The 57671-nt window shown below is 53.0% G+C and carries 53 protein-coding genes and 2 riboswitches (1 of these 55 running past the window's edge); of the genes, 16 read left to right on the top strand and 37 right to left on the bottom strand.

What is annotated here, in order from left to right; genetic code table 11:
• The 3 genes from norA to C772_RS13105 all read right to left on the bottom strand — a co-directional run.
• Positions 1–666 carry the 5' portion of a multidrug efflux MFS transporter NorA gene (norA, locus tag C772_RS13115; protein ID WP_008300683.1) on the bottom strand. It extends 507 nt beyond the left edge of the window, so 666 of the gene's 1173 nt are visible here — the first part of the coding sequence; the start codon lies at positions 664–666; its stop codon lies off the left edge, out of view.
• A gap of 213 nt (positions 667–879) precedes the next feature.
• Positions 880–1557 (bottom strand): RluA family pseudouridine synthase, encoded by a 678-nt coding sequence (locus C772_RS13110; protein WP_008300681.1) that lies wholly within the window; start codon positions 1555–1557, stop codon positions 880–882.
• Positions 1558–1589: 32 nt separating this feature from the next.
• Positions 1590–1949, bottom strand: a complete 360-nt coding sequence (locus C772_RS13105) for a DUF488 domain-containing protein (protein WP_035002414.1) — start codon at positions 1947–1949, stop codon at positions 1590–1592.
• A gap of 156 nt (positions 1950–2105) precedes the next feature.
• Between C772_RS13105 and C772_RS13100 the strand changes: the two genes are divergently transcribed.
• The 5 genes from C772_RS13100 to C772_RS13080 all read left to right on the top strand — a co-directional run bounded on the left by C772_RS13100 (position 2106) and on the right by C772_RS13080 (position 8536).
• Complete coding sequence (locus tag C772_RS13100) at positions 2106–2954, top strand: MurR/RpiR family transcriptional regulator (protein WP_008300678.1); 849 nt, start codon at positions 2106–2108, stop codon at positions 2952–2954.
• A 145-nt stretch (positions 2955–3099) separates the two neighbouring features.
• The gene (gene murQ / locus C772_RS13095; RefSeq protein WP_008300677.1) at positions 3100–3987 is read left to right on the top strand and encodes an N-acetylmuramic acid 6-phosphate etherase; all 888 of its coding nucleotides are present in this window, start codon (positions 3100–3102) and stop codon (positions 3985–3987) included.
• Between the two features lie 15 nt (positions 3988–4002).
• Entirely contained in the window at positions 4003–5367 is a 1365-nt protein-coding gene (locus C772_RS13090; protein ID WP_008300676.1) for a PTS transporter subunit EIIC, read from the top strand.
• A 109-nt stretch (positions 5368–5476) separates the two neighbouring features.
• Positions 5477–6556, top strand: a complete 1080-nt coding sequence (locus C772_RS13085) for a DUF871 domain-containing protein (RefSeq protein ID WP_008300675.1) — start codon at positions 5477–5479, stop codon at positions 6554–6556.
• Between the two features lie 51 nt (positions 6557–6607).
• Positions 6608–8536: a GTP-binding protein gene (locus C772_RS13080; protein ID WP_008300674.1), complete on the top strand. Its 1929-nt coding sequence runs from the start codon at positions 6608–6610 to the stop codon at positions 8534–8536.
• Between the two features lie 189 nt (positions 8537–8725).
• Here the strand turns inward: C772_RS13080 and C772_RS13075 are convergent, their stop codons facing one another.
• Positions 8726–9439, bottom strand: coding sequence for a hypothetical protein (locus C772_RS13075; RefSeq protein ID WP_008300673.1), 714 nt, complete (start codon positions 9437–9439; stop codon positions 8726–8728).
• A gap of 139 nt (positions 9440–9578) precedes the next feature.
• On the opposite strand from C772_RS13075, the gene C772_RS13070 reads away from it, so the two are divergent.
• Positions 9579–10646, top strand: a complete 1068-nt coding sequence (locus C772_RS13070) for an LLM class flavin-dependent oxidoreductase (protein ID WP_008300672.1) — start codon at positions 9579–9581, stop codon at positions 10644–10646.
• Between the two features lie 60 nt (positions 10647–10706).
• Here C772_RS13070 and gltS read toward each other — a convergent pair whose 3' ends face one another.
• The 13 genes from gltS to C772_RS13005 all read right to left on the bottom strand — a co-directional run bounded on the left by gltS (position 10707) and on the right by C772_RS13005 (position 29441).
• The gene (gltS, locus tag C772_RS13065; protein ID WP_008300671.1) at positions 10707–11894 is read right to left on the bottom strand and encodes a sodium/glutamate symporter; all 1188 of its coding nucleotides are present in this window, start codon (positions 11892–11894) and stop codon (positions 10707–10709) included.
• 420 nt (positions 11895–12314) lie between these two features.
• Positions 12315–12983 carry a carboxymuconolactone decarboxylase family protein gene (locus tag C772_RS13060; RefSeq protein WP_008300670.1) on the bottom strand — a complete coding sequence of 223 codons (669 nt, stop codon included), beginning with the start codon at positions 12981–12983 and terminating at the stop codon, positions 12315–12317.
• A gap of 131 nt (positions 12984–13114) precedes the next feature.
• Positions 13115–13219: riboswitch (SAM riboswitch) on the bottom strand.
• Between the two features lie 208 nt (positions 13220–13427).
• Entirely contained in the window at positions 13428–14930 is a 1503-nt protein-coding gene (locus C772_RS13055) for a sodium:solute symporter family protein (protein ID WP_008300666.1), read from the bottom strand.
• Positions 14931–14951: 21 nt separating this feature from the next.
• Positions 14952–16328, bottom strand: a complete 1377-nt coding sequence (locus C772_RS13050) for an LLM class flavin-dependent oxidoreductase (protein WP_008300664.1) — start codon at positions 16326–16328, stop codon at positions 14952–14954.
• Positions 16329–16469: 141 nt separating this feature from the next.
• A riboswitch (SAM riboswitch) is annotated at positions 16470–16575 on the bottom strand.
• Between the two features lie 171 nt (positions 16576–16746).
• Positions 16747–18393: a catalase gene (locus C772_RS13045; protein ID WP_035002413.1), complete on the bottom strand. Its 1647-nt coding sequence runs from the start codon at positions 18391–18393 to the stop codon at positions 16747–16749.
• A 308-nt stretch (positions 18394–18701) separates the two neighbouring features.
• Complete coding sequence (locus C772_RS13040) at positions 18702–19682, bottom strand: MBL fold metallo-hydrolase (RefSeq protein ID WP_008300661.1); 981 nt, start codon at positions 19680–19682, stop codon at positions 18702–18704.
• A gap of 23 nt (positions 19683–19705) precedes the next feature.
• A complete protein-coding gene (locus C772_RS13035; protein WP_008300659.1) occupies positions 19706–20221 on the bottom strand; it encodes a hypothetical protein in 516 nt (171 codons plus the stop codon).
• Positions 20222–20339: 118 nt separating this feature from the next.
• Complete coding sequence (locus C772_RS13030; RefSeq protein WP_008300657.1) at positions 20340–21041, bottom strand: SDR family oxidoreductase; 702 nt, start codon at positions 21039–21041, stop codon at positions 20340–20342.
• Positions 21042–21291: 250 nt separating this feature from the next.
• A complete protein-coding gene (locus tag C772_RS13025; RefSeq protein WP_008300655.1) occupies positions 21292–23730 on the bottom strand; it encodes a DUF2339 domain-containing protein in 2439 nt (812 codons plus the stop codon).
• Between the two features lie 318 nt (positions 23731–24048).
• The gene (gene ahpF / locus C772_RS13020) at positions 24049–25599 is read right to left on the bottom strand and encodes an alkyl hydroperoxide reductase subunit F (protein WP_008300653.1); all 1551 of its coding nucleotides are present in this window, start codon (positions 25597–25599) and stop codon (positions 24049–24051) included.
• An 11-nt stretch (positions 25600–25610) separates the two neighbouring features.
• A complete protein-coding gene (ahpC, locus tag C772_RS13015; protein ID WP_008300651.1) occupies positions 25611–26180 on the bottom strand; it encodes an alkyl hydroperoxide reductase subunit C in 570 nt (189 codons plus the stop codon).
• A 509-nt stretch (positions 26181–26689) separates the two neighbouring features.
• Entirely contained in the window at positions 26690–27892 is a 1203-nt protein-coding gene (locus C772_RS13010) for an NAD(P)-dependent alcohol dehydrogenase (protein WP_008300649.1), read from the bottom strand.
• Positions 27893–28001: 109 nt separating this feature from the next.
• Entirely contained in the window at positions 28002–29441 is a 1440-nt protein-coding gene (locus C772_RS13005; protein ID WP_008300647.1) for an aldehyde dehydrogenase family protein, read from the bottom strand.
• A gap of 119 nt (positions 29442–29560) precedes the next feature.
• Between C772_RS13005 and C772_RS13000 the strand changes: the two genes are divergently transcribed.
• Positions 29561–30184 (top strand): LysE family translocator, encoded by a 624-nt coding sequence (locus tag C772_RS13000; protein ID WP_008300645.1) that lies wholly within the window; start codon positions 29561–29563, stop codon positions 30182–30184.
• Between the two features lie 89 nt (positions 30185–30273).
• Positions 30274–30990, top strand: coding sequence for a 3-ketoacyl-ACP reductase (locus C772_RS12995; RefSeq protein WP_008300643.1), 717 nt, complete (start codon positions 30274–30276; stop codon positions 30988–30990).
• Positions 30991–31075: 85 nt separating this feature from the next.
• On the opposite strand, the gene C772_RS12990 is transcribed toward C772_RS12995, so the two are convergent.
• The gene (locus C772_RS12990; RefSeq protein ID WP_008300641.1) at positions 31076–32254 is read right to left on the bottom strand and encodes an NAD(P)-dependent alcohol dehydrogenase; all 1179 of its coding nucleotides are present in this window, start codon (positions 32252–32254) and stop codon (positions 31076–31078) included.
• A gap of 263 nt (positions 32255–32517) precedes the next feature.
• On the bottom strand, positions 32518–33210 hold the full coding sequence (locus C772_RS12985; protein ID WP_008300639.1) for an SDR family oxidoreductase: 693 nt from the start codon (positions 33208–33210) through the stop codon (positions 32518–32520).
• Positions 33211–33417: 207 nt separating this feature from the next.
• On the opposite strand from C772_RS12985, the gene C772_RS12980 reads away from it, so the two are divergent.
• Entirely contained in the window at positions 33418–33795 is a 378-nt protein-coding gene (locus C772_RS12980; RefSeq protein ID WP_008300636.1) for a DUF2871 family protein, read from the top strand.
• 203 nt (positions 33796–33998) lie between these two features.
• Here C772_RS12980 and C772_RS12975 read toward each other — a convergent pair whose 3' ends face one another.
• The gene (locus C772_RS12975; RefSeq protein ID WP_008300633.1) at positions 33999–35051 is read right to left on the bottom strand and encodes a YkvI family membrane protein; all 1053 of its coding nucleotides are present in this window, start codon (positions 35049–35051) and stop codon (positions 33999–34001) included.
• 269 nt (positions 35052–35320) lie between these two features.
• On the opposite strand from C772_RS12975, the gene hpaB reads away from it, so the two are divergent.
• The 3 genes from hpaB (at position 35321) to C772_RS12960 (ending at position 38250) form a co-directional block, all read left to right on the top strand.
• Entirely contained in the window at positions 35321–36769 is a 1449-nt protein-coding gene (gene hpaB, locus C772_RS12970) for a 4-hydroxyphenylacetate 3-monooxygenase, oxygenase component (RefSeq protein ID WP_008300631.1), read from the top strand.
• A 71-nt stretch (positions 36770–36840) separates the two neighbouring features.
• The gene (locus C772_RS12965; RefSeq protein WP_008300629.1) at positions 36841–37338 is read left to right on the top strand and encodes a hypothetical protein; all 498 of its coding nucleotides are present in this window, start codon (positions 36841–36843) and stop codon (positions 37336–37338) included.
• A gap of 195 nt (positions 37339–37533) precedes the next feature.
• Complete coding sequence (locus C772_RS12960) at positions 37534–38250, top strand: bifunctional nitric oxide dioxygenase/dihydropteridine reductase 2 (protein ID WP_008300627.1); 717 nt, start codon at positions 37534–37536, stop codon at positions 38248–38250.
• Between the two features lie 29 nt (positions 38251–38279).
• Here the strand turns inward: C772_RS12960 and C772_RS12955 are convergent, their stop codons facing one another.
• A complete protein-coding gene (locus C772_RS12955) occupies positions 38280–38768 on the bottom strand; it encodes a peptide-methionine (S)-S-oxide reductase (RefSeq protein ID WP_008300626.1) in 489 nt (162 codons plus the stop codon).
• 165 nt (positions 38769–38933) lie between these two features.
• On the opposite strand from C772_RS12955, the gene C772_RS12950 reads away from it, so the two are divergent.
• Positions 38934–39689: a SurA N-terminal domain-containing protein gene (locus tag C772_RS12950; protein WP_008300625.1), complete on the top strand. Its 756-nt coding sequence runs from the start codon at positions 38934–38936 to the stop codon at positions 39687–39689.
• Between the two features lie 326 nt (positions 39690–40015).
• Here C772_RS12950 and C772_RS12945 read toward each other — a convergent pair whose 3' ends face one another.
• The 6 genes from C772_RS12945 to C772_RS12920 all read right to left on the bottom strand — a co-directional run bounded on the left by C772_RS12945 (position 40016) and on the right by C772_RS12920 (position 46272).
• Positions 40016–40447 carry an SRPBCC domain-containing protein gene (locus C772_RS12945; protein WP_008300623.1) on the bottom strand — a complete coding sequence of 144 codons (432 nt, stop codon included), beginning with the start codon at positions 40445–40447 and terminating at the stop codon, positions 40016–40018.
• 128 nt (positions 40448–40575) lie between these two features.
• On the bottom strand, positions 40576–41739 hold the full coding sequence (locus C772_RS12940; protein WP_008300621.1) for a pyridoxal-phosphate-dependent aminotransferase family protein: 1164 nt from the start codon (positions 41737–41739) through the stop codon (positions 40576–40578).
• A 189-nt stretch (positions 41740–41928) separates the two neighbouring features.
• Complete coding sequence (locus C772_RS12935) at positions 41929–43041, bottom strand: tartrate dehydrogenase (RefSeq protein ID WP_008300619.1); 1113 nt, start codon at positions 43039–43041, stop codon at positions 41929–41931.
• A 28-nt stretch (positions 43042–43069) separates the two neighbouring features.
• Entirely contained in the window at positions 43070–44047 is a 978-nt protein-coding gene (locus tag C772_RS12930) for a bile acid:sodium symporter family protein (RefSeq protein ID WP_008300618.1), read from the bottom strand.
• Between the two features lie 20 nt (positions 44048–44067).
• Positions 44068–45510 (bottom strand): aldehyde dehydrogenase family protein, encoded by a 1443-nt coding sequence (locus tag C772_RS12925; RefSeq protein WP_008300616.1) that lies wholly within the window; start codon positions 45508–45510, stop codon positions 44068–44070.
• Positions 45511–45522: 12 nt separating this feature from the next.
• On the bottom strand, positions 45523–46272 hold the full coding sequence (locus C772_RS12920; RefSeq protein WP_008300615.1) for an SDR family NAD(P)-dependent oxidoreductase: 750 nt from the start codon (positions 46270–46272) through the stop codon (positions 45523–45525).
• A 200-nt stretch (positions 46273–46472) separates the two neighbouring features.
• On the opposite strand from C772_RS12920, the gene C772_RS12915 reads away from it, so the two are divergent.
• Positions 46473–47183 (top strand): FadR/GntR family transcriptional regulator, encoded by a 711-nt coding sequence (locus C772_RS12915; protein WP_008300612.1) that lies wholly within the window; start codon positions 46473–46475, stop codon positions 47181–47183.
• Between the two features lie 73 nt (positions 47184–47256).
• Here C772_RS12915 and groL read toward each other — a convergent pair whose 3' ends face one another.
• A complete protein-coding gene (gene groL / locus C772_RS12910; RefSeq protein ID WP_008300610.1) occupies positions 47257–48888 on the bottom strand; it encodes a chaperonin GroEL in 1632 nt (543 codons plus the stop codon).
• A gap of 58 nt (positions 48889–48946) precedes the next feature.
• Positions 48947–49231 carry a co-chaperone GroES gene (groES, locus tag C772_RS12905; RefSeq protein ID WP_008300609.1) on the bottom strand — a complete coding sequence of 95 codons (285 nt, stop codon included), beginning with the start codon at positions 49229–49231 and terminating at the stop codon, positions 48947–48949.
• A 199-nt stretch (positions 49232–49430) separates the two neighbouring features.
• Here groES and C772_RS12900 point away from each other — a divergent pair, with 199 nt between their 5' ends.
• Positions 49431–50156: a CPBP family intramembrane glutamic endopeptidase gene (locus C772_RS12900; RefSeq protein WP_008300607.1), complete on the top strand. Its 726-nt coding sequence runs from the start codon at positions 49431–49433 to the stop codon at positions 50154–50156.
• Between the two features lie 435 nt (positions 50157–50591).
• On the opposite strand, the gene tatC is transcribed toward C772_RS12900, so the two are convergent.
• The 3 genes from tatC to C772_RS12885 form a co-directional block, all read right to left on the bottom strand.
• Positions 50592–51395 (bottom strand): twin-arginine translocase subunit TatC, encoded by an 804-nt coding sequence (gene tatC / locus C772_RS12895; protein ID WP_008300606.1) that lies wholly within the window; start codon positions 51393–51395, stop codon positions 50592–50594.
• A gap of 26 nt (positions 51396–51421) precedes the next feature.
• Complete coding sequence (gene tatA, locus C772_RS12890) at positions 51422–51613, bottom strand: twin-arginine translocase TatA/TatE family subunit (protein ID WP_008300605.1); 192 nt, start codon at positions 51611–51613, stop codon at positions 51422–51424.
• Between the two features lie 61 nt (positions 51614–51674).
• Positions 51675–52331 (bottom strand): redox-sensing transcriptional repressor Rex, encoded by a 657-nt coding sequence (locus C772_RS12885; protein ID WP_008300604.1) that lies wholly within the window; start codon positions 52329–52331, stop codon positions 51675–51677.
• Positions 52332–52461: 130 nt separating this feature from the next.
• Between C772_RS12885 and C772_RS12880 the strand changes: the two genes are divergently transcribed.
• Positions 52462–54399: an ABC-F family ATP-binding cassette domain-containing protein gene (locus C772_RS12880; RefSeq protein WP_008300603.1), complete on the top strand. Its 1938-nt coding sequence runs from the start codon at positions 52462–52464 to the stop codon at positions 54397–54399.
• 339 nt (positions 54400–54738) lie between these two features.
• Here the strand turns inward: C772_RS12880 and tsaD are convergent, their stop codons facing one another.
• From tsaD to C772_RS16895, 5 genes are all read right to left on the bottom strand, one after another.
• On the bottom strand, positions 54739–55761 hold the full coding sequence (gene tsaD / locus C772_RS12875; protein ID WP_008300602.1) for a tRNA (adenosine(37)-N6)-threonylcarbamoyltransferase complex transferase subunit TsaD: 1023 nt from the start codon (positions 55759–55761) through the stop codon (positions 54739–54741).
• Positions 55754–56227 (bottom strand): ribosomal protein S18-alanine N-acetyltransferase, encoded by a 474-nt coding sequence (gene rimI / locus C772_RS12870; protein ID WP_008300601.1) that lies wholly within the window; start codon positions 56225–56227, stop codon positions 55754–55756. The genes tsaD and rimI overlap by 8 nt, the downstream gene beginning before the upstream one ends.
• Positions 56224–56931, bottom strand: a complete 708-nt coding sequence (gene tsaB / locus C772_RS12865) for a tRNA (adenosine(37)-N6)-threonylcarbamoyltransferase complex dimerization subunit type 1 TsaB (RefSeq protein ID WP_008300600.1) — start codon at positions 56929–56931, stop codon at positions 56224–56226. Before tsaB ends, rimI begins: the two co-directional genes overlap by 4 nt.
• Positions 56928–57380: a tRNA (adenosine(37)-N6)-threonylcarbamoyltransferase complex ATPase subunit type 1 TsaE gene (gene tsaE, locus C772_RS12860; protein ID WP_008300599.1), complete on the bottom strand. Its 453-nt coding sequence runs from the start codon at positions 57378–57380 to the stop codon at positions 56928–56930. Before tsaE ends, tsaB begins: the two co-directional genes overlap by 4 nt.
• Positions 57377–57671 (bottom strand): hypothetical protein (locus tag C772_RS16895; RefSeq protein WP_235046411.1); only part of this gene is annotated, 295 nt, incomplete at its 5' end. The genes C772_RS16895 and tsaE, both read right to left, overlap by 4 nt.

The raw sequence follows: 57671 nt of genomic DNA, 5'->3' as shown, positions 1-57671 counted from the left end.
CGCCAGCCCGAACGAAAGGATGAAAATGATGACGAACGCGATGAAAAACACGGGTGCGAAGATTTTGCGGATGCCTGTCGTCCCCGGCACCATTTCTTCCGCTTCCGCCTTCTGACGCTTCGGCTCGCGAAGAGCGGCCATGGAAAACAGCGCGGCGATGAATGCTAGGCCGAATGCGGCAAAGAAAGGGACGCGCGTGCCGATTTCGGCCAGGAATCCGCCGAATCCGGGACCGACGATGAAGCCGGTCGAGATGGCGGCAGACATATAACCGAGCGCCTTCGGCCGTTCGTCGATTGTCGTGATATCCGCGATAAATGCCGTGACGGCCGGCATGATGAATGCCGCACTGATCCCGCCGAGGAGACGCGAGACAAACAGCAGCGAGATGGACTGCGCAAGGCCAAACAGCAGCTCGGATAAGCTGAACAAAATCAGGCCGACCACGATCATCCGCTTGCGGCCGTACTTGTCAGTCCATTTCCCGGCTATCGGTGACACGATCAGTTGGGTCAGTGCAAATGCCGCGACAAGATTGGCAGCGGCCGAACCGCTCAGCCCCAGCTCGTTGATGAGGGCGGGCAGCACCGGGATGACCAGCCCGATGCCCATAAAGGCGATGAACAGGTTGATGAGAACCGTCGTGAGCATGATGTTTTTCTTCATGAAGTTTTCCCCTTTGATTCCGGTTCTTTCTATCATATCCGGACACGGGCGTTTTTCGCCACTTTGGGGGTCGGTGTTTGCGAGAGTTCTGTTTCATGCCCAGAGAGTGATGATGATCGGCACGAAAGTTAAGTTTAGACGCCTGATCGTTTAGGTTCATCCCCTGAGTGGGATGATTGGCGGATTGTCCGCATGTTTACCCGCCGGCGGGACTCAGGAAAGCGCCCAATGGCTCCAGGGCTCCGCTCTTGGCGGCAGGCTTGTGACGGACACGGGCTCCTTTTTTACCGGATGGGTAAGGGCAAGAGACCTTGACCAGAGCGCGATCTGCTGGCCCGGGCGGTTGACGGAAGCACCGTATTTCTGGTCTCCGTAGAGCGGGCAGCCGACCGATGACAGCTGGACACGGATCTGGTGGGGACGCCCGGTCTCCAGGCGGACGGAGACAAGTGTCAGATCCCCTTTCCTCCCGAGCACTTCATAATCCAGCACCGCCTTTTTCGCATCCTTCACCCCCGGCTTCACGACAGACACCTTGTTCTCTTTTTTATCCTTGAGGAGATGATGCTCGAGACGTCCCTTGTCCTTTGGCGGAGTGCCGCGGATCACCGCGATGTATTCCCGGTCCATGTCGCGGCGGCGGAGCGCGTCGGACAGGCGGGAAGCCGCCTTGGATGTCTTTGCGAACACGATGGCACCGCCGACCGGCCGGTCCAGCCGGTGGACAAGGCCGAGATACACATTGCCCGGCTTATTGTCCCGTTCCTTGATCATCTCCTTTAGTGCCGTCAGAAGGTCTTGATCTCCTGTCCGGTCTTCCTGGACAGGCATATTTACGGGTTTTTCCACGACCAACAGATGATTGTCTTCAAAAAGTATCGGGATATTCATCGTCATTCTCCTTATCATTCAATATGGAGGAATCAGGAGTCCTCCAGCACTTCCATCAGCACCACTGCCTGATTGTGCGTTTCATCCTTCGCCCCGTAGAGCAGCGTTGCGTTTCCCCTGTTTTCGGCAACGATCTTTTTCAGTCTCTCCAGCCCGCTTTTCTGTATGCCGCCAGCTAGCTCGTCCAGATACCGTTCCCTGAATTCACCGAACCGGTCCTGATCGTGCCCGAACCATTTGCGGAGATCGGCGGAAGGTGCGACTTCTTTCATCCAATGATCAAGTTTCGCCTCTTCCCGGGAAACGCCCCGCGGCCAGACCCGGTCGACGAGAATCCGGATTCCATCGTCTTCTGATGCACCTTCATAAATGCGCTTGATGGACACAGGCATACCCATCCCCCCGGCCCCGTTTACTGAGTGCCGAGCCCACACAAACCGCGGCACTCCCGTATCCATTTTAGCAGAGGCGGGTTGCCTGCTGTCTGTTATACTGGACGGAGTTGCCGCCATCCGGCGGACCACCTCAGATCAAGGAAGGTACCGACCATGAGCTCACTACTTCACCGAATCGAACAGAGCCTCACGAACCTGTCCGGCGCCGAACGCGCCATCGGAGAATACATCCTGAAGCACCCCGAACTGATTCCGAACATGACGACCCGGGACCTGTCCAAAAACAGCGGCGTCAGCGAATCCAGTGTTGTCCGATTCTGCAAATCGATCGGCATCGGCAGCTTCAAGTCCTTTAAGCTGGAACTCGTCAAGGACCTGACACTTACCGGCATGAACCTGACCGATTTCGAGATTCTCCACCAGCAGGACGAGCCGTACGACCTGTTCCGGAAAGTCGCCCACGTCAACAAGTCGGCCATCGAGGCCATCCCGTCCTCGCTCGACCGCAAAGAATTCGAAAAGGCAGTCGGCGTACTGAAGGACGCGGGACGGCTCCTGTTCTACGGCGTGGGCGGGTCCGCAACGGCTGCCATGGATGCCTATTATAAATTCACGAAACTCGGATATCCGTGCCAGAGCCACCATGACTTCCACTTCATGCTGTCGGCGATTCCCTACCTGGACGAACGCTCCGTGTTTTTCGCAATCAGCAACTCTGGAAAGACCAAAGACATCCTGGAGCTTGCGCGCTTCGCAAAATCCAAAGGTGCGACAGTCATTGCCATCACCAATCTGGACAAGTCCCCGCTCTATAAGGAAGCGGATATCCGGCTCTGCACGCCGGTCGTGGAACAGGACCACCGGATCGGCAGCATCCCGTCCAGAATGACACAGCTGACAATCATCGATGCACTCTACCTCAGTGTTTTCCACGCAAAAGGCGAATCCGTCATCGATCAGTACCATGAGGCCCGGAATGAAGTCATCCGCCTCCGCAGATAATCCCCGGCTAAGGAATTGGCTAACCGCCCATTCCTTCCGGGGATTTTTTCGACACATAAAGAATTAATATTCTCCATATTGACATTTAATTTCTTTTTAATAGAATGAATCCATGAAACATAATTTCATAACAGTAGGTGAAGACATGCTGGAAAAACTCACGACAGAGTCAAGAAACCCGAAGAGCATGAACATCGATACGCTTCCGGTCAGGGAGCGCCTGCTGCTCATGGTCGAAGAGGATGCCGGGATCCCTGAAGCGATCCGGCAACAGATCGATCCGATTGAAAACGCTGTCAGCCTTGTGATTAATGCGTTCCAACAGGGTGGCCGCCTGATTTATGCCGGCGCAGGGACGAGCGGCCGGCTCGGCATACTTGATGCGTCCGAGTGCCCGCCGACTTTCGGAGTGGACCCGGGCATGGTCCGCGGTCTGATCGCGGGCGGCGAACAGGCGATTACGACTGCGATCGAAGGGGCCGAAGACGATGCAGGACAGGGTGCCGAAGACATCGCTTCCCTGTCTGTTGGTCCGGATGATGTTGTTGTCGGGATTGCCGCAAGCGGACGGACGCCATATGTCATCGGCGTACTGAACCGCGCCAGGGAATTGGGCGCGAAGACCGTTGCCCTCAGCAACAACAAGGGATCCGACATCGGCCGCATCGCCGATGTTGCCATCGAGGTCGTGACCGGGCCCGAAGTCATCACCGGCTCGACACGCCTGAAAGCCGGAACTGCCCAGAAGCTGGTGCTGAACATGATTTCCACCATCGCCATGACAGGAATCGGAAAAGTGTACGGCAACCTGATGGTCGATGTTCAGCCGACAAATGAGAAACTGGTCAAACGCGCCAAGCACATCATCATGGAGGCCGCAGATGTTGACTTTGAGACGGCGGAAGAGGCTTACGAAAAAGCAGGAGAACAGGTCAAGCCGGCCATCGTCATGCTGCTTCTCGGCTGCTCGCTCGAGGAGGCAAATGAACGGTTAAAAGAGGCGAAGGGGTTTATCAGGGAAACTCAGAGATAATCTGGAGGGGAAATGATGAAAAAAGAAGAAAAGCTCGCAAGGGGGATCCTGGACCATATCGGCGGCGGGGACAACATCCGTTCCTTCACCCACTGCATGACCCGCGTCCGGCTGGATCTGAAAGATGAGGGCAAAGCCGATATCCAGGCACTGAAAAACATCGACGGGGTCATGGGGGTCATCGAGGACGAGACCCTGCAGGTCGTCGTCGGCCCGGGCACCGTGAACAAAGTGTCCGACCAGATCACCAAGATGACAGGCAAGCGGATGGGGGAAACCGTGGATGCCAATGAAGATGATGCCGTCAGCCTTAAAAAGGCGGAGCTGAAAAAGAAAAACAACACGCCCGTCAAAAACCTGCTCAGGAAAATCGGGAGCATCTTCATTCCGCTTATTCCTGGTCTGGTCGCATCCGGGATCCTAAACGGGGTCGCAGGATTCGCCAAAAACGCCGGAGTGGATCCGACACTTACATGGATCCAGATCTTCACCCTTCTCGGCAGCAGCATCTTTGCTTACCTGGCGATTGTTGTCGGCTGGAACACGGCAAAGGAATTCGGCGGAACGCCGGTCCTCGGTGCCATCGCGGGGATCATCACCATCCACCCCGGCCTTGCGGACATCGTCCTGTTCGGCGAAAACCTGTTGCCCGGGCGGGGCGGCCTGTTCGGTGCCATGTTCGCCGCCTGGCTGATGGTCGTCTTTGAACGCTTCTACAGAAGATTCGTTCCGAATGCCGTGGACATCATCATCACGCCGCTGTTCACTGTACTGACGGTCGGTTTGCTGACGATCGTTGCGGTCATGCCGGCGGCGGGCGTCCTCTCCGACGGCATCACTACCGGCATCCATGCCGTCCTTGACGTCGGCGGTGCAGTTGCAGGCGGCATCCTGGCCGGATTCTTCCTGCCGCTCGTCATGGTGGGCCTTCACCACGGGCTGACCCCGATCCATATGGAACTGATCAACTCCGTTGGCGCGACGTCCCTCCTCCCGATCCTGGCGATGGCCGGGGCCGGACAGGTCGGCGCATCGATTGCGATCTATGTGAAATCCCGGAACCAGCGCCTGAAGAACGTCATTAAGGGCGGCCTCCCGGTAGGCTTCCTCGGAATCGGGGAACCGCTTCTGTACGGGGTCACACTCCCGCTAGGCCGGCCGTTTATCACCGCCTGCCTGGGCGGGGCTGTCGGCGGTGCCTACCAGGCGATCATGCACACAGCGGCCGGCGGTATCGGGGTGTCGGGGATCTCCCTGATCCCGCTGATCGCGGACAACAAATACCTGATGTATTTCATCGGGCTCGTCATCACCTACACGGCCGGATTCATCTTCACGTATTTCTTCGGCTTCAATAAAGAGATGGACGAAAACTTCTGATTCAAGACACTGCATCAAAGGAGGCAGGAGGATGTGGACCGCTGGCTGAATGGCGGACCGCTCCCCCTGCTTTTGTCAATTTGCGCCCCATAAAGAAAGGAAGCTGTTTATGCTTGGAATCTCTGTCTACCTGAATGAACCGCCTGCTGAAAACCAGGAAGCCCATATCCGGAAGATGCGGTCTGCCGGGTTCCGCGGCATCTTCACTTCTCTCCATATTCCCGAGGATGACCCTGGCCAATATGCCGACCGTCTCAGAGCGCTCGGCCAGCTCGCTGCATCCAATAAAATGGAACTGACCGCTGACATCTCCCCTGCTTCCCTCGGCCATCTCGGCCTGACGTTCAAGACGGCGGACCGTCTGCTTGACTGGGGAGTCACGGGACTGCGCGTAGATTATGGGATCAGCGAAGAAGAGACGGCCGCCCTGTCCCATCGGATGACGGTTGCCCTGAACGCCAGCACGCTCACCGGAGAAAGCATCCGCAGGCTGAAGGAATGCGGCCTCCGGCTTTCTGCCGCTGAAGCATGGCACAATTTCTACCCGCGGCCTGAAACCGGGCTCGGATGGGAAGATTTCACCGAGCGGAACCGGTGGCTCCGGAGCGAAGGCCTGAAAGTCATGGAATTCGTTCCCGGGGACGGCGAACGGCGCGGGCCTCTGTACAAGGGGCTTCCGACACTTGAAGCCCACAGGGACCGCACTTCTTTCTCCGCTTATCTCGACCTCCTGAACAGCGGTTGCGTGGACCACATCTATATCGGTGATCCCTCAATGAGCGGACACTCGCTTGAACAGTTCAACTGCCACGCGGAAGGCATCTTCCTGCTCAGGGCTGCTCCGGCTTTCCCGGATGCACAGGCCGCCCTGCCCGGAACCGGCCATACAAACCGGCTGGATGCCGCCCGTGATGTCATCCGATCCGCAGAGTCCCGGCTGTACGGCAATGCCGGAGACCGGCCGGTCGAACCCGCAAATACAGCGGCGCGGCCTGTCGGAGCGGTCACGATCGACAATTCCAGGTACGGACGGTATCAGGGAGAGCTCCAGATCACAAAACGGGATCTGCCATCGGATGAAAAAGTGAATGTCGTCGGACGGATCATTGAAGATGACCTGCCGATCCTGCCTCATATCCGGGGAGGTTCCGCGTTCCGGATCCGGATGGAGGAGCGCCCTCAAGCATAGGCCGATTCTGCTATACTATTGAGCAGAATCCGCCAGGAAGAAGGAATGGATATGTTCAAGACAATCGGAATCCTCGCTCACGTGGATGCAGGCAAGACAACATTTTCCGAGCAGCTGCTCTATCATATGGAAGCGATCCGGACCAGGGGACGGGTCGACCACCAGGATGCGTTCCTCGACAGCCATGACATCGAGAAAAACCGGGGCATCACCGTATTCGCCGACCAGGCCGTGTTCCGCTATAACGGGACCAAGTACACGCTGATCGACACGCCCGGGCACGTCGACTTCTCACCCGAGATGGAGCGGGCGATCCGGGTGATGGATGCGGCGATTCTGGTCGTCAGCGCAGCCGACGGCGTGGAAGGCCACACCGAGACGGTCTGGGACCTGCTGCGCAAGCACGGTGTCCCGACATTCATCTTCATCAACAAAACCGACCGGGAAGGCGCGGACCGGGAAACAGCCCTGACCGAGATCCGGAAGTCTCTATCAGAAGATGCGGTCCTCCTGGATGACGGACTGACCCCTGATGTCATCGAGTGGCTGGCGGAGCGGGATGAAGCGCTTCTTGAGCATTACCTTGAGGAAGGCTTCGATGAGGAAGTTTGGATCCGGGCCATGCGCCGCATGACGGGTTCAGGACGGATTTTCCCTGCAGGAAGCGGCTCCGCGCTTAAGGATGTCGGCATCACCGGATTTTTCTCCCGGCTGGACCGGCTGTCCGGCGGAACACCCAATGATGCGGCCGGGCCGTTAGCCGCAAGGGTCTATAAAATCCGCCATGAAGAAGGCGGACAGCGCATTACCTTCCTGAAATTGACCGGCGGCAGGCTGGCGGTGCGCGATGAAGTCCTGATTGCAGGAGAACCGCAAAAAGTAACGCAAATCCGGAAGTACAGCGGCCACAAATATACCGTCCAGGACACGGCCGTTTCCGGAGAACTGGTTGCAGTCATGGGGCTGACCGGGCTTGAGGCCGGCGATCCCCTGGGGGCAGAAACAGGACGGGCCCCCTTTTCCCTGACCCCTTCCCTGTCGGCCGCAGTCCGTTTTGCCGACTCCATTCATCCGAAGGACATGCTCGCCCATTTCATGCAGCTGGATGCCGAGGACCCTTCCCTCTCCGTCACCTGGGATGAGCCTGCCAGGGAAATCCGCGTGCATGTCATGGGGCTGATTCAGCTGGACGTGCTCAAGGAAGTGGTCCTCGATCGGTTCGGAGCGGATATCACCTTCGGAGAGCCATCCATCCTCTACAAGGAAACGGTCCGCTCTTCCGTCAGGGGCTACGGCCATTTTGAGCCGCTCCGGCATTACGCGGAAGTCCATCTGGGCATTTCCCCGGCAGAGCGCGGGACGGGCATCGCTTTCAGGAGCGACTGCCATCCGAATGAACTGGCCCCCGGCTACCAGAACCTCGTCGGCCAGGCGCTCACCGAAAAGCCGCACCGCGGCCTGCTTACGGGATCACCGCTCACGGATTTGAACATCACTCTGATCACAGGCAGGGCGCACAACGAACACACATCCGGCGGAGACTTCAGGGAAGCGTCCCTCCGTGCCCTCCGGCAAGGCCTTGAAAAGGCGGACAATATTTTGCTTGAGCCGGTTTACGACGTGAGGATCAAAGTGTCAACCGGACTGATGGGCCGGGTGCTGAACGATATCCGGAAAGCGCACGGACAGTTCGGTGATCCGGAGACCGAAGCAGACACCGTCCGCATCACTGCGCGCGTCCCTGTCGCCACATTCATGAACTATCCGGCTGAATTCGCTTCCTTTACCAACGGCAAGGGTGCCATTACACTGCGTCCCGGCGGCTATGAAGAATGTCACAACACTGAAGAAGTGGCGGAACGGACCGGCTATGACAAAGATGCCGATCCCGACTATTCCTCTTCTTCGATCTTCTGCGCCAAGGGCAAGGGCTATTCCGTTCCCTGGCATGAAGCAGAGGCAGCGATGCACCTGTTGTGAACACCTTCCGTATTCTGTACCGGGGACGGGTGCCCCTTTTGGTGAAGCGGGTGCACTTTTTTTGAAGGCGAGTGCTTCAATAACCCCCTCGAGTGCACAAAAGCTACATCATCATGGCGACTCTGATTTTCACCAACCGAAAAAAAGCCGTCCGGCAGACTCTTCTGCCGGACGGCTTTTGTGATCCCCTTACTTGTCTAATCCCAGAGTCTTTTTCACTTTGCCGACGGCTTCTTCCAACAACTTGTCCTGGACGACTGCCTTGTCGGGATCCCACTGGCTGCCCTGCGGAAGCCCAAACTGGAAAGCCTCACAGTACGGAGCAGGCCGGTCCATCATGTACTCCACGATTTCGTTTTTGATGAAATCGCGGGCTTCCTGCGGCGTGCGCTTGCCCGTGACCACCTCATGCATCATGTTCAGTGACAGGGTATTGGCCCCTTCATTGTCGCAGTGGACCGACACCTCACCCTTTGTCCGGTCGACCACCAGGCTGCCCTCCAGCTCCCCGATCAGGCCGACTTTATCCGCCGGCACATGATAATCGATCGTCTGCTCCAGGCAGTCGACGTGCGGTTCCGGGAAGTCATGCGGAATTTCTTCTTTGAATACGACTGTCCGCTTCCACGGCCCGTTGTTGTACCAGGTCAGCCGATTGACTGTCGCTTCATTCGGCTGACCATAGAATTTCACCATCGTCTCCGCAGAAGCTTTTGGTGTCGCCGGCCAGAGAGAGATAATTTCCTTTACCAGCTTTTCGTCCACCCGCTCATCTGCGGCAAGCGGCTCGCTTTTTTTCGTGGTATGGAGCTTCACGTTCGCCGCCATTGCAGTTGCGGCCAATTTCAGCCTGTCCTTCCCCGGCACGTTCTTTGCATACGTCTGCTTTTGGTTCCGTGTCATGATTCGTCCTCCCATCAATTCAGTCTAGTCTTGTCATTGCCGGTTTTGCCTTTAATAAACAAAACGAGTCAATCCGTTTGCCCGGCTCTGATTCCGGAAGTAGACTGGCAGTAGCAGGAACGGGAAAGGAGCCATCCTTATGGAACGATTTAAAATTGACCGGTCGAAAGGAATGGAGGTCGGCCTCTATTCACTTGGCGACCATATGATGAACCCCCATAACGGCGAGAAGATCAGCGCAGAACAGCGCATCCGGGAAATCATTGACGCCGCAAAGCTGGCGGATGAAGCCGGCCTGGACGTGTTCTCTGTCGGCGAAAGCCACCAGCGCCACTTTACCACCCAGGCCCACAGTGTCGTCCTTGGTGCGATTGCACAGGCGACCAAACGGATCAAGATCGCGAGTTCTTCGACTGTACTGAGCGTCTGGGAGCCGGTACGCGCCTACGAAGATTTCGCGACGATCGACCTGATCTCCGGCGGACGGGCTGAAATCGTTGCGGGCCGCGGATCCAGGACCGGCGCGTTCGACCTGCTCGGCTATGATCTGAACGACTACGAAGCGCTGTTCGAGGAAAAGCTCGATCTTCTCCTGAAATTGAACGAGGCGGATGGCCCCATCAGCTGGGAAGGCGATTTTCGCCCTCCACTCCGGAGCGCGGAGATCTACCCGCAGCCAAAGGACGGACAGCTTCCGATCTGGCGTGCAGTCGGAGGGCCTCCGCAAAGCGCGATCAAAGCCGGCTATGCGGGCGTCCCCATGATGCTGGCGACACTCGGCGGGCCGGCAATGAACTTCACGGTGTCTGTTGACGCTTACCGGGAAGCTGCCCAGCGGAGCGGGCATGATCCAAACCGTCTCCCGATCGGAACGACAAGCCTTTTCTACACGGCTGAAACCACCCAGGACGCACTCCGCGAGTACTACCCTCATCTGCACTATGGTTTCATGGCGATCCGCGGCGGCGGATATCCGAAACAGCAGTTTGAACAGGCTGTTGACCACCGCGATGCCCTGATGATCGGAAGCCCGCAGCAGATCATCGAAAAGATCCTTTATCAGTACGAACTTTTCGGCCATCAGCGCTTTATTGCGCAAATTGATTTTGGCGGGGTGCCGTTTGACAAAATTGCGAAGAACATCGAGCTGATCGCAACGGAGATCATGCCGGCAGTAAAAAAGTACACAAAAGCAGACAACAATTAAAATAGCCTTCCGGTTCGTCTGTACGAACGGAAGGCTTTCGCTTTGTCTATAGAGTTCTTATCACGGCGCGAACATATTGATCGTTGTGATGATAATCGGCGCACCGAACAGGACATCCTGCAGGAAACCGCCGACGATCGGCACGACGAGGAACGCCGTGCGGGACGGGCCGAACTTGTTGACTGTCGCGCCCATGTTCGCCATCGCGTTCGGCGTAGCACCGAGCCCGTGGCCGAGCATGCCGGAAATCATGACGGCTGCATCGTAGTCCTTGCCGAGGAAGCGGAAGACAACGAAGACCGCAAACAAAATGATGAAGGCCACCTGTACGAGCACAATGCCGATCAGCGGAAGCGCCAGTCCGACAACTTCCCAGATCTTGATGCTCATCAGTGCCATCGACAGGAAGATTGCCAAGGAGATTTCCCCGATCAGGTTGATCTCTTTCATGTTGACAGTGCCAGGGAGCGCACGGTCCACAAGGTTCCGGACGATAACTGCGACGAACATCGCTCCGATATAGGCCGGCAAGACAAAGCCGGTTGCCTCAGAGAAAATTTCCCCGATGTACGTTCCGCCTGCCATCGAAAGGGTGATCAGTGCAATCTGAATCATGAACGAGCGCTCAGTGACCGGTTTTTCCGCCTCTTCAACGTACTCTTCCACTTTTCCTTCAGCCGGTTTCAGGTCATGCTTTCTGATGAGGAACCTGGCGACCGGGCCACCGGAAAGGCTTCCGGAGATCAGGCCCAGCGTGGCTGCCGCCATCCCGATCGTCACTGCTGAATCAATGCCGAGCTCTGAAATCGTCTGCCCGTAAGCGGCTGCACCACCGTGTCCGCCGCTCATCGTGACGGCACCGCTCATGACTCCGAGGAGCGGATCGATACCGAATACTTTGGCAAGCGAGACACCGATGACGTTCTGCATGAAGATGAGGATTCCACAGAAGATCAGGTAAATGATCAGGAGCTTCCCGCCCAGTTTAATGAGCTTCATGCTGGCTCCAAGCCCCACCGTCGTAAAGAATGCGACCATGAAGAGGGACTGCAGGGAAGTATCCAATGCAATTTCAACGACGCCCGTCGTTTGGAGAATAAAGGCGAGGATGGCGAAAATCAGGCCGCCGACAACAGGTGCCGGAATCAGGAACCGGTCAAGAATGCCGATCCGGTTGACGAGGGCCATTCCCAGCAGGTAGAGGGCCACTGCCAAGAACAGTGTAGAAATCTGGTTGATCTCAATCATAACTTTGTCACCTTTCGCAAAAAATTTATACGGTTTCCGGACCCGGCCCGCATCCGATCAGTGTCGGATCCCCCCAACAGGCCCTGCACGGTCCGGAAAACCGTTCGAAATAGCGTTTTCAAATATAGCTGAACGCGATTTTATCTATTGGTGCTTTACCCCTTGCTTGCTGACTCAACCCATCGCGAAAACAAAACCAGCGGAAATTCATGGAATCGCTTTCGTAATTGTTAAATGAACGCTTCTTTAGCGATGCACTGTTTTAAAGTATAATCAGTCACGCTAATTTTTTGCAATAGAAAACGCAGAATCCGTACTATTCCAAAAAGTAAATCCGCTAATATTTACTAGGCGCGGAAATAAAAAGAGACGGTTCCATACCTTTAAAAGGTACGGAACCGTCTTTTCAGATCCATGGAATCAGTTGTCGTAAGCGTTCAGCGCGTTCACGCTATGCGCGATTGCCGAACCGGCTTTGAGCGCAACCGCGACGAAGATCGCCTCGGAAAGCTCTTCAAGAGTCGCTCCCGCTTTCTTCGCGTTTTTCGTGTGGAGGTCGATGCAGTAGGCGCAGCCAGTGGTATGTGCCGAAGCGACTGCGATGAGTTCCTTTTCTTTTACGCTCAGTTTGCCGGCTTTGAGCGCAGCGCCGTCGAACTTAACAAACGTTTTGAAGGACTCTTCGTCCAGCTCTGCGAATTCCGGCAGGCGGTTAAAGTAAGACGCTTTGTAGAACTCCCCGTCACCGTTGCCGTCGTAGGCATTCAGTCCGTTCACTCCGTGGGCAAGCGCAGAGCCCGCCTTGAGCGCGGTTGCGACAAAGATCGCTTCTGCCACTTCTTCTTTGGAGGAGTCGTTTTTCTTGGCATTGCCGACATGCAGGTCGATGCAGTACGGGCAGCCAGTAATATGAGCGACCGCAACCGCGATCAGTTCTTTCAGTTTGACGGATAGTTTTCCTTCTGCCAGTGCCTGGTCATTGAACTTGAAGAAGGTTTCAAACGCTTCCGGAGCGTATTGTTTCAGTTCAAAAATTCTTCCGAAGTATTCTTTTTTGTACAGGCTGTCTGTTTTAGTAGTAGATGTCATTCCAAATCTCCCCTTTTCCTCGTTTCTTACTGATTGACCCCGGCGGGCAAGAAGACGGATCCGCATCCGCAGCATGGACCGGCAATGAAAAAGCCCCTTCCGATGAGGAAGAGGCTGTATGTAATCGGCCTTCCTCATCTTTCAAGCATGCGCTTGCTGGAGTGAGCACCTTGTTACCACGTAACGGTTGCTGCGGGATCTGCGGACCAGTTTCCTCCCCCGGCTCTTGATAAGGTTAAAGTCTATTCAATTAGTAAGATTATCCTAAGCATATCGAACCCCGATTAGTCTGTCAACGTGAAATTTTCAATCGACTCTTGGGGCAATGTCATATGGTTAGCTGAAATACCATTTCCACAACGCAAAGCCGATGATGACATAAATGATGACAAAACCGTAAAGCCAGACGGACAGCATTTCATTCACAAACATGCCTACTCCTCCTCATTGCCTCTGTTCGGCGCTGGCCAGCCGGGTCGCTTTCTTATCCGCCGCCAGGACATTGGCCAGCACAACCATGCTGGCAATGCCGATTCCTGTCGCCACCGCGCCGGCTGTCATCGTACTCGGAATCAGGCCGCCAAAGTACAGAATCAGATAGGCCGAAAGTCCGATGATCATCGATCCTTCCGCTGCCCTTGCAGAAGCTTTCCGTTTCCCGTACACCGCATATAAAATCGGGCCCAATGTTCCGGCGGCAACGCCGGAAATGCCGATCCACATGACATCGCCCATATACACGGGCGGTTTCATGACGATGAGGAGGGCGATGATTCCCACAAGAGGGACAGTCAGCCTGCTGATCTGCAGGGCAATCTTCTCCGCCTTTTCCTCATCGACGCGGACATACCCCCGCCTGACAAGGAATTTCAGGAAAATATCGTTTGCAAAAACAGTGGAAATCGAAACGAACAGCCCATCGGTCGTTGACATGGCCGCAGCCAGGATCACGACACCGAACAGTGCGACAATCACAGCGGGAAATGCCCACGCCACATATTCCATCAGAGCCAGGTCAGCCACGACCTCAGCGGAGCCCAATGCCACCCTGCTGTACAATCCTCCGAAGAGCACCAACACGCTGAGCGAAGCCGTTATTACATAAGTCAGGATCATTTTCCCCAAATCTTTTTCGCTTTTGATGCCCAGAACTTTATTAAAGAGATGAGGCGCCGAAGCAAAGGCCCACTGGATACAGATCGCGCCAATCACCGCGCCGATCGAATAGAAGTGTGCGGAATCCGGATTAAAGACGGCCACCAGGTTCCCATCCTGCGCTGCCAGATTGTCGGCGATTCCGGCAAACGTGGCTGTGATGCCGTCCTTCCAGAAGATGACGATCCCCGATATGAAGATGACAATCCCTGCAATCGCCATCAGGATCACCTGAACGGCGTCCGTATAGATGTCCGCGAACGCACCGCCGCCGAAAACATACAGCACGACAATGGCGGTGATCAGAATCAGCCCGGTGCGGTATTCCATCCCCAATAAATATTCAAATATCCTGGCTCCCGCCACAAACTGGGCTGCAATATAAAAGATGTTGAAGAGCAGGATCAGGCCGGTTCCTACACGAAGCAGGTCGCTATTGTAATAATCCCCCAGCCAATCCGGCAACGAGAGGGATTTCTGCTCTTCGTTCAGCGATCGGATCTTTTTGGCGACCATCAGAACACCAAGCGCCCCTCCTCCGATCATTGCCAGCGCCAGCCAGAGGTTCGTGAGCCCCCACTCATGTGACCAGCCGGGATAGCCGAGAAAAGTGGCCGCACTCAGATAAGTCGCAGCAAAGGACAGTCCCAGCACGACGGGCCCGAGACTCCCTCCTCCAATCGCGAAATCCCTGATATTCTTCGTTTTCTTCGTTCCGATGTAACCGAGAAAGAGCATGATTGCCAAAAATGCAATAAACCCGATCCATGTAAAAAGTGTGACAGTATTCATAGAATCCCTTCTTTTCCGTTACTACTTCACCAATGTTGAAATCTGCCTTGCGGGGTGGCTGTCAGGAAGGTAAGAGGAACCTGTGCCGAAGAGATTTTCCCGCAATGTCTTCCCTTCATATTCTGTCCGGTAGATTCCCCGCTTCTGCAATTCCGGAACGACATGGTCCACGAACTCACGGAAGGTCTCCAGCGAATAGCTTTGTGCGATATTGAAGCCGTCTGCATCCCCCACTGTTGCCCACTCCTCGATGCGGTCCGCAATCTGTTCGGGAGTCCCGATAAATTTGGCGGTTCCGTTGCCGAGGCCATGGTTCAGCACCGCCTCCCGCAGCGTCCATTTCTTGTTCGGGTCTTTCGTGTACATATCCAGATTCCCCTGCACGGCATCCGTTTCGATGTCCTCGATGTACTGGTCGGGATCATATTGGGAAAAGTCGATTCCCGTATGGCCGGAAAGAAGCGCTGCCGTGCCTTCATAGCTCACATGGTTTTTCAGATCTTCGTGTTTCTGATAGGCCTCTTCCTCCGTGGACCCCACAATCGGAAGGACCATCGGGAAAATGCGGATATCATCCGGATTCCTGCCAAAAGCGGCAGTGCGTCTGCGAAGATCCGCGGAGTAGTCCTTGAGCGCCTGCAGGGAATGGCCCTTCGTGAATACCGCTTCCGCATGCTTGGCGGCAAAATCCCGTCCGCGCGGCGAGGCCCCTGCCTGGAACAGGACCGGCGTCCGCTGAGGGGATGGCTCCGTCAGATGGATTCCCGGGACGTCAAAGAATTCCCCGTGATGCCGGATCGCGTGAACCTTGGAAGGATCGGCAAATGTGTCCCCTTCTCTGTCATAGACCACTGCACCGTCTTCCCAGCTATGCTCCCAGAGTTTATACACCACTTCCAAAAATTCATCCGCACGGTCGTAGCGCTGGCTTTTCGGCAGACGTCCGGACAGCCCCAGGTTGACTGCTTCGCTTTCCAGGTAGGATGTGACGACGTTCCATCCAAGCCGGCCTTCCGTCAGGTGATCCAGCGTTGAGAGCTGGCGCGCCAGTGCGTAAGGCTGCGCATAGGTCGTTGAAACCGTCGGTGCAAAGCCGATATGCTCGGTCACCTGTGCCATTGCTGAAATGATCAGTAGCGGGTCATGGGCAGGCAGCTGCACAGCATGGCGGACGGCTGCCTCATGGCTGTTTCCGTATTTCGAATACGTTCCAAGAACATCCGCGATGAATACCGCATCAAACAGCCCCCGTTCCAACACTTGGGCTGTTTCCGTCCAGTAACTCAGCCGATTATGCTTCGTCCCCTCGTCTTTTTCATGCTTCCACAGACCGGTCGAATGCGGAGATGGCGAGTTTTGAACAAAGCCGTTTAAATGAATCTGTTTTTTCTTCCCCATCAATGGATTCCCCTTTCAGAATCACTCTTACCAACCTTCCGAATAAGATAAATCGGGATCATGCCTGTCACATGCTGCCCCGAAGCACCTCTTGGACAAGCAAAAACCCCTTCCCGGGGGGAAGAGGCAATATCTATTCCACCCTCATCTTTCAAGCATGCGCCTGCTGGAATGAGCACCTTGTTACATCCGTAACGGTTGCTGCGGGATCTTGGGACCAGATTCCTCCCCCGACTCTCGATAAGGTAACACTTTATTCGGTTAGTAAGGTTAACCCCATGTTATAGATATTAAATAAATCAGTCAACGGGGAATATTTAAAATGGTAAAAAAGGACGATGCATGCCTGGTGGCATGCATCGTCCCGTTTTATGAGTCATCAGAAGTTGGACAGCCTATGATGACCGGATTTTATTGATTAATAGCCGTCTGTTTCCCGGCCCTTTTCTATTGCTTCATCAACCGCTTCATTCTGGGCGTTTGTGCCGCCTTCGCCGTATTTCGACTTGATGCCGGCTTCCTGGCCAGGGATACGGTTGTCATCGCCTTTTTCTTCGAGCTCTTTCATCTTCGCTTCGATGCCTTCCTTCACACGGCGGCCGTAGTCTTCGTCCGCCTGTGTGAAGTGGTGGATCATCGCTTCCTGGATGCGCTCATCACAGATTGAGAGCACATCGGAAAGGTTGGCGATGAGTTCTTCGCGCTCCCACTCTTCGAATGCGCGGTAGGTCTCGCCGGCCTGGCCGTAGTTGTTCGGACGGTCGATCGGCTCGCTCATGACCTTGCCGCTGTATTCAGGGTTGTGAGGCGTGCGCTCGGACTTGTCCGCTTCCTCCAGTCCGCCGACCATCGACGGCTCGTAGTTGATGTGCGGGTTGCCGCCCGCTTCTTCCGGCGTCCGCATGCTCATCTGGCCGCGGTGCTGGTTCGTGCGGACCTTTGCTTTCGGCGCGTTGACCGGAAGCTGCAGGTAGTTGGCGCCCACACGGTAACGCTGCGTATCGGAGTACGAGAACGTGCGTCCCTGGAGCATCTTGTCATCGGAGAAGTCCATACCGTCAACGAGGACGCCGGTACCGAATGCGGCCTGCTCGATCTGTGCGTGGAAGTCGGTAGGGTTTTCGTTCAGGACCATCTTGCCGACCGGCAGCCAAGGGAACTTGTCCTCCGGCCAGAGTTTCGTGTCATCCAGCGGGTCGAAGTCGAGTTCCGGATGGTACCCGTCTTCCATGATCTGCACGTAGAGCTCCCACTCAGGGTATTCTCCGCGCTCGATCGCCTCGTAGAGGTCCTGGGTCATGTGTCCGACGCTCTTGCCCTGGATCTCCATTGCCTCTTTCGTCGTCAGGTTGCGGATGCCCTGTTTCGGCTCCCAGTGGTACTTGACGAGGACCGCTTCACCTTTGTCATTGACCCACTTGTATGTGTTGACGCCCGATCCCTGCATGTGGCGGTACGTCGCGGGACGGCCCCAAGGAGAGAACAGGAATGTGATCATATGTGTCGCTTCAGGCGAGCGGGATACGAAGTCGAACATGCGGCGCGGGTCCGGAACGTTCGACGCCGGGTCTGCCTTGAAGGCGTGGATCATGTCAGGGAACTTCATCGCGTCACGGATGAAGAAGATTTTCAGGTTGTTCCCGACGAGGTCCCAGTTGCCGTCTTCGGTATAGAACTTCACCGCGAAGCCGCGTGGGTCACGGTCGGTTTCAGGCGCATCCTTCGAGCCCGCAACCGTGGAGAAACGGACGAGTACAGGCGTCTTCTTGCCTGCTCCCTGGAATACTTTCGCGCGGGTGTATTTTTCGACCGGCTCGTCACCGACTTTTCCGTATGTCTCAAAATAACCGAATGCGCCTGTGCCGCGTGCGTGAACGACGCGCTCCGGCACCTCTTCCCGGTCAAAGTGCGACATCTTCTCGATGAAGTGATAGTTCTCCATCATTGCAGGACCGCGGTTGCCGAGCGTTTTGATGTTCTGGTTGTCGATTACGGGATGTCCCTGGCGAGTCGTCAGCGCCTCGCGTTCCTCATTTGAACCATTCATCTTTTTGTCTTCCGCCAACATGAAAACCTCCTTGTGATCATCGATACCCTTATACTACCTGTTTTCAGAATGTTTTTAAAGCAGTAAGGGCCTGTTTGTTTAGAATAAGTTTCTGTCTAGAATTATTCTAAACAACTTCAAACCAAGTATAATCAACCTCCGAAAAACTTGCAAACGATTTGAGCCGGACAATTGATTAATTTACCCGTTCTGAATGCTTTTATGCATTTTCTTCATCTAATGCGCAAAGTCTCTGCCCTTCTCGTATGTAAACGCGTCAGATTGAGAATACATTCACCTAAATGAGAGTGATATTTCCATATTTGTCAAGCGGGATGGTAATGCCATACTTCCTCTGCCATCGACTTGGTGACTTTCCCCTGTTCCTCGAGGTAATCGAGATGGCCGATGATTTCCGACATGACGAGCGGAAACTGTGTCCTGTACAGGTCCCGATAATACACTTCTGTAATTTGCGCAGGGACTGTGACACCGCTGCGAATCAGGCTTAAGAGCTTCTCGCACTTCCGGTCCATTCGGGAAATCCGTTCACGGACAAGGTCTTTCGTGTTGCGGACCGGTTCGTGATGGCCCGTGTAGAGGACATCCGCGCCCAGCCCGGCCAGCCTCTCGAGTGACCTGCGCTGCTGGCTGACCGACGGGAGCCGGCTCCCGTTGGGTGCGGGATCGATGATTGCATTGACGGAGGATCCTTCGATCAGCACATCTCCCGTAAATGCCGTCCTGCCATCCGCGTCCAGGAACGTGATGCTGTCCGGCGAGTGGCCCGGTGTCTCGACCACTTCGAAGCCAAAGACCCGGTCCCCTTCTCCGATTTCATTGATATCAGCCATGATCGCGTGCTGAGGCGTTTCCCGGATCGTCTGCTCAAGACGGGCAAAACGCTCCGCTCCCATGTTGCCGCCCCCCATCTCACGATACAGCCGCCTGAAAAACGCGAGCCGCATTTCAAGGAAATCCTTGTCCAGCCTCAATCTCGGAACGGCATCCCGGTGGGCATAAATCGGAACGGCTTTTTTCTCCAGCACCCTGGGAACGAGCCCCGCATGGTCCTCATGATGGTGCGTCAGCAAAATGGCATCCAGGTCCCCGATCTCCGCTCCGGCCTGCTTGAGTGTGTCTTGAAGCCGTTCCATGCAGTCGTACGTATCTATACCCGCGTCGATCAGAACCATCCCTTCCGGCCGTTTGATCAGGTAAAAGTTGATCGTCCTGAGTGTCGGATAAATGCCGGGCTGAACGATCGGATAAATGGTATATGTCTGTTGCCTGATGGCTTCTGCCATGCCCCCACTTCCTTCCCCTTTCACTATATATCCGCCATCCTTCCCGCCGCCTCGATTACCGATTCGGCAAATCCGCCGATGGCCTTCATATGATCCTCATCGAGGCGGGTGTTGAACACCGCTTCGATCCGATTCGTCCATCCCCTGTCCCCCTGGGGATACTCGAAGCTCAGTGTCTGCGTGAGCCGGATGTCGCGCTCCCACAACTCCGAAAGCATCGCGCCGATTTGCTCGCACTGTTTCGCGGCATCGGCAACCGGCTTTTCGAATCGGACACGGAGCGTCACACCGGGCTCAGCCTGAGGATCCTCGAGAATCTCGCCGGCAAGATCTTTTGCGGATGCGGACAGCTCGACTTCAACCGGAACTTCCGGCTTGTCGGTCCGGACGAACCGGATGATGAGTGACCTTGACAGGTCGGCAAGGTCCATGACATCCGACCGGCCGGTGATCAGGATCCTGCCCTCCAGGTTGTCCAGGTTATATAAATGATTTTCAAAAGCGACCTTGAGGTTTTCAAAAATCGTCGGGTCTGACATTCCGGCCGCCTCCCTCCGCGTTGTCCCAACTTCCATCTTACGGAATCGCCCGGAAGAGTTCAATAATTCAGAACCTTGCCGCCGGAAAAATGCCTCCATCGGACATCAGTATTCCGGGCTATACCGGCCGGATGGTGATTTCATTCACATTGACATGGGCCGGCTGTGTGAGCGCATAGACGATGGCGTCCGCAATGTTTTCCGGATCAAGGATTTTCCGGTCGACGCTCCTGGAACCCATGAGCGGGGTATCGACCATGCCCGGAGAGATATTGGTGACCCGGACCCCGGTGCGGGCCAGTTCCTTCTCAAGCCCCATCGAGATGGCCCGGACGGCAAACTTCGTCGCACTGTATACGGTGCTCGTCTTCGTCACTTCATGTCCCGAGACAGAGTCGATGTTCAGGATATGTCCGGAACAGCGCTCGATCATCTTCGGCAGGACGGCATCCGCGCCGTAAAGCACCCCTTTGATGTTGACGTCGATCATGCTGTCCCATTCATCCGTCTTCCCAGACCGTACCGTCCCGGCCAGCATCTGTCCGGCGTTGTTGACAAGAACATCGACGGAGCCGTACGCCTCTTGGGCTTGGCGGACAAGCTCTCCGACACTCGCTTTGTCGGCCATGTCGGTCGGCACTGAGACAGCCTCGCCGCTGCCGCTGCTGTTGATCTCCTCTTCCACATCCGACAGCTTTTCGGCGCTCCTTGCCGCCAGGACGACGTTCATCCCCTCATTGGCGAGCCGCCTGGCAATCGCCTTTCCGATTCCGCTGCTTGCACCTGTCACGATCGCTGTCTTCCCTCTTAAATTTTCCATCCTGACGCCTCCTTTTCCTTCATCCTATACCCTCGGACACTGTGCTTAGACAGATTCCAGCGGGACATGTGTGCCGGGGCGGTTTCGCCATTCATGGCATTAATTCCGTCGTTCCTTCTGCCGATTTCAGCATTCGTGACGATCGTTACGTCATTCACCCGGGCCGGTCTCCCCAATGACAAAATGATTCAATGGAATGACGCAAATCAAAAAAGCTTCCGGAGGTCTCCCCGGAAGCTGGTCATATCTTTTATTCTCCATCGTCTTTCTGCAGGGTTCTCGAGTAGATCAGTCCGGCTGCCCCGACTGCGGTGAAGAGGACCGCACGGATGACGACCGACACGGAAGCCAGATCGACGATGAACAGTTTCAGGAAGCTGAAGGCAAGCAGTGCGAACCCTGCGATCCGCACCGCTTTCCAATCCATCTTCCGGCCCGCTGAAATCGAAACGAATGCGAACAGGAAGAGGAGGAAGGTATGGACGAAAAGCACTGTCTCGTCTTCCCAGCCAAACTCCCTGACACCCGAAAAGTACAACTTGGTCATCAGGAAGAAATAGAAGACCTGAAGCAGGAACGCAACTGCCGGGGATTCCAGCCGGCCCTTCGCAGCAATCGGCTCCCGGACCGCTTTAACGTAAAAGTAAGTGATACCTGCCGCGAACAGCAGGCTGACAATCAGGCTGAGCCAGTACCCGCCTCCCCTCCAGCCGGTCATCGGCAGGAACAGGAGAAGGATGCCGAGCGCGAAGAACTCCACGATTCCTGCTGTGGCGACATGCCGGCCGTGCGCACTCCGCCGCAGAAAGGTGCTGCCGAAAGCCAGCAGTCCCAGGATGCCGATCCGGATGTGTGATTCCGGACCAAATGCGAGATCCGCATCCATGAGGAGGACGCCCGACAGCCGGAAAAGGTAGACCAGGACAATGATCTGGCCGGCAATGAGCGAAGCATCAATCTGAGAGACCTTGACCCAGGCCGGGGGATGCTGGTAGAACGCCGCATAGACCAGCGCCAGCGTGCCGATAAACATGAGCCACACCGCATGTTCCGCGGAGAAAATTTCATGGAACCAGCCAAATGTCAGTGTGGACAGCGCACCAAGTGCATAGAGGCTTCCAGATACGGCAATCGTCCGAAGTGCACCGGAGCGGAGCCCCGCCCAGATGCCGGCCGCTCCGACGATAAACAGCAGCATCAGTTTCATGGCCGGCTCATCCATGCGGAAACTGAGGATAAAGACGGCAGATGCCGCCACCGCCATCGTCGACAGGATGTCCTGCAGAGGCGGATCCTTCAGCATGTGGGCGTAGACGGCCAGTGCCGCGTAGAGCACCGACAGCACGCCGTATGCCACCTGCAGGATCGGTTCATCGAACAGCAAGATCCAGATGATGCCGAACACGAAGTTCACATACAGCAGCACCTCCGTGAAGATAAATCGCGGGATGCTTCCCTTCAGATAAAAGAACAGAAGCGCCAGATGCTGGACGAGCGCGGTCGCGGCAACGAGATTCTCATGTCCGCCCATCACTCCGTCCAGGAGAAGATACATATAAAGCGTCACATTGAACAGCAGGAACAGAGCATAGAACGTCACCCTGTGGCGGCTTCGGATCGAAACAAAGAACAGCGACAAAAACAGAATGAGGACATACGCACAGAACATGACCGCGGACGCCCCTTCGCCTTCCAAAAGGAACGGCAGAAGAAACCCTGCAATTGCCGTGAACACGGTGAGCGTTTCCGAGTTGGTGCGGATCGACGCATAGATTCCGGCTGCGATATAGGCGATCCCGATCAGGAATGACAGAATCAGCGGGAGGAAGCCGTACAACTGGTTTGCCGCGAATGTCGTCAGGATTCCGAGGGCGATCGTCCCGCCCCAGAGCGTCAGGCCGAACCCGCGCCGTGCACCCCGGATGGAACGGTAGCCCAGATAACCGAGCAGGATGGAACCCAGATACCCGAGGACAACCCGGACCTCCTCCGTGATCCATCCCATGTCGAAGCTGACCTTGAGTCCCCAGAGCACGCCAAGCAGCAGGATGACCATGAACACCCTCGGCAGCCAGACAGCGAACTGCCGCTCGAAGTCGAACGGCTTCTGTTCCCTGAACACCGGCTTCGGGGCGGGCGGCGGAGACGGGATGGCTTCGGCCCGCTCCCGGCTTTCTTCCTCCGGTCTCTGCAGCCAGCCGTAGGACGCGGTTGGCATGGAGCTTCGGGGCTCTTTTGGCGTTCCCGCTTGCTCCGGCGGTCCGGACTCTTCTTTCACCGTATTCTCCGGCTCCCCTTCAGAGTCCCTGGGGCTGCCGAGCCCGATGCTTGCCATCATCTCTGACAGGGTTGGCGTCCGGGCGGTTCCGGAATCATTCTCCGGCACCTCAGCCGCAGGTCCCTCTGCAACCGGTTCCTCTTCCGGTGGTTCACTTTCCTCAGCAGGCTCCATTACCGGGACAGGAACAGCCTCCTCAATTTCAGGTTCCACATCATCCTGCGGCACACGTTCCATGTGCGGAGCAGGCTGTTCCTGCGGCAGAGGCCCAGCGCCTGCCGGTTCATGAGGATCCGGTTGTTCATGGCGATCTTCAGCGGACTTTAATGACTTCAGCTCCTGCCTCATCGCCCGCATCTCTTCTTCCATATCGGAGAGACGCTTTAGCAGTTCCTTCATTTCTTCGCTCACGGGGACACCCCCTTTTCTTCAGTGATGTTCTAACTAATACGCTTAAGCCGGGAAATAGTTTCACACCCGGCCACCTTCTTCCACTGTATCGGAATTCCGGCCGCTCCGGAAGAGGGGGTGACGGAAAATGGCACAGTGTTTTGCGCGAGACAGCGAGTGTACAAGTACCGTGCCCGAAAGTACAAGCAGAGAAAGCGAGTGTACAAGCAGCGATCCTGAGAGTACAAGCAGAGACAACGAGAGTACAAGTACAAGCACCACCACATACGCAGCCACAACAAAAAAGAGCAGGTTCGCAATGAACCTGCTCCCAAATGATTATGCTTTGACCGTCTCGACCTGGCTGCGGACGATGTAATCGAACGCGCTCAGGGAGGCAGTTGCGCCTGCGCCCATCGAGATGATGATTTGCTTGAACGCGCTGTCCGAGCAGTCTCCTGCCGCAAACACGCCAGGCACGTTCGTCGCGCCGCGCTTGTCGACCATGATCTCGCCGAACTTGTTGCGTTCGACCGAGTCACCGAGCCAGTCCGTGTTCGGCACGAGGCCGATCTGGACGAAGACGCCGGCCAGTGCAACATGCTTTTCTTCGCCGGTCGACCGGTCGATGTAGGTAATGCCGTCAACTTTGTCCGTGCCGGTGATTTCCGTCGTCTGGGCGTTTTTCACGACCGTGACGTTAGGCAGGCTGTACAGGCGTTCCTGAAGGACGGAATCCGCTCTGAGTTCAGCACCGAACTCAAGGACCGTCACGTGGTTCGTGATGCCCGCGAGGTCGATTGCCGCTTCAACACCGGAGTTGCCGCCGCCGACAACGGCAACGTCCTTGCCTTCAAACAGCGGGCCGTCACAGTGCGGGCAGTAGGCCACGCCTTTGTTTCGGAATTCCGCTTCGCCCGGCACGCCGATGTTGCGCCAGCGTGCGCCGGTCGCGAGAATGACGGTCTTGCTCTTGAGGACCGCCCCGTTTTCCAGCTCGAGCTCGACGAGGTCTTTTTTCTCGAGGCGCTTCGCACGCTGAAGGTTCATCACGTCTACGTTGTACTCCTTGACGTGCTCTTCGAGGCTCGCTGCGAGCTTCGGCCCTTCAGTGTGCTTGACGCTGATGAAGTTTTCGATTGCTGCCGTGTCCAGGATCTGTCCGCCGAAACGCTCGGCGACGACTCCTGTACGGATCCCCTTGCGCGCCGCATAGATTGCCGCGCTCGCACCTGCAGGGCCACCGCCGACAACGAGGACGTCAAACGGCTCTTTGTCTTCGAATTCGGAAGCGTCTGCGGTGCTTCCGAGTTCCGCGAGGATTTCTTCGATTGTCTTGCGTCCGTTCGTGAACGGCTCGCCATTCAGGTAAACGGTCGGGACAGCCATGATGTTCTTGCTTTCGACTTCTTCCTTGAACACCGCACCATCAACCATCGTGTGCGTGATATTCGGGTTCAGGACACTCATCGTGTTCAGTGCCTGGACCACTTCAGGGCAGTTCTGGCAAGTCAGGCTGATGTAGGACACGAAGTGAAGTTCATCCTTGATGTTCTTCACCTGCTTGACCACTTTCTCATCCACTTTCGGCGCACGTCCGCTTACCTGGAGAAGCGCGAGGACAAGGGAAGTGAATTCATGGCCGAGCGGCGTGCCGGCAAAGACGATGCCGGCTTCTTCGCCCGGACGGCCTACACTAAAGCTTGGCGTCCGTTCCAGCTCAGCCTGTTCCACTTTGATGCGGGACGACATGGCTGCCAGCTCATCGGTCAGGTCCGTCATTTCTTTGGATGCTTTATCGGTTCCCGCGCTGACTTTGAGGACAACGTCGCCTTCCATCAGTTCGAGATACTGTGCAAGCTGCTGCTTGATCTGTGCATCAAGTGCCATGTGATCTCTCCTTAAATTTTGCCTACGAGGTCAAGGCTAGGCTTCAGTGTTTCTTCGCCTTCCTGCCATTTTGCAGGGCAGACTTCGCCTGGGTTGTTGCGGACGTATTGAGCCGCTTTGATTTTGTTCACAAGTGTGCTTGCGTCACGGCCGATGCCGTCAGCGTTGATTTCAGCCGCCTGTACGACGCCATCCGGGTCGATGATGAATGTGCCCCGCTGTGCGAGGCCTTCTTCTTCGTCGAGAACGTCGAAGCTGCGTGTGATTTTCTGGGAAGGGTCACCGATCATGACATATTCCAGTGTGCTGATTGCATCAGAGTGGTCGTGCCAAGCTTTGTGTGTGAAGTGAGTGTCCGTCGATACGGAGTAAACTTCCACGCCAAGGTCCTTCAGTGTCGCGTATTCTTTCTGCAGGTCGCTCAGTTCAGTCGGGCATACGAAAGTGAAGTCAGCCGGGTAGAAGCACACGATGCTCCATTTGCCCTTCATGTTTTCGTCTGTTACCTCGATGAATTCGCCTGTGCCCGCGTTGTACGCGTTAGCCTTGAATGGTTCGATTGTTTTGCCGATAAGAGACATGTAAAATTCCTCCTGTTGGTATGTATTTTATAGTTGTTCGGTTTGAAATCTTTTTCAAATCCTACTTAACTATAATAATTCTAATCACACATTCATTATTATATGAATCTGCGCTTTAGTCAACCGATATCCCGCCAGGTCTTAAAATGACACGGATTATTCAAAATGTTGAACGAAACCTTGGTTTTTCCTATGAGCCAGATCTGCTGCTTTTAAAGAAATTGAGATAAGAGCAGAATAGTTTTCTCAATATACACAATATTTTATCATTCATTCAACATTTGTTCTGCCTCTTCATCATAGAATTCATCGCAGTCATTTTGGCTCCTGTCGCTGCGATGAACGTAAAGACGGCCGCCCTGTGAATCAGCGGAAAACAAGCAGGCCCATTACGGCAAGAGCGAACCATTCCAGACAATTTCATCAGAAAATGAAAGCCAGCCCGAAAGGATCCTTTCGGGCCGGCTGATTAAAGTGGCGGTTACTGAAAAACAGACTTGGAGAGTTGATCAGGACACATATTCAACGGGATCGTCGTTCCGGTATTCTTCATCAATGATCATCACCGGTTTAATCGTAGTCCCGTTTACGGCATCCGAAGCCGCCCTGTTAATATCCTCAAACTTATAATACTTGATCAGCTTATCGAACGGGAATTTGCCTTGGTTATAGTAGTCGACAAGCTTAGGAACAGCCAGTTGGGGCACGACATTGCCAAGATTCACCCCCAGCAGTTTTCGGGCGCCAAGCACCAATTCCCCTAATGGGTTAAACTCCATCGTATTCTTGGTTACAGCAAGCGGTACAGCCACGCCATTCTTTGATAAAACCTGTACCGAGGCAAGCATAACCTGTGAAACCCCTGTGGTATCAACCGAATAGTTAACACCTTTTCCATTGGTAATCTCCGCAATGCGTTCCTGCACGTTTTCAGTTTTGCTGTTGATGATGTGTGTTGCGCCAAGTTCCCTGGCCAATTCCAAACGGGAATCAACAATATCGACAGCAATGATCGTGGAGCAGCCTTCGATCTTGGCGGTCATCATGGCGCCAAGTCCTACTGCACCCGTTCCAAAAACTGCAATGGAACTCCCGGTCTCCGGCTTCATCGCACTGGTCACCGTACCAAAACCGGTCATCAGTCCGCAGCCAAGCGGAGCCAGCTTACGCAGGTCAGCATTGGGATCAACCTTGATCAGGCTTGCCTCGCTTGTGATTGTATAAGCGGAAAATGAACCTTGGTTAAGAAAATTGCTTACAGGTGTTCCGTCCTTTTTGTAGAAACGGTGAGTTCCGTCCTGATGCTCTCCGCCTGTGATATTCAGCTCGTTATAATGATCACAGGTAGATGGCTGCCCGGTTCTGCAGCTTTCGCATACGGTACAATAGCCGAAAGACATGACAACCTGATCGCCCGCTTTAAAATCTTTCACTCCACTTCCGACTTTCTCGATAATCCCTGCTCCTTCATGGCCCAGGACTGCCGGCAGTGGAGCCATACTGCCATCTCTTACCCCCTCATCAGATTGGCAGATTCCGCTCGCCACCACCTTAACCACGACTTCATCAGGATGCAGTTCCCCCAAATTGATGATCTCAAATTGATAATCACCGGTCGGATGATTGATCACTGCCGCTTTTGTTTCCAGGTTCAATGCCTCATATTGAGCATCACCGGTTGGATTGGTAATTACGGCCGTTTTTGTTTCCAAAGAAACTCCCCCATTTTCAAAGACAATTTTGTGTGATTTGGCCGGGCAACAGACACAAAAAGAGTCTGCCACAGCAGTTATCCACTACGGTGGCAGCCCTCAGATGTTTTTAGGAAGGAACGCCTACCCGGACCCCGACTACAGATTTAATCTCCAGGTATTCCTCGATTCCGAAGACTCCCCATTCACGGCCAATGCCGGATTGTTTATAGCCTCCGAATGATGCAGAGAAATCAAATGGGGCATCGTTGACGGTGATCAGGCCGGCACGGATGGAGGATGCCACTTTCTCCACCTTCTCTTCGTCTTCACCAACCACATATCCGGCCAGTCCATAAACCGTATCGTTGGCGATTTCAATCGCTTCGTCCAGGTCTTCATAAGTGATGATCGACATCACCGGCCCGAAAATCTCTTCCTGGGCGATGACCATATCATTTTTCACGTTTGCAAATACGGTCGGCTTTACATAGTACCCCTGATCAAGCCCTTCCGGTTTTCCGGTCCCGCCGACCACAAGAGTCGCGCCTTCTTCCAGGCCTTTCTCGATATACCCCTGAACCCGGTTATACTGTTTCTCGGACACCAGCGGCCCCATGAAACTGCTTTCGTTTTGCGGATCGCCAACCGGGAAGTTCGGCAATACCTCTTTCACCGCTTCGGTGAATTCCTCGAGTTTAGATTTCGGGACAAGCGTCCTTGTGGCTGCGGAGCAGACCTGGCCGGAATTCAGCACAAGAGCCGATACGGCAATTTTCGCTGCTTTCTTCGTATCATAGTCATCGAGAATGACCATCGGCGATTTCCCGCCTAATTCCAGTGCGACCTTTTTAATATGTTTTGCAGCATTCTCGGTGATCTTCTGGCCGACCGGTCCGGACCCTGTAAAGGAGACAAAGTCAATGTCAGGGTGCGAACTGATGCCATTTCCGACAACTTCTCCGTTGCCGTTTACAAGGTTGAATACACCTTTTGGAACGCCTGCCGCCTGGAAAATCTCCGCCAGAATGATGGCCGCAAACGGTGTAAGCTCAGACGGTTTCAAAACGACAGTCGATCCCGCCGCGAGAGCACTGGCGATCTTTGTAGAAGCCTGGTTTGTCGGGAAATTCCATGGTGTGATCAGGCCGGAAACCCCAATCGCCTCTTTGCGGATCACCTTACCGCCGCGTGTCTCGGTGAACTCAAAGGTTTCCAGCTCTTTTGCTGCCTGGCGGTAATGCGCCAGCCCCAGCGTGTAATGGACTTTTTCACTGATCGAAAGAGGTGCGCCCAACTCTTCGGTAATCACTTCAACTATATCGTCTTTCCGCTTCTCATATTCATCTGCAATCCGGTTCAGCAGCTCGATCCGTTCTTCTTTTGTTGTTCTCGAAAATGCCGGGAAAGCTGCACGGGCTGCCGCGACTGCTTTGTCCAGATCCTCTGTTGTTCCATTACTGATCTGCCCGATCACTTCTTCAGTCGCCGGGTTGAGGACATCAATCGTTTCTGAACCCGTTGAGTCCACCCATTCCCCATTAATAAAGTGCTGTAAGTGTGTACGCATCTTCCATTCCCCTTTCGATTCGATCGTTCAATATTCCCTGAAAATGCCGTAGAATTGAGAAGAGACTAACAACTAACCGAACAAGCGATTTATTTCTTATACGAACTGGAGGTCATACAATGGACCTGATTTTGGTTCTTTCTTTTCTGGGTGCGGCAGTCGTACTGACCATCATGCCCGGGCCGGATAACCTGTTCACATTGGCCCAGAGCATTGCCGGCGGGAAACGGGCTGGCATCTGGACAACGCTCGGCCTTTGCACGGGCCTGCTCGTACATATCGCGGCAGCGGTGATCGGACTGTCTGCCCTGATTTATCAGTCGGCCTTCGCATTTTCGGTCGTGAAGTATGCGGGAGCCGCATACTTGCTGTACCTGGCCTATCAGTCATTTCAAGCAAAGGACACAGCCCTGCCCCTGGAAAGCGGTACGGCATTGGATTACCGCTCACTGTACAAAAAAGGGCTGATCATGAATCTGCTGAACCCGAAAGTTTCCCTGTTCTTCCTTGCCCTTCTGCCCCAGTTCATCTCAACCGGGAACGGCAATATCCAGCTTCAGATGCTGACGCTCGGCCTTGTCTTCCTGATCCAGGCGTTTGCCATCTTTTCACTGATCAGCCTTTTTGCCGGCAAGGTCGGCATGCTGATCCGCAGGAATCCATCGCTATCCAGAAGGATGAACCTGATTCAGGGCGGCCTGTTCACGCTGATCGGGCTGCGGCTGGCGTTTGGCGAGAAGTGACTGCCGGCAGGCATTTAACTAACCACACAAAAGCCCGGTATCGTACACTTTAGTTTGTTCGCATCAACACTTGGAGAGGAGCAACATCTATGCAAACCATCTCAGGTAAAGTGGCACTCATCACCGGTGCAGGCCGCGGAATCGGCCGTGCAACCGCCATTGCTTTCGCAAAGGAAGGCATCCATGTCGGCCTGGTCGGCCGTACACCGGAAAACCTTCAGCGTGTGGCGGAAGAACTGAAAGAATACGATGCAAAGGTCGCATTCGCAGCGGCAGACATTTCGGATCTGGAATCCGTTACAGCTGCAGTCGAATCGGTCCGGGGTGAACTCGGCCCGATCGATATCCTCGTCAACAACGCCGGTATATCGAAGTTCGGCGGATTCATGGACCTGACACCAGAAGAATGGACCAAAATCATCGATGTCAACGTGAAAGGCGTCTACTACACCACGCGCGCCGTACTCCCTGAAATGCTGGGGCGGAACACCGGCGACATCATCAACATCTCCTCCACCGCCGGCCAGAAAGGCGCGCCGGTGACGAGCGCCTATTCGGCCTCCAAAGCAGCCGTCATCGGCATGAGTGAGTCACTGATGCTCGAAGTCCGCAAGAAAAACATCCGGGTGACAACTCTTACACCGAGCACGGTCGCCACGGACATGGCGGTCGAACTGAACCTGACCGACGGCAACCCGGAAAAAGTCATGCAGCCTGAAGATTTGGCTGATCTGATGGTAGCCCAGCTGAAACTGCACCCTCGTGTCGTGCTGAAACATGCCGGCCTCTGGTCGACGAATCCATAAACCCAAACTGCGGCAAGACCCCCTTTTCAACTGTAAACGAACAGTTATGAGGGGGTTTTGTCCGTTCTCTGGACTCTTTTGGCCCTTATACCAGCGGCTGATCGTTCCGGTAGTTTTCATCAATGATCAGCACCGGCTTAATCGTCTGGCCGCTATTGGATTCGGCAGCCGCCTGGTTGATCTCACTGAACTTATAAAACTTCATGAGCTTTTCATAAGGGAACTTGCCTTCTTTGTGATAGTCGATCAATTTAGGCACAGCAAGCTGCGGCACGGCATCACCCATCAGGATGCCGACCAGTTTCCGGTTGCCCAGGACAAGGTCCATGAACGTATTGAGCTCTACGGAATTCGGCGTCACCGCCACAGGAGCCGTCACACCGCCGATTGCCAGCACATCGATTGCCGCTTTCATGACGGCGGTTACGCCCGTCGTATCGACGGAGTAGTCCACTCCCTTGCCATCCGTAATTTCCGCGATCCGCTCCGCAAGATCCTCCGTCCGGCTGTTGATGGTATGGGTGGCACCCAGTTCTTTGGCCAGCTCAAGCCGGGAGTCATGGATGTCAATCGCAATGACGGTTGAGCATCCTTCGATCTTTCCGGCCAGGAGGGTGCCGATTCCGACCGCTCCCGTTCCGAACACGGCAATGGATGAAGAAGTTTCCGGCTTCAGGCCGTTGACAACCGTTCCGAAGCCCGTCAGCAGGCCGCAGCCGAGCGGACCGACAAGACGAAGGTCCGTATCATCCGACACTTTAATCAGGTTGTTGGCGTTCGTGATGGTATGTGTGGAGAACGAGCTCTGGAAGAAAAAGTTCGAAACCGGTGTCCCGTCTTCTTTGAAGAACGTATACGTGCCGTCAGCGCGGGCACCTGACATGTTCAGGTTTACCCATTCCTTGCAGGAAGACGGATGGCCTGTCCGGCAGCTCGGGCAGGTTCCGCAGTAATTGTAGGCCATGATCACCTGGTCACCGGGCTTGAACCCCTTTACCGCACTGCCGACTTCCTCGATCACTCCTGCGCCTTCATGTCCAAGCACCATAGGCAGCGGCACTTCCGCATCGCCGACGCGCAATGCCTCATCCGACTGGCACATCCCCGATGCAACCAGTTTGACAAGCACTTCATCGGGATACAGTTTTCCGAGCTTCAGTTCTTCGAGCTGGTAATCTTCGTTCGGCTTGTTCACTACCGCAGCGGTTACTGTCAGGTCCAATTCTTTTCCGATACTGCTGACTGCTTCCGTTACTGCTTTCAAACGAACGCCCCCTAATTTGGTGTGCTGATGACCGGTGTCCGGGCATCGCTGACTCCACATTATCATATTTGAAACAATATTCAAATGATTCTATTAACTGATTGCATTATTCTCTTTTATTCGTACCAAAGCCCCAAGATTCGGTATCAAAAAATCAACAACAGCAAGACCCCCTCACCATTCTTACCATTTGGTGAGGGGGTCTGATGCTTGCCAAAGACATATGGCAAAGTCCGGACTGGCGGACTCTATTTTCATCCTACTCAAAGACTGTTTTTGATTACGACTTCCTTTACATTCAGATTCCTGCGGGCCTTGATGTTTCCGATAATGATGTCCGCGACATCATCCGGTTCCATGAGGTTTGCCATTTCCTCCTGTGTATAGATGCCATCCCAGAATTCCGATTTCATACCGCCCATATAGGCTGCAAAGATCCGTACTCGGCTTTCCGCCAGTTCAAGCTGCAGGCTTTCCGTAAAGCCCCGCACGCCGAACTTGCTCGCGGAATAAACCGATTCGGTCGCTTTCCCGTCGAGTCCGGCGGTCGAGACGATATTGGCGATCATGCCCCGGTCCCTTTTTTTCATCTGTGGCAAAACCGCCTGGGAACAGAAGATGGTCCCTTTCAGATTAATATCGATCATCTGATGGACAGCGGATTCGTCCAGGTTCTCTGCTAGGTCGAAAACGCCGATGCCGGCATTGTTGATCAGCAGATCGACGGGGCCGTGGGTTTCCGAGATGTCACGGAACACACGGTCCACATCCTCTTTTGAAGACACGTCCACTTCATAAATCGTATGGCTGTTTTTCAGTTCACCTGCCGTCCGCTCCAGCTTGGACCGTGTCCGGCCGAGCAGGCACACATGGCTTCCTGCATCCGAATACTTTCTGGCCAGGGAAGCCCCCAGCCCGCTGCCGGCGCCTGTGATGACCACAACTGATTCACTCATGCTGTTCACTTCCTTTAGTCATGATTTCTTCCATCCCCCATGTTACAAGAAGGGATGGGATTCGTCCGGCAAACAGTGATTCCGCCTGACGCGATGGGTGTCGGCATATGGCATATCCCGGACCTGCTGCACATAGAGTAGCGTAAGACAAAAGACGGAATCCCCGTCTCTTTGTCGTTCAAAAGTCTTTAGGAAAGGAGGATATCTGTGGGAAGGACCCTTCTAAAGATTTCCGTTGTCTACTTTATGATCGGCATTTCCATCGGTCTTTATATGTCATTCACCCATGTATTCAGCCTCACTTCTGTCCATGTCCACGTTAACTTACTGGGCTGGATGTCACTCGCACTGGTCGGCATCATTTATCACCTCTATCCGAACCTCGAAACCAACGCTCTGGCGAAAAGCCACTTCTGGCTCCATAATATCGGCCTGCCGGTCATGATGATCGCCATTGCACTGGCCATCCAAGGCGTTCATCCGATCTTCTTCCCGATTGCCACATTCGGCGGCCTGGCGACACTGATCGGAATCTTCTGCTTCGGATTCAACGTTCTCCTTCATACACCGAAACGGCAGACGTAAACGCAAAGAGGCTGTCCAATAAGTCATTAACGCGATAAAAACAGCAAACGGCACGGACTCTGGTCGCTTACCGCGGGCCGGCGCCGAGCCCCGCGTAAAGCGGGTCTCGACAGCCCGGCTTTTCCCGCAGGTGTCTCCCGGCGTCCGTGCCGTTTGCTATATCATGTGCTGAATATGAGTTTTCGGACAGCCCCTTCTATTATTTATTTCCCTTCACGCTTCAGCTTGATCGGAGCATAGACGAGGGCGAGGATCAGGAACAGCCCCAGATAGCCGATCAGGGAGTAGAACTTGGATACCAAAGTCGTGAAGCCGACAAAGCTCAAGACGAACCCGATGGCGAGGGTGATCACTGTCGCAATACGGGCCTTTTTCGTGTCCATCTCAAAAAACCTGGCGACAAACCCGTAGAACATGCCCAGCGCCGTGTTGAAAATCATTCCGAAGAGGACGATGGCCATCAGGACGGCAAGGATTGGTGAAATGTCCTCTACCATTTTCAGTAAAGGCAGGTCGTAGGATGCCACTGTTTCGATCTGGGCGAAGATCGCCAGATGGGAGAAGATGATCATGATCCCGATCGCGAGCCCCCCAAGAAGGCCGCCGATCCCGGCGAGACGCGGATTCTTTTCAGCCCCGCCTGTCAGCAGTGCCATCCCTGCCCCGACTGCGATGTTAAAGGAAACATAGTTGACGGCCGAGATGAACCAATTCGGGAATGACTTTTCCAGGCTGTCCGTAACCGGGTCAAGCGCTGCAAATGAAGCATCCATTGTGCTCAGGCTGTATACCGAAATGATGCCAATGAAGATCAGGAGAAACGGCGTGATGCTTGCGATAACGCCGATCACCTTATCCACTTTCAGCATCATGGCAAGCGTCACAAGAACGGTCATCAGCAGGCTTCCGACAAAAACGGGCAGGCCGAACTGCTGGTTGACCGTGGAGCCCGCTCCTGCAATCATCACGACACCCACGCCGAACAAGGTGAATATAATGATGGCATCCACAATGACGCCCAGGTACCGTCCGCTGATTTCATAGATGGCCGATTTATGCGACTGCGCCTTCAGGCGGCTTCCGATATTCGCCAAGACCATTCCGAGATAGGCAAACAGCGCAGTTGCCAGGATTGCCGCAAAGGTTCCTTTAAGTCCGAAACTGGTGAAATACTGCAATACTTCTTGTCCGGATGCAAAGCCTGCGCCCACGATGACGCCGACAAAAGCTCCGGCGATTTTCAATACCCTAAACATATTAAAGTCCCCATTTATCGATATGTATGATTTGCGATCCGACCGTTGCCGAATTCCTTACCTTAAGTCTATCAATATACACCAACATTCAAATAGTTCAAACCTCACAATCTTCCATTTACTCCCCCATTGTGCTTCCCCGCCTGCCCGCACCAGCCGTTATATTCCCGAAGAACGGCTGCATACCATGAGAATAGAGATCAACCGTTTCCCGATTCGCATCCCCACGACGGCTTACATAACAACAATTTGCGGATGGGAGTGAACAGGTGGGAGCTATTGCAGGAACAGAGTACCTGAACCGGATTAATCAGCTGAAAAACGAAGTGTGGCTGGATGGCAAAAAAGTTGAAGGGCCCATTTCCGAGCACACTGTCTTTAAGGGGATCCTTCAGGAAAAAGCAGCGCTGTACGATTTACAGCTAAATCCGGAATACACCCATGACATGACGTTCCTGTCACCTGAATCAGGCAGCCGGATCGGACTGTCCTACATGCAGCCAAAAAGTATCGAGGACCTGAAAAAAAGGCGGAAAGCTATAGAACTGTGGGCAAGGCAATCTTTTGGAATGATGGGGCGAAGTCCCGACTATTTAAACACCGTATTAATGAGTTTTGCGTCTTCCGCCGGCTTTTTGGAGAACAAGGAAAATTGCTTTCCGCAAAACCTGACCGCATTTTATAAAACCGCCAGGGAAAAGGACTTATCGTTTACGCATACATTCATCAGCCCCCAGGTCAACCGCTCCCAGATCTATATGGAAAACAGCAAAGAGCCCATTGCTCTGAAAGTTGTCGATGTTAAAGATGATGGGATCGTCGTGAAGGGTGCGCGTTTGCTCGCCACACAGGGCGGACTGACCGATGAAGTATTGGTTTTTAGTGTCGGCAGGTTTTTATTTAATGAAGATGAAGCATTCGCGTTTTCCATTCCCTCGAATACTAAGGGATTAAGATTTATTTGCCGGGACACGTTTATGGGCGGCCCCTCCCGTTTCGACCACCCCCTGAGTTCACGATACGAGGAAATCGATAGCATTGTTGTGTTCGACCATGTCCTGGTTCCGTGGGATCGGGTATTTTATTATAACAACGGTGAAGTCGCCGAAGAATTCATTACACAAAGTTCTTTCCATGCATATGCTAAACATCAGGTCATCACAAGACAGATTGTCAAAACGGAGTTCATCTTAGGCGTTGCGCAATTGCTGGTTGAAACCATCAAGGTCAATGATTATCAGCATATCCAGGAAAAAATCGCAGAAATCATGATCGGACTGGAAACGATGAGGGCGCTGCGGGAGAAAGCGGAAAATCACGCTTCTCCGGATGAATACGGAATGATGCGTCCCGATGTGATTCCACTGAATGTCGCTGGTGTTGTCTTCCCCAAAATGTACCCCCGATTCACGGAGATTATTCAGATCATGGGTGCCAGCGGGATGATTACGTTGCCAACGGAAAATGCGTTTCACTCGGGTATCCGAAAGGACCTTGACCAGTATCTCCAAGGGGCGACAAAGTCGGCAGAAGACCGGGTAAAAGTCTTCCGGCTGGCCTGGGATCTGACGATGAGTTCATTCGGAACGAGAGAAACGCAATATGAACGGTACTTTTTTGGTGACCCTGTCCGGCTCGCCAGCCAGCTTTACAAAGACTTTCCCAAAGAGCCGTATGTAAATACCGTCAGCGAGTTTTTGCATCTTAAAGATCAGTAATACGGGTGCCCTCTCGAACAAGGGAATAACACCCTGCATTCCCCTCCGCCATATCTGAATGGAGGCTATGGATGACAAATTTCTATTCGTTTCACGGAACGGTCACGATGATCAGTGATTTTAATCCCGGCTTTGCACCCGAAAGTGCAGGTTGCCATCAATTATTCACCTTGGAAAATGAGTTGGGCTCAATCGTGAATTTTGTGGTTTCTCCATCCACTTATTTCATGGATCATGAAATCATCCATGTGGGAGACCGTGTAACAGGCTATTACAATGGGGACTTACCGGTGATTCTGATCTACCCTCCGCAATACCAGGCGCTTGTCATGGTCAGGGACCACCCGGACCAGAACATTACAGTGGATCATTTTGACAACGAGCTATTGAGCAGCGATGGAGATTTAAAGCTAAATTTATCTTCCTACACCCAAATGCTGTTAACGAATGGTCAGCTTTTCTCAAGATATCCGGGAGGCCGGGATTTAATTGTCCAGTACGGTCCTACAACCAGAAGCATTCCTGCCCAGACAACACCTTACCGGATCATTGTGTTGTGTTTGGAATAATCACGTCAGGACTCCCCGGTGCTGCTTCCAGCCGCCGAGGGGTCTTTTGCTATCTCTGAGTCATCGCCAACTCTTCCGCTTCCATCATGCTGCCCGGGACAGGCCTGCCTGACCGGCATCGAATAATTGAGAATAGTTATCATTTGTTGTATAGTAAGAGTAGCCATACAGTTCACAGGAAAAGGGGAAAAAACCGTGCAGATATACTGGACCAAGATCAATCAGATCATTGAGGAAACTCCTGAAGTCAAGACCTACATGCTAGACTGTCCGGAAGGCTTTACATGGGAAGAAGGTTCCCACACCCACCTCGCAATGAAAGGCTTCAATGACGGGGACAAGCCGAACAAAAGCCTGGTTCGGCACATGTCCATCTCCACGTTGCCGAACGAACAGTCAATCGGGATCACGACACGCATCCGCGAACTCTGCTCTGAGTATAAATCGATTCTCGGAAGCCTGAAAGTCGGTGACGAAGTAGCCCTGTTCAAAACACATTCGAATGTTCCGCTGAAACGGGAAAACAAAAACGTTTACCTGCTGTCATCCGGTGTCGGCCTGGCCACCTTCAGGCCGCTTGTGCTCGAATACCTTGAGCGTGCGGACAACGTCAGCCAGATCCATTCACTCAATATCGATTCATCAAGGGACTTCTTATTCACGGATATCTTTAAATCAGCCCCCGACAGAAAGTTCACGGCACAGTATGTTGACCGGCGTGAAGACTACTATGATGAAGTGAACAAGCTTGCCGCCGACCAGGACGGACTTTTCTACATTGTCGGCAGCGACGAGTTCCTATCACAGAACATCAAAGCCTTGAGTGCGCAGGGCATCCGGCCGGAACAGATCATGCTGGATAAGCGGGAAAAAGGACGGGCTTCGTTTTTCCCGAGCGAATTGACGGTTTAATTGGGAACACATAAAAGGCCTCTCACCATTCAGCGAATGGTTGAGAGGCCTTTGTATTTATTTAATAGTTCTTTTGGGACATGACAATAATCGTTTGGATACCGGGCCAGCCTGTCCTGATGTTCTTCTGCGCTTCTCACATAGTTGGTAAGAGGCAGCACTTCAACAGCGACCCGTTCATGATCATCTCTTTCACGAATAAATGCATTCGCTTCTCTTAAGTGTTCTTCCTTTTCGCTATAGACCCCGGTTCTGTATTTCTCACCAACATCCTGTCCCTGTTTATTCACACTGTAGGGATCAATGATTTCAAAGAAGTACCCCATTAATTCTGTGATGGTGACCTCCGCCGGATCAAATCCTGTTTTGACACATTCGGCATAACCATCATAATCACCGTCAAGTGTGCGGGTTGTTCCATTGGCCCTTCCCGCTTCTGTAAACTTGACGCCAGGCAACGTCTTTATGAAAGCCTGTACTCCCCATAAACAACCACCTGCAAAATAAACGATTTCCATATGGCTCTCCCCCTTCTCGGCTGTGATACAGATGATTACAGATATTATGGGGAGTTTCAATCCTTTTACATTTTAATTAAGTATCGCTCATTACGTCCTTTTCCTTTAAACGATGCTTTATAATGCCAGGATAGACTTCTTGTCTGAGGAAGGGGATCTTCTACCATGAAAAAAATGATGTCGATTTTAATGACCGGCTTTTTGGCTGCTGTTTTGGCGGCTTGCGGAGGAAATGAAGAAAGCAAAGAAGCCGATCAAGAGAATAAAGCAGCAACCGCAGAAACTGATCAGCAAAAGCAAATGGAAGACATGCAAAAGAAACTGGAAGCACAGCAAGTAGATGAAAAGAAAACAGTTGCCACAGTGAATGACCATAAAATTCTGGGAAGCCAATACAATAGCGCATTGGCAGCTTCGCAGGGACAGATGCAGCAAATGGGGCTTGATCCGACTTCTGAAGAAGCGGCAGAGCAGATTAAAACCCAAACCATTGACAGCCTGGTCGGACAAACGCTTCTTCTTCAAGAGGCGGACAAAAAAGGGTATCAGGCTTCAAAGTCTGATATTGATCAGCGGCTGGGTGAAGTGAAAAAACAATTTAAAACGGACGAAGAATTTGAGGCGGCTCTGGAAGAATCCGGCATGGATATGAAATCACTTGAGACTCAAATAGCCGAGGACATCCAACTTCAACAGTACGTTGAAAAAGAAGTGCCGGCAGGTAAAGTCACCGAAGAAGAAATTCAACAGACCTATGATCAGTATGCGGAACAAGGAAAGGGCACAGATCAGGAACTCCCCAAGCTTGAAGACGTAAAACCACAAATCGAGCAATCTCTTCAACAGCAAAAACAGCAGGAAAAACTTGTTCAGCAGGTTGAAGAGCTGAAGAAAAAAGCGAAGATCGACATTAAGATATAAGATTTAAAAAACAGAGGGACTGTCCGAAAATCAAGTTCTACACGTGATATGACAAACGGCACGGACGCCGGGAGACTCCTCGAAAATGCTTCGCATTTCCTTCGTGCGAGGCGGATTCGAGGAGGTTTTTCTGTCCTGCGGGAAAAGCCGGGCTGTCGAGATTTCTGCGCTGCTGCGCAACGCTTCGCGCTGCACGAAGACGCCAATCTTCGTATTGGCGTCAGCTCGGCACCGGCCCGCGGTAAGCGACCAGAGTCCGTGCCGTTTGCTGTATTCACTTTAATCATACTTTCTGGACAGCCCCTTTTTTTTATTTCTATTGACGCTTAATGAAGCAATGATGCCCTCAGATTAACACCATGTTCCAAATATCCCTTCAGACAAGTCAGCATGTAGACCCATCCCTCTTTGTTATCCAGCATCACCCTTATGATCTCTTCCTCATCCTCACTAAAGCCTTCTTCGGTGATTTCGATGGTGCTTTCAGAATCGCCCAGTTGATTCAGGGTCATCGTCACCCTATTTCCTTCTTTATTTGGCCCCCAGTGAAACTCAATTTTCTTATTTGGATCGATCTTCGTGATATAAATTTCACCTTGTGCCTTATATTCGTCATATCTGAGTGTAATGACCTTGCCTTCTTCCCACCGCTCAGAACTTGAAGAGAACCAAAAGCCCCCTATTCTTGAAGGGTCGACGAAGGCTTCAAACACCTCACTCACCGGTCTTTCAATCTTTATTTTTGTCAGGTTGTACATAAGATCCCACCTCCATGTTAAATGTAATCCTATTCAATATGATCGCGATGATCACCTGCAGGGCAGAGAGGAATGCGAATACCTAAAGACAAAACCACCTCAGCTATAGCTGAGGTGGTTCGCCACCATTATGACTTTCTTAACGAAGATAAGTAAACCTCTTGTGCAGCTTTCACTCCAGCTCCAGGTTCAAATGGATATGAAAAGTCTTGTAAGCCGGCTTCCATTAGAGATACCGCTTCAAGGATATCACTTGGGAAACAATAGCCCATATGCCCAAATCTGAAGATTTTCCCCTGAAGAGGGCCAAGACCCCCGGCAAAATCGAGATGATACGTTTTCTTTAAATGACCTATGTAGCTTGCGAGATCAAGACCTTCAGGAGTACGGATTGCCGTAATTGTTGGTGATGCATTTTCTTCAGTTGTTAACAAGTCGATGGACAGTGCGTTCATCGATTTTCGGACCATATTTTTCATCACTTCATGGCGCTCAACGGTTTTCGAAAATCCGCCTTCTTCGTCAATCAAATCGCACACAGCTGAAAGGCCCATAATAAGAGAAACTGCAGGTGTATTCGGGGTCATGCCTTTTTCCGCCCACTCCCGATAACTTAAAAGGTTTAAATAATAGGCAGCTGCAGAACCATTCGACTCAATCACTTTCCACGCTTTGTCACTGACTGATAAAAGGGCTAGCCCTGGCGGAAGCATCATCGCTTTTTGTGAACCTGTCACTAAGATATCAATGCCCCATTCGTCCATTTCAGCAGGAGCTCCCCCGATTGCGCTTACCCCATCGACGATGTAGAGAGCGTCAGAATGCTCGCGAACTGCTTCTCCCAATTGCCCCACGGGGTTTAAGACTCCTGTCGACGTCTCATTATACGTAGCAAAAACTGCCTTAATATTGGATAACGGCTTTAGAAAGTCACCCAACTCTTCTTTCGTACAGGCTTCGCCCCACTCTTTCTGAAGCTGATGTACTTTAAGTCCATACTTCTCACAAATCGAAACGAAGTAATCCCCAAAAGCGCCAACCGTGACGACAACCACTTCATCACCCGGAGAAGCAATATTGACCACAGCGGCTTCCATTGCAGCAGTCCCGCCTGAAGGCAGAAGGAGAATATCTTGCTTTGTCCCGAAAACAGGCTTCACGCGTTCCGTTGTTTCCCGGTAAAGCTTCACAAATTCCTCTGAACGATGGCTGATCATGTTTTGTGCCATTGCCAATTCTACTTTTTTCGGTATGGGCGTCGGTCCCGGATGTCTGAGTATGTTTGGATACATGTTTTTCTCCCCTTTTTAGAAAAGCTTTACTTTTCACTTCTTTAACCCTAGCATAACCTTAATCTAAAAAGTAAAAAACAGATGGATTGCGACTTTTCAAGGTCAAATGATTGAAAAAGCGGCCCGCCAGCAATGAAAATTACCTGGCCGGCCTCCCCGCCAAAAAAGCTTCCCAAAAGTTTTATTTAACTAATGGGAAGCCTTTATCATTTTATTGTACCGTTTTTTTTTAGCCAACTCTTTGATTTTCGAAACAATCGCGTCTCCCATGCGTTCGGTTCCCGCGTTTCCTCCCAAATCAGGTGTCCGTACTTCCCCTTCGGATACCACTTCTTCGATACCGTCCAGAATGAGTTTACCAAGTTCCGGCATCCCCAGGTGATCCATCATCAGGCTGACGCTCCAAATCTGGGCGATCGGATTGGCAATGCCTTTACCGGCAATATCCGGGGCAGACCCATGAATGGCCTCAAACATCGATGGATAATTTTTCTCCGGGTTGATGTTTCCTGACGGGGCCAGTCCCAGGCCACCTACCATGGCCGCACCCAAATCAGTCAAAATATCACCGAATAAATTGCCGCCTACCACGACGTCGAACGTTTCAGGTTTTAAGATGAAATAAGCAGCCAATGCATCAATATGATACAGTTCCGTATCAATGTGCGGGTAATTGGCTCCCACTTCCTTTACAATCTCATCCCAAAACGTCATCGTGTGGTTGATCGCATTGGATTTCGTTGCAACAGTGAGCCGCTGCTTCGACCGTTGTTCTGCCAGCCTATAGGCATAATGAAGAATCCGCTCACTGCCGAACCGGGTAATGACATTGTTCTGTACAGCCATTTCATGAGGGGTATTGCTGTGCATCCGCCCGCCCATGCTCGAATATTCGCCTTCGGTATTTTCACGGACAACAATAAAGTCCAGGTCCTCATGGTTTTTGTAACGCAAATGACTTTCCAGTCCGCGAAGCAACTTGATTGGACGCAGATTGACATATTGCTGAAATTCCCGCCTGATTGGCAAGATCAGTTCCCATACAGAGATATGGTCCGGAACAGAAGGGTCTCCAACCGCTCCGAATAAAATCACGTCATAGTCTTTCAGAATCTCCAAGCCATTTTCGGGCATCATTCTCCCATGCTTCAAGTAATACGCGCAGTTCCAATCGAACGTATCGTATGTAAATCGGATACCGCCATGGATTTCTTCAACGGTTTTCAACACTTTCAATGATTCTCGGATCACTTCCGGCCCAATTCCGTCTCCAGGAATCACCGCAACAGAATAAGTCTTCATTGATTTACCCCCTGCTTGCGTTTTGATATTAACTTCTTGAATTGATCAGCTGTTCTGCAGTGGCTTGTTCCTGATCATTTTCAGGGTTTTTCTTTCCCCACCTGGAGGCAAGAATAGTTCCGGTGATCAGCTGCCACGCTGATGCAAATGCACTCGGCAGTGCCACCAAGGGTGTAAAGTGTACGGACGCCAAAGCAACGCCCAGCCCGGAGTTTTGCATACCTGTCTCAATCGAAACTGCACGCTGGTCCTGAACAGGCAGTTTAAATAACTTTGCTGCGTAGTAGCCCAATAACAAGCCGAATGCGTTATGAAGCAGTACAGAGACAAAGACCAGGATCCCCGCTTCGGCAATGTTATCCCTATTTCCGGCGACTACGCCCATCACAATAACCGTAATGGCGAGAATGGATATTAACGGCAATAGCGATACACCTTGTTCGGTTACACGGGGCAAGTACCTGTTTACCAATAGCCCAAGCAAAATTGGAATGATGATGACCTGGAAGATCGACATAAACATCGACACCGGATCAATCGGCATCCATTCACCCGCAAAAATCAGCAGAAGCAATGGGGTCATGACAGGCGCCAGCAAGGTAGAGACACTGGTCATCGTGATCGAAAGCGGCACGTTCCCTTTTGCGAGAAATACCATGACATTCGATGCAGTACCGCCCGGAACACTTCCCAGTAAAACTAATCCTGCCGCTATTTCTGCCGGGAGCTTTAAAAGATAGGCAATCAGGAACGCGGTTGTCGGCATAATGATAAATTGTGCTGCTAATCCAATTAAGACCGGGATCGGCTTTGTGAGAACCAATTTAAAATCAGATGCTTTGAGAGTCAGTCCCATCCCGAACATGACTATACCCAGCAAAATCGTGACGTACGACCCGAATCCTACAAAATATTCAGGCAGCATAAAGGCGAGAATTGAAAAAACAATAATGATCAATGCAAAGTATTTACCGGCCCAAGCACTGATTCTGCTTATAATCTCCATCCAGATCCTCCGTTGCAGATTTACAACTGAACTTTAGTTGCAATATTCTTGATTTGAATATAGTTCTGAACCGCCAAATGACTTTTCTCTCTGCCGATTCCGCTCTTTTTATAACCGCCAAATGGCATCTGCACGCCTCCTGCAGCTCCATAACTGTTGATGAATACTTGCCCGCTCTCGATCCGGGAAGCCACATAATTCGCGACATCGATATCCTTGCTCCAAACGCCGGCTACCAGTCCGTATTCTGTTGCATTTGCCAGTTCAATGGCTTCTTCGACCGTTCGGAAACGGACGACACTCAGGACCGGGCCAAAGATTTCTTCCTGGACGAAGAAAGCATCGTGATCGGCTGCCTCTACAATGGTCGGCTGAATGTAGTATCCATTTTCGAACCCTTCGACCTGTACCGATTCCCCGCCGACAAGAACGTTCGCTTCTTCCTTAACTTTTTTAAGAATCGAAGAGATTCGCTCATATTGCTTTTTATTAATGATCGGGCCAACGTCCGCCCCGCTTTCAGGCGGTCCTACAGTCAGTTCCTTGAATGAATCCTGAAGCAGACTCAGTAATTCATCAGCAATGGATTCCTCTACTAATAATCGGGATCCCGCGGAACAAGTCTGTCCGGCATTTTGAACAATGGAATTTACGATCGCCGGGACTGCCCGCTTCAGGTCAGCGTCCTTAAATACGACGTTCGGCGACTTTCCTCCCAGCTCCAATGTAACCGGCACGACATTTTCTGCCGCTGATTTCATGACATGGATCCCTGTCGGAACTGAACCGGTAAACGTGATCTGGTTGACACCCGGATGGGAACTTAAAGCGGAACCGATCTCCTGACCGTATCCTGTCACATGCTGGAATACACCTTTTGGCAGTTTATCTTGGAACCACTCTGCCAAAAAGTTGGTGGTCAGCGGCGTATCTTCCGAACTTTTGACAATGACGACATTTCCGGTCGCAATCGCTGCCGCCACACTCCGGGAAGTAATCTGGATCGGGTAATTCCACGGGATGATATGCAGGGTTACGCCGATCGGTTCGATCACCGTCATATTCATCAGATCTTGCTCAATCGGGATCGTGTCGCCGAACACCTTGTCTGCTATGCCGCCATAAAATTCAAAATAACGTGCAGCGGCTTCCACATCGGCTTCCGCCTGTTTCATGGGCTTTCCTGTATCTTCAGATTCCAGTGCTGCTAATTGTTGTGCATGTTCCCTTATGTATCTTGCGGTTTCTGTAAGCAATTGTCCCCGCTCGTAAGGCTTGAATGCCTTCCATTCCGGGCTGGCCAATGCTTTTTTTGCCGCTGTTACCGCCATATCGGCATGTGACTTGTTCCCTCGCACAATTTGTGCGGATCCTTCCCCTGTTGCAGGATTGATAATATCAATCCATTCATCTGTTTCATTGCCTGTCCATTCTCCATTGATCAACATCTTGATTGTCTTCATTTTTTTCTCTCCTTAAATGCTTCTTCCGCCGTCCACATGAATAACGGAACCTGTGATCATCCGGGCGCCATCACTTAACAAATGGATGACCGTAGGCGCGATGTCACTTGGCTCGATCAATCTGCCGAGTGGTACACTCTTAGCAAAAACATCTTTATTCATTTCGATTTTCTCATTTTCCTGTGCTGAGAATTTGCCCAACATGTTCGTATCCGCCGGACCGGGGTGAACCACATTCGCCCTAATATTAAACGGAGCCGTTTCGAGAGCGAGTGCTTTAGTAAATGCTTCGACCGCTCCCTTAGACGCTACATAACTTTGCAGCCCCGGGCGCGGCCTTGTAACGGAAACCGACCCTACATTGACAATCGAACCTTGATTCTTTTCCTTCATGTATCTGACAGCCTCCCGGCTCGTCAGAAAAACAGCTGTAGCATTGATATCCATCAGCTTATGCCACTCGGAGACTTCAACATTTGTAATCGATTTTGCTGCCTGTGCAATTCCGGCGATATTCACCAGACCATCCAAGCGTCCAAATTCTTCATAGATCTCTTTAAATACATTGACGATACTGGCTTCATCCAATAGATCGATGTTTTTCGAACGGAGATTTTTATCTTCTATTGACGATAAGGCTTCGGTGTTAATATCCAGGCCCACGACAGTGGCCCCATTTCTAAGCAGGTCTTTAACAACCTGCTGTCCCATTCCTCCGCCCGCTCCGGTAACTGCAATCACTTTTGAGGTAAGCTGACTCAAATGAATACCCTCCCATAATAAAAAGAACAAAGATTTTGATAATAAAAGATAAAAAAGTAGTAGTACATCATACATAGTATGTATTAAGCTGAATAGTAACATCTTGCTAAAACTTTGTAAATATAAAATTATTCCACTTGTCTAAATGAATTTAATTGCAATGGATCATAAAATAGATTTGTAAAATGGAGGGAATCTAGATGCAATTTGAGAAACTAAGTACTTCCAGCAAAAAATCAACTGAAATTGTTTCCCTGATTAAAGATAAGCTGCTGGACGGCACTTTGAAGAACGGGGATAAGCTGCCCACTGAAAAAGAATTGGTTGAACAACTGGGGGTCAGCAGAACGCCGGTACGTGAAGCGATTAAAGTTTTGGAATCCATTGGAGTCATTCAGATTAAACGTGGCGAGGGCATGTTTATTACGAACAATCCTTCTCACTTTTCTTTGAACCCGCTGATTTTCAGTTTAATTATGCATAGCAACCGTACGGAAAAATTAATTGAGTTCCGTCAGCATTTCGAGATCCTGCTGATCAATATGATCCGTACGAACGGGTCCCCGGAAAAAACTAAAAAGATTGAAGAGGTCTACCAGAGTCAAACTCGGCGGATGAAGCCCGATTTAAGCTCAGAGGAGCTTGCTGATATTGACTTGGAATTCCATTATGCCGCACTTGAAGCAACGGAAAATGACTTCGTCATCGAGATCGGAAAAACAATCTATGAGTTATATAAGCCTAAAATGATTCAATCAAAACAAGCGGATACGATTGAATGGACACTTCAAACACACCGGGCGTACCTTGATCTCCTCCGCCAAAAAGACGCAGCGGTCAATGAAGAGCAGATCAATAAAATGATTTTCAATAACCGAACTTGGTTGGAAGAAGCAGAAGTAAATGATTAATCCCTTTAAGCAACAAAAAAGGCCTCTCACCAGTTTAGTAAACTGATGAGAGACCTTTTCTAAGAGGACGAGATTACATCATGCCGCCCATGCCGCCCATGTCAGGCATGCCGCCGCCTGCTGCTGGCGGTTCCGGAATATCTGCAACAACTGCTTCCGTTGTGAGGAAGAGAGCTGCGACGGATGCAGCGTTCTGGAGTGCGGAACGCGTCACCTTTGTCGGGTCCACGATGCCTGCATCGGTCATGTTGACCCATGTGCCGTCTGCTGCGTTGAAGCCGATGCCGACTTCTTCGCGCTTCAGGCGGTCAACGACGATGGAGCCTTCGAGGCCCGCATTGTTCGCGATCTGGCGTACCGGCTCTTCAAGCGCGCGGAGCACGATCTTGACGCCTGTTGCCACGTCGCCTTCAACGCCTTCCTGGAGCTCGCCCACTTTGTTGTAGACGTTGACGAGTGCCGTACCGCCGCCGGAGACGATGCCTTCCTCGACCGCTGCGCGTGTCGCGTTCAGGGCGTCTTCGATGCGGAGCTTGCGCTCTTTCAGCTCGGTTTCGGTAGCTGCGCCGACCTTGATGACGGCTACGCCGCCTGCGAGCTTCGCAAGGCGCTCCTGAAGCTTTTCCTTGTCGAACTCGGAAGTGGTTTCTTCAAGCTGTGAACGGATCTGGTTCACGCGCGCTTCGATGTTCGCAGCTTCGCCTGCGCCCTCGACGATTGTCGTGTTGTCTTTTGTGACGACGACTTTCGCCGCGCGGCCCAGCTGGGTCACGTCAGCCGACTTCAGGTCGAGGCCGAGGTCTTCCGTGATCACCTGGCCGCCAGTGAGGATCGCGATGTCTTCGAGCATGGCCTTGCGGCGGTCGCCGAAGCCAGGCGCCTTGACTGCGACTGCGTTGAACGTGCCGCGGAGCTTGTTGACGACGAGTGTCGCGAGTGCCTCGCCTTCCACATCTTCGGAGATGAGGAGAAGCGGTTTGCCCTGCTGGACAACCTGCTCAAGCACAGGCAGGATTTCCTGGATGTTCGAGATCTTCTTGTCCGTGATGAGGATGTACGGGTTCTCGAGAACCGCTTCCATCTTGTCGGAGTCGGAAATCATGTAAGGGGACGCGTAACCGCGGTCGAACTGCATCCCTTCAACAACATCGAGTTCAGTCGTGAAGCCTTTGGATTCTTCGATGGTGATGACGCCGTCGTTGCCGACGCGCTCCATCGCTTCAGCGATCAGTTCGCCGACTTCATCGTCACCGGAAGAAATCGCTGCAACTTGTGCGATCGATTCCTTGCCTTCAATTTCTGTGGAGATATTCTTAAGTTCCACAACAGCCGTCTCAACCGCTTTTTCGATCCCTTTGCGGATGCCGACAGGGTTTGCGCCGGCCGTAACGTTCTTGAGGCCTTCACGGATCATCGCCTGAGCGAGGACCGTAGCTGTTGTCGTACCGTCACCTGCGATGTCGTTCGTCTTCGAAGCAACTTCGGAGACGAGCTTCGCACCCATGTTTTCATACGGATCTTCGAGTTCGATCTCTTTTGCAATCGTCACGCCGTCGTTTGTGATCAGCGGCGAGCCGAATTTCTTTTCGAGTACCACGTTGCGGCCTTTAGGCCCGAGTGTAACTTTAACTGCGTCAGCCAGTTTGTCGACGCCTTTGAGCATCAGGCTGCGTGCATCTTCGTTGAATTTGATTTCCTTTGCCATCAGATAAGTCCCTCCTGAAATCGTTCTTGTTTATTAAAGAGTGTCATCCAAGCCCGGCTTAGCCGAGGATGGCCAGTACGTCGTTTTCACGGAGAATGAGGTATTCTTCCCCGCCGTATTTCACTTCAGTTCCGGCATATTTTGAGAAGATGATCGTGTCGCCTTCTTTTACTTCGAGCTCGACTTTCGTGCCGTTGTCGAGGTAACGGCCGGTGCCGACTGCGATGACCTTGCCTTCCTGAGGCTTTTCCTTAGCGGAGTCAGGAAGTACGATTCCGCTCGAAGTCGTTTCTTCAGCTTCGATCAATTCGATGATGATTCGATCGCCCAGTGGTTTCAACACGTGAAACACCCTCCTCAATCTGATGTCGTTATTTGTCGTTTGTTAGCACTCGATGTTAGGGAGTGCTAACACAGTTATTATCATAATGAATCCCCTTCCATTTTGCAAGTGGAAAGCCAAAAAGTTTCCGCTTTGAACTTTCCCTCCATACCCTCTACAATCGGGAGAGAAGGCAGAGCTTCAGGAAAGGATTCTCCACGTGAAAAAATCAAACACTTCCCTATGGATTTTCATCATCTACATCATCGCGCAGCTGTCCGCTGTAGTCGGATTGCCGATCGTGATTCCGTTCGTATCTGAAGGCCGTACCCCGCAGGAGGCCTATCTTGCCGCTTCCGGCTGGTGGATGTTCATCGCATTCGGCATCACCACCATTGCAGCACTGATCCTCTCTAATAAGGACAAGCATTATTTCAGGACGCCAAAAGGCAAACGGTCCCCCCTGTGGGTAGCGATCGTCCTCGGCATCGCCGGCTTCTTCATGGTGCTGTTCGGCCAGGGTGCCGCCGGCATGATCGAGCAGCAGCTCGGCATCGAGCCGGGATCCGATAATACGGCCGCCCTCGTTTCCGTCGCCGATATGGCGCCTGTCGCCATTGTCGCAGTCGTGCTGTTCGCCCCGATCCTGGAGGAGTTCATCTTCCGCCGGATCATTTTCGGCGGACTCGTCGACAGGACGAACTTCTTTGTCGCAGCGGCAGTCAGCTCGCTCGTGTTTGCGGCCGTCCATATGGATTTCACCCATATCCTGCTTTATGCAGCATCCGGCTTCATCTTCGCATTTCTCTACCATGTGACGAAGCGTCTGATCACATCGATCATCGCGCATATGCTGCTGAACGGATTTGTCATGGCGGTCCAGCTGAACCTCGACAAGATCCAGGAGTTCATCGACCAGATGGAACGCATCGCGAATATGCAGTAATGCAAAAAAGCCGCAATCCCGATTTGGGAATGCGGCTTTTGATTTGATGGCACCGCGGCAGCTGAGTGCTTTCCTGTTTGGCGCGAGTGCTCTCAATCGGTGTACGAGTGCCCTCATTTGTCCGTCGAGTGCTTTTCGACGCTTAACAGCGGCGGTCAGCACACTTGATATTTCCGAATGAAACGGACTGTGGAGGACAGTTTCGTAGTATGGAGCGTGAATTCGGAATAAGAAAAGCCGTTTCGCAGTATGAGTGAGGATTTCGGAATATGGAGCACGCATTTGGAGTATGAGACATAATTTCGTACTAAGAATCGAGTTGTCTGAGGATGGATCAACATTCCGGATTATGGTCCCTCAATTCGTAGTATGCGGGCCCTGCCGCTCGCAGCCTAATCCGGTAATTTCTATATATACAAAAAACGCCTCGTGCAGTCATTCCGCATTGAGGCGTTCTTGCTGTTCTTTGAGAATGCGCTCCCGCTCCGCTTCCCTTTCTTCCTCCTGGCGCTTTTCCTCGGCTTTCAGATACTTCTTGTAGCCGACGCGCGAGATGCTGACACTGATCTCATACAGGATGATGAGCGGCACTGTCGTGAACAGGTGAGAGAACAGATCCGGCGGCGTGATAAAGGCCGCAATGACGAAGAGCACAAAATAGCTGTACTTCCGGAACTTCACGAGGACTTCCGGGTTCAGGATGCCGAGCCGTGACAGAAACAGCAACACAACCGGCAACTGGAAGACAACCCCAAACGGAACCGTGATCTGGAACAGGAAATTAAAGTATTCGTTGATCCCGATTGTCTGCTGGATCTCCAGTGTATCCGACAGGCTCGTCATAAATGAAATGACATACGGAAACAGGATGAAATACGAGAAGCTGATTCCCGCAAGGAACAGCAGGAAGGCGTATGGGATATAACTGAGCGTCACCCGCCGCTCCGTCGGGGAAAGTCCCGGTGCGATAAATGCCCAGAGCTGGTACAGGATGACCGGCGAGACAAGCACGAACCCGACAAACACGATCACCTTCAGATAGATGATCATCGGGTCGGCCACGTTAAAGGCGTTCAGCGTGAACTGCTCCGCCTCGTCGCTGTTCTGCAGGAACTGGATCACCGGCGGCCCGAGGAAAAACCCTGCCACCAGTGCAAACAAGAAGAAAACGACGATGATCATCAGCCGTTTTCTCAATTCTTCTATATGCTCAATAATCGAAAGTTGCTTTTCATTCATAACGATAACGTCCTATCGGGGCGCCATCACTTGGCGTCTTTCTGGTCGGCAGCTTTCTTCGTGCTGTCTTCGTCGTCGTCCACAAGGCCTTTGGTGGCGTTCTTGAATTCGCGGAGCGAAGAACCGATCGCCTTACCGAACTCAGGAAGCTTTTTCGGCCCGAAGATGATGAGTGCGACGATAGCGATGATGATCAGACTCAATGGACCTGGTGACATGACGGCACCTCCCTTGTTAATAGTTTAATTCTACACCATATAAACAGGAAACTCCATTTAATCAAATGGACGTTTGTGAATTCTTTTCGTCATTCCGGATGGCATAGATCAGCGCCTGCATCTCGATGGACAAGTCGATCGAGTGGACACGGACTCCTTCCGGAACGTTCAGCCGGACCGGGGCGAAGTTCAGGATGCCCTTGACGCCAAGCGCCGCCAGACGGTCCGTCATGTCCTGTGCGGCGCGTGCCGGTACAGTGAGGACGGCCATCTGGACACCGAAGTCCGGCAACTTTTCCTCCAGCAGCTCCGGCCGGAAGATCGGGATGCCGTTTGACATCGTCCCTTCCTCGGCCGCATTGGGATCAAACGCCACAACAATCCGGGTGTTATGGTTTTTCTCAAAATTATATTTCATAAATGCATTGCCGAGGCTCCCGACGCCGACCAGCGCGAGATTGACGGCCTCGTCCTGGTCCAGCGTCTTTCGGAAAAATTCAAGCAGGCGCCGGACGTCATATCCGTAGCCCTTCTTCCCGAGCGCGCCGAAATAGGAGAAATCCCTCCGGATTGTGGCCGAGTCGATCTTCATCGCCTCGCTCAGCTCCTGGGAGGAGATCCGCTCCTTCCCTTCGTTGGCAAGCTTCTGGATAAACCGGTAATAAAGCGGCAGACGCTTTGAGGTCGCCTGCGGGACCCGTTGAGTTTCTTCTTTCATGATAGCCTCCATCAAAACCGTCCGTGCGTGAGCCGTTACCATCTTACATGAGCCCGCCAATCCTGTAAAGTCGCGCCGTTGCGCGGCTTCCCCCTATCCATTAAACTGTAGAAGAATAGGGGTGTAGACTATGATCGTCCTTCAAGTGAACAACGTGACGAAATCATTCGCCGGGGAGGAGATCCTCTCCGGCGTTAAATTGGAAGTGCAGCACCGTGACCGTGTGGCCCTCGTCGGCCGCAACGGTGCCGGCAAATCGACGCTTCTCAAAATCATTACCGGTGAGATGGGCCGGGATGAGGGCGACATCATCATCCCGAAAGACGTCCGGATCGGCTATCTTGATCAGCACAGCGGACTCGATTCGGAACGCACGATATGGGAAGAAATGATGACCGTGTTCGGGCCCCTTTTTGCGATGGAAAGGGAGCTCCGCTCGCTTGAACAGAAAATGGCCGATCCGTCAGTCTACGGCAATGAGGCCGATTATAAGAAAGTGATGGACGCCTACGACGCGCTCCAGCACCGCTTTGGCGAGGTCGGCGGCTACCAGTATGAATCCGAGACCCGCTCCGTCCTGCATGGCATGCGTTTTTACCCCGAGGACTATGGCAAAGAGATCCGGACCCTGTCCGGGGGCCAGCGGACACGGCTCGCGCTTGCCAGGCTCCTGCTGTCGAAGCCCGGCCTTCTTATCCTCGATGAGCCGACCAACCACCTGGACATCGAAACGCTCAGCTGGCTGGAGAAATACCTGCAGGGCTATGAGGGCGCCATTCTCATCGTCTCCCATGACCGATATTTCCTCGATCAGGTCGTGACAATCGTCTATGAGGTGTCCCGCCGGAAAGTGACGAAGTACACCGGCAATTACAGTGCCTATCTCGACCAGAAGGCGAAAAACTACGAGCGTGACCGGAAGATGTATGAAAAGCAGATGGATGAAAAAGCGAAGCTTGAAGTGTTCATCCAGAAAAACATCGCCAGGGCCTCCACGACGAAAATGGCACAGAGCCGGCGGAAGGTGCTGGAAAAGACCGATTGGATGGAAGCACCGGAGGGCAATGAAAAATCTGCGGCGTTCACGTTCGGCATCGGCAGGAAAAGCGGCAATGATGTCATGTCCGTCCGGGATCTGTCCATCGGCTACAGGGATGAAGCCGTCTCCCGGCAGCTTGATTTCCGCGTCTACCGGGAAGACCGGATCGCATTTATCGGTCCGAACGGCGTCGGCAAGTCGACGCTTCTGAAGACGCTGACCGGCAGGCTCCCCAAGCTTGCCGGCTCAATTGACCTCGGCACGAATGTGGAGTTCGGCTTCTACGATCAGGAGCAGGCAGAGCTTACCGGGAACGGCACCGTCCTCGAGGAGATCTGGAACGACTGGCCGAACATGAATGAAAAAGATATCCGCACCCTGCTGGGACGCTTCCTCTTCACCGGTGACGACGTGACGAAACCTGTCAATACGCTCTCGGGCGGTGAGAAGGCACGCCTGGCACTTGCCAAACTGGTTCTCGAGAAAGCAAACACACTCGTCCTTGACGAGCCGACGAACCACCTGGACCTCGACAGCAAGGAAGTTCTCGAGAATGCGCTGCTTGACTATCCCGGCACGCTCCTCTTTGTCTCCCATGACCGGTATTTCATCAACCGGATCGCGACAAAGGTCATCGAACTTTCCGCTGAAGGCGCGGAAGAATTCCTGGGCGACTATGATTACTATGTCGAGAAAACGCGTGAGCAGGAAGAGCTGCTGGCAGAGATCGCCGCAGAGCAGCAGGCGGGCCGTCAAGCGGCTCCTGCCAAAAGTGCGAATGCGCCCCTCGACAGGGAGGCGCAGCGCGAAGAACGCCGCATCCGCCGTGCGCTCGCTGAAGCCGAGAAGGAAATGGCATCCCTTGAAGCGGATATGAAGCGCCTGGAACAAGAGCTGAATCTGCCGGAACATGCGGATGACCACGTGAAGCTTCAGGAAATCCAGGAACAGCTGGACGGGAAATCCGTCCTTCACGAAGCCTGCATGGAACGCTGGCTCGAGCTCCAGACAGAACTGGATGAAGAATAAACACCACATGCCGGAAATGATGAAGGAAACTGCCGCGATCTGCTCTAGCGGCAGTTTATTATTTTCAGCAAATCTCTCGGAATTTCCACAGATTTATAAACAGGAGAAATCCCCGTATTACGGGATATTCACAAAGTTATCCACTTTGTCCACAACATCATTCAGAGTTTTACACACTGCATTGTGAAAATGAGCGGATAACTGGGGGTGAAATCCACCGCTTATCCACAAATTATCAACATTTGTGCATAAGTACAGACGTTCCCCCTTGACAGAACATGTCGCATGATGACGAAAAAAGGAGAATCCGGTCGGGCCGGATTCTCCTTCTTTTCCTGTTTATTTCATCGACCAGGACAGCAGTTCCATCCCGGGCCGGCCGTTCAGTGCCATGTCGCTGCGGATGTCCGCTTCATACATGGAGGTGCCGGCTGCGGCGATCATTGCGGCGTTGTCGGTGCACAGATTGAGCGGAGGCACGGAGAAGCGGATGCCCTCCTTCTCCAGTGCCTTGCCCAATGCAGCGCGAAGGCCTTTGTTGGCAGACACCCCGCCGGCTGCGATCACTTGGCGGACGCCCTTTTCTTTTGCCGCCCGTACCGTTTTTTCGACGACGACATCGATGACACTTTCCTGGAAGCCGGCAGCCACACTCGCTGTGTCCACTTCCTGCCCTTTCTGTCGGACATTGTGGACGTGGTTGATGACCGCCGACTTGAGTCCGCTGAAACTGAAGTCGTACGAACCTTCTTCTAGACGTGCACGGGGGAACTCGACGGCATCATCCGCTTCATGGGCAAGCCGGTCGATATGCGGGCCGCCCGGATAAGGCAGGCCAAGCACTCGGGCGACCTTGTCGTACGCCTCACCGGCCGCGTCATCCCGTGTCTCGCCAATCAGTTCAAAGCTGCCGTCACGCTCCATATAAACAAGCTCTGTATGGCCTCCGGAAATGATCAGCGCGACCAGCGGGAACTCCATTCCGCCGTCCAGCCGGTTGGCATATACATGGCCGGCGATATGATGGACACCGATAAGCGGCAGCCCGTTGGCAAATGCAAACGCCTTGGCGGCATTGACGCCGATCAGAAGCGCGCCTACAAGGCCCGGCCCTTCCGTCACGGCAACGGCATCCAGATCTTCCGGCTGAAGACCCGCCTGCTCCATCGCTTCTTCAATCACGAGCGTAATCTGCTCGACGTGAAGACGGGACGCCACCTCCGGCACGACCCCGCCAAATTTTTTCTGGCTCTCGATCTGGGAAGCGACAACATTCGACAGGATCTCGCGGCCGTTTTTCACGACCGAGGCCGCCGTCTCGTCGCAGCTTGTTTCGATGCCGAGGATATGGATGTCATTCATCTTCATTCAGCTCCGTCCACATGACAAGGGCATCCTCGCCGTTGTCTGTATAATACCCGCGGCGGATGCCGCCGTCCTTAAACCCCAGTTTCCGGTAGAGGCCGAGTGCCGGATCGTTGGATACCCGGACCTCGAGCGTCATCGTGGCAGCACCTTTCCTGGCTGTCCGCCGCATCATTTCACGCATGAGGGCCTCGCCGATCCCGTGTCCCCGGTAAGCGGACAGGACCGCAACATTCGTGATATGGCACTCGTCCAGGATGAGCCATGCACCGCAGTAGCCGATGATCTCTTCCCCGTCCTGGGCAAGCAGGTAGTACGCATACTCGTTCGTCAGCATTTCCTGTTCAAAAGCTTCCATCGTCCATGGAGAACTGAACGCGTCCGTTTCCACCCGGTAGACCGCCGGCACATCCGCGATCTGCATCGGCCGGAACGCAATGACCGGTGTGTTCTCCCCGCTCATTTTTCCCGTGCCTCCCCGTTTGCCTTCCGCCAGTTGGCCTCGGCCTCGGTGATGCGGCGGTATTCCGGTGCAAATGCATGGACAGCATCGTGCTCGGCATGCTGCGCTTCTGTGATGAGAAGAGCAGCACGGGGAAGATCCTGGGTAAAGTGCGCGCGACGGCCAAGCTCGCCGAGCGCCTCTTTAAGGGCTTCTTCATTCTTTCTTGCCCCTTCACCGACGAACACGACCGGATTTCCTTCTTTCTTTAATCTGCCGAGAAGATCGGACAGTGCCATATGCCGGTCTTCCATGAGACATTCCAGCGTCCCGTCTTCCTGCCTGCGATAAAGCCCGGCATAGACATTGCCTCTCCTCGCATCAATCAGGGGACTGATCGTGACGCCGTAGGTGAAGATATTCGAGGCGAGCACACGCAGACTCGACACGCCGACAAGCGGCTTGTCCAGCGTCCATGCAAGCGTCTTTGCGATCGTGACACCGATTCGGACACCGGTATAAGAACCGGGGCCTTCAGAAACAGCAATCGCATCTATGTCTGCCGGCTGGATGCCCGCTCTTTTAAACAGTTGCTCCACAGCGGGCATCGCACCCGCCGAATGATTCAGCCCCATGGCCGAGTTCAGTTCGACAAGCAGTTCCCCGTCCCTCACAAGGGCCACCGACAGCGGTGCATTTGCCGTATCCAATCCGAGCCAGATCATCGCATAAGCTCCTTTATCATCGATTCATAGCGGCTGCCGTTGGGCGTAAACGTAAAGCGGCGGCCATTCTCATCCAGGCGGAGGATCAAGATGTCCAGCCGCTCCTCCGGAAGTTCTTCTTCTATATATTGTGCCCACTCCACAACGCTCACCGCATCCCCGTAAAAGAGTTCATCCCAGCCCAGGTCCTCTTCACTGTCCGCGAGACGGTATACATCCAAATGGTTCAGCGGCAGTCGGCCTTCGTACTGCTTCAGGATGGTGAACGTCGGGCTGCTGACAGTCCGTTTGATGCCAAGACCCTTTGCCAGTGCCTGGGTGAAGGTGGTTTTCCCCGCACCGAGGTCACCCTCAAGCGTAATCACTTCTCCGCCCTCAAGCAGGGAAGCCAATTTTTCGGCCAGCCCGGCGGTCTCCGCCGGTGACTGCACATCGATTGTATGGTTCATGCTTTGGTCACTCCATCTTCTGTAGCCTTTGCTTTCCCAAGTTTAAAGGATAAGGGCGGTAAATTGTAGTGTTTTGCAAAGCAAGGACGGAGACATTCCTCTGAAAGTGATGAATCAAGCTCCGAAAGTGACGAAACGCCTCTCGAAAGTGATGAATCAAGCTTTGAATGTGACGAATCACCTCTCGAAAGTGACGAACGGTGCTCTAAAAGTGACGAACCGCTGAATCGCATCGCACGGTTCACTGGTGTATCCCCGATGTCGCCCTTCTTTTTAAAGACAATAAAAAAA

The organism is Bhargavaea cecembensis DSE10 (assembly GCF_000348905.1).
GTDB classification, from domain to species: Bacteria; Bacillota; Bacilli; order Bacillales_A; family Planococcaceae; genus Bhargavaea; species Bhargavaea cecembensis.
This window is presented reverse-complemented; position numbering and strand designations above follow the sequence as displayed.

Coding starts and splice junctions, on each gene's coding strand:
- C772_RS12975 (WP_008300633.1), bottom strand. CDS start 35,051: ATGTTTAGGGTATTGAAAATCGCCGGAGCTTTTGTCGGCGTCATCGTG.
- C772_RS13005 (WP_008300647.1), bottom strand. CDS start 29,441: ATGCGTACACACTTACAGCACTTTATTAATGGGGAATGGGTGGACTCA.
- C772_RS12965 (WP_008300629.1), top strand. CDS start 36,841: ATGACAAATTTCTATTCGTTTCACGGAACGGTCACGATGATCAGTGAT.
- C772_RS12935 (WP_008300619.1), bottom strand. CDS start 43,041: ATGAAGACTTATTCTGTTGCGGTGATTCCTGGAGACGGAATTGGGCCG.
- C772_RS12940 (WP_008300621.1), bottom strand. CDS start 41,739: ATGTATCCAAACATACTCAGACATCCGGGACCGACGCCCATACCGAAA.
- C772_RS13090 (WP_008300676.1), top strand. CDS start 4,003: ATGAAAAAAGAAGAAAAGCTCGCAAGGGGGATCCTGGACCATATCGGC.
- C772_RS13035 (WP_008300659.1), bottom strand. CDS start 20,221: ATGTCAGACCCGACGATTTTTGAAAACCTCAAGGTCGCTTTTGAAAAT.
- C772_RS13040 (WP_008300661.1), bottom strand. CDS start 19,682: ATGGCAGAAGCCATCAGGCAACAGACATATACCATTTATCCGATCGTT.
- C772_RS13000 (WP_008300645.1), top strand. CDS start 29,561: ATGGACCTGATTTTGGTTCTTTCTTTTCTGGGTGCGGCAGTCGTACTG.
- tatC (WP_008300606.1), bottom strand. CDS start 51,395: ATGAATGAAAAGCAACTTTCGATTATTGAGCATATAGAAGAATTGAGA.
- C772_RS12950 (WP_008300625.1), top strand. CDS start 38,934: ATGAAAAAAATGATGTCGATTTTAATGACCGGCTTTTTGGCTGCTGTT.
- rimI (WP_008300601.1), bottom strand. CDS start 56,227: ATGAGCGGGGAGAACACACCGGTCATTGCGTTCCGGCCGATGCAGATC.
- C772_RS12925 (WP_008300616.1), bottom strand. CDS start 45,510: ATGAAGACAATCAAGATGTTGATCAATGGAGAATGGACAGGCAATGAA.
- C772_RS12885 (WP_008300604.1), bottom strand. CDS start 52,331: ATGAAAGAAGAAACTCAACGGGTCCCGCAGGCGACCTCAAAGCGTCTG.
- C772_RS13060 (WP_008300670.1), bottom strand. CDS start 12,983: ATGACATCTACTACTAAAACAGACAGCCTGTACAAAAAAGAATACTTC.
- gltS (WP_008300671.1), bottom strand. CDS start 11,894: ATGATTGAGATCAACCAGATTTCTACACTGTTCTTGGCAGTGGCCCTC.
- C772_RS12985 (WP_008300639.1), bottom strand. CDS start 33,210: ATGAGTGAATCAGTTGTGGTCATCACAGGCGCCGGCAGCGGGCTGGGG.
- C772_RS12915 (WP_008300612.1), top strand. CDS start 46,473: ATGCAATTTGAGAAACTAAGTACTTCCAGCAAAAAATCAACTGAAATT.
- C772_RS13030 (WP_008300657.1), bottom strand. CDS start 21,041: ATGGAAAATTTAAGAGGGAAGACAGCGATCGTGACAGGTGCAAGCAGC.
- C772_RS13110 (WP_008300681.1), bottom strand. CDS start 1,557: ATGAATATCCCGATACTTTTTGAAGACAATCATCTGTTGGTCGTGGAA.
- murQ (WP_008300677.1), top strand. CDS start 3,100: ATGCTGGAAAAACTCACGACAGAGTCAAGAAACCCGAAGAGCATGAAC.
- ahpF (WP_008300653.1), bottom strand. CDS start 25,599: ATGGCACTTGATGCACAGATCAAGCAGCAGCTTGCACAGTATCTCGAA.
- C772_RS12995 (WP_008300643.1), top strand. CDS start 30,274: ATGCAAACCATCTCAGGTAAAGTGGCACTCATCACCGGTGCAGGCCGC.
- C772_RS13105 (WP_035002414.1), bottom strand. CDS start 1,949: ATGCCTGTGTCCATCAAGCGCATTTATGAAGGTGCATCAGAAGACGAT.
- tsaE (WP_008300599.1), bottom strand. CDS start 57,380: ATGAACCATACAATCGATGTGCAGTCACCGGCGGAGACCGCCGGGCTG.
- tsaD (WP_008300602.1), bottom strand. CDS start 55,761: ATGAATGACATCCATATCCTCGGCATCGAAACAAGCTGCGACGAGACG.
- tsaB (WP_008300600.1), bottom strand. CDS start 56,931: ATGATCTGGCTCGGATTGGATACGGCAAATGCACCGCTGTCGGTGGCC.
- C772_RS12930 (WP_008300618.1), bottom strand. CDS start 44,047: ATGGAGATTATAAGCAGAATCAGTGCTTGGGCCGGTAAATACTTTGCA.
- C772_RS13085 (WP_008300675.1), top strand. CDS start 5,477: ATGCTTGGAATCTCTGTCTACCTGAATGAACCGCCTGCTGAAAACCAG.
- ahpC (WP_008300651.1), bottom strand. CDS start 26,180: ATGTCTCTTATCGGCAAAACAATCGAACCATTCAAGGCTAACGCGTAC.
- C772_RS13055 (WP_008300666.1), bottom strand. CDS start 14,930: ATGAATACTGTCACACTTTTTACATGGATCGGGTTTATTGCATTTTTG.
- C772_RS13075 (WP_008300673.1), bottom strand. CDS start 9,439: ATGACACGGAACCAAAAGCAGACGTATGCAAAGAACGTGCCGGGGAAG.
- C772_RS13050 (WP_008300664.1), bottom strand. CDS start 16,328: ATGGGGAAGAAAAAACAGATTCATTTAAACGGCTTTGTTCAAAACTCG.
- C772_RS12880 (WP_008300603.1), top strand. CDS start 52,462: ATGATCGTCCTTCAAGTGAACAACGTGACGAAATCATTCGCCGGGGAG.
- C772_RS13100 (WP_008300678.1), top strand. CDS start 2,106: ATGAGCTCACTACTTCACCGAATCGAACAGAGCCTCACGAACCTGTCC.
- C772_RS12955 (WP_008300626.1), bottom strand. CDS start 38,768: ATGGAAATCGTTTATTTTGCAGGTGGTTGTTTATGGGGAGTACAGGCT.
- C772_RS13070 (WP_008300672.1), top strand. CDS start 9,579: ATGGAACGATTTAAAATTGACCGGTCGAAAGGAATGGAGGTCGGCCTC.
- tatA (WP_008300605.1), bottom strand. CDS start 51,613: ATGTCACCAGGTCCATTGAGTCTGATCATCATCGCTATCGTCGCACTC.
- groL (WP_008300610.1), bottom strand. CDS start 48,888: ATGGCAAAGGAAATCAAATTCAACGAAGATGCACGCAGCCTGATGCTC.
- C772_RS12945 (WP_008300623.1), bottom strand. CDS start 40,447: ATGTACAACCTGACAAAAATAAAGATTGAAAGACCGGTGAGTGAGGTG.
- C772_RS13080 (WP_008300674.1), top strand. CDS start 6,608: ATGTTCAAGACAATCGGAATCCTCGCTCACGTGGATGCAGGCAAGACA.